Origin of the sequence: Xenorhabdus sp. TS4, from assembly GCF_014467265.1 — a bacterium.
Taxonomy (GTDB): domain Bacteria; phylum Pseudomonadota; class Gammaproteobacteria; order Enterobacterales; family Enterobacteriaceae; genus Xenorhabdus; species Xenorhabdus ehlersii.
In genome coordinates this window covers 114,114-167,870 of the sequence record NZ_NKHQ01000014.1, presented here as the reverse complement: position 1 = coordinate 167,870, position 53,757 = coordinate 114,114, and the positions used below count along the sequence as shown (strand labels likewise).

The following is a 53,757-nucleotide window of genomic DNA, read 5'->3' as shown; positions in this document are numbered from 1 at the left end:
CTATTTGGAATCAGCAACAACGGAAATTGACTGAGTCGGAATAAATATAGGGGCAAACTATGCCCCTGATTGTTATTCTGGCGCTTTAGGCCAGTCAATATTTGGTGCAGTCGAACAGTCTACGCGGTTTAATAACACGGTGTATTTTTTCCACGCGATCAGTGCCGCCCGTTCGTTATCTGTTTCCATTCTCAGGTCTACAGCATATTGCAAAGGAGCAATGGCATTTGCAGCCTGTGACATTAGATAGCGTTTCTGGGATTCCGCCCGCTGCTGCAATTCCGCTGGTGTCGGAGGGGGTGGCGGGGGGATATCAACCCAGCATGGCATTCCATAGCTATCAGCTCCGCGCAACTTCCCTGATTTGGATTGGCTAAACTCCAAAAATACTGCATCAGCTACAGGAATGACATCATCAGGCAATGTTCCCGCCGCTCTATAGTCCGCTATCCATGAAACGGGATAGAAACCCAGTGTTGAGGGACTAAATAAATAACTATTAAGACTCATATTAATATCCTATTGCGATATACGATAATGTCGGTGCACGCGGCGGTATATATTTTGTGTGGATCAATAACCCTGCACTGTATCGATCGGTTAATACTGTCTGCGCAATTGCAACCCATTGATTATCTGCTCCCCCATCAACGAGCGAACAGGTCACTGCAACACATTGGTTTGTAAACGGAATTGCGAACTGAATGGTTCCTGATACCTGTGACCATCCATCAGATGGGCTACTGGGATACTGTCCAAGTGCCTGTCCCCATTGAATAATCACGCCGCTGGGCAGTTTTTGATATCCTGATTTGGTTTGCCTGGACTCAAAAAACGACATATCAGGGATCTGATTGCGCCCGTTTCCTACGGTTCTATAGACCGTCTCCGCCAAACCGAGGTTTTATGAAATTACGCAATAGGTTGATTCGTGCAGTAAAAACGGGTATCTGGCTGTTGAATGTGCTGAAATTAAACAAATTATTAGTTCAATAAATGAGCAAAATGAGGATTTGGAGGGGGGGGTGGGGCGGTAGTGATGTGTCAACTGTGACAAAATTGTGTCACAAGGAAGTGAGAATGACACAAAAATTCACAAAGATTGACATACTGTATATCACAAGGCTGGCGTGTACAGTGGCATCATTAGTGTTTAGAATGCATCATTTTATGTCAAGCATCAGACTGTCTTTCTGATGTCTGGAGGTTAAGTGAAATTTGAGTTACAAAAGACGGATGGGAATGCCCGTCGTGGTCGTTTGATTTTTGATCGCGGCGTTGTGGAAACCCCGGCGTTTATGCCTGTGGGAACTTACGGCACGGTAAAAGGTATGACACCGGAAGAGGTGAAAGAAACGGGAGCGCAAATCCTGTTGGGAAATACTTTCCACCTTTGGTTGCGTCCGGGACAGGAAATCATGAAGTTGCATGGTGACCTACATGATTTTATGCAGTGGCAAGGCCCTATTCTGACCGACTCTGGCGGTTTTCAGGTTTTCAGCCTTGGCGCCATGCGTAAAATCAAGGAAGAAGGGGTTCACTTCCGTAACCCAATTAATGGAACACCTGTGTTTCTCAGCCCGGAAAAATCCATGGAAATCCAATATGACTTGGGTTCCGATATTGTCATGATTTTTGATGAATGTACGCCATATCCTGCTGATTGGGATTATGCGAAGCGTTCCATGGAAATGTCATTGCGCTGGGCTGCCCGCAGTCGTCAACGTTTTGATGAATTAGACAATAAAAATGCCTTGTTTGGCATTATTCAGGGCAGTGTTTACGAAGATTTGCGTGACATCTCCATAAAAGGGCTGGTGGAAATCGGCTTTGATGGCTACTCTGTAGGGGGACTGGCTGTCGGTGAACCGAAAGAAGATATGCACCGTATTCTGGAACATGTTTGCCCTCAGATCCCACTGGATAAGCCTCGCTATTTGATGGGTGTTGGCAAGCCGGAAGATCTGGTTGAAGGTGTTCGTCGTGGTATCGATATGTTTGACTGTGTGATGCCAACACGTAACGCCCGCAATGGTCATCTGTTTGTGACCGAAGGAGTTATCAAAATCCGCAACGCCAAACATAAAGAAGATACTTCTCCGTTGGATGAACATTGTGACTGCTATACTTGCCGCAATTATAGTCGGGCATACCTCCATCACCTTGATCGTTGTAACGAAATTCTTGGTGCAAGGCTGAATACGATACATAATTTAAGGTATTATCAGCGTTTGATGGCTGGAATTCGTCAGGCCATTGAAGAAGGCAAACTGGAACAGTTTGTTGAAACGTTTTATCAGCAGATCGGTAAACCCGTTCCGCCGTTAAATATATAATTTATCGTGACTAATCAGTCTCAATATGTGTAGCATATTGGGCTGGTTTTTGATCGAGCCACTGTCGATTTTCAATAGCTATGTTTTCAATAGCCATGTTTTCGGCAGTCACATTTTCGATAACAATGAGGGAAATTTGATGAGTTTTTTTATTTCTGAAGCTGCGGCAGCTACTGGTGCATCAGCGCAAGCTCAGGGAAGCCCATATTCTCTGATTATCATGCTGGTTGTTTTCGGTTTGATTTTCTATTTCATGATCCTGCGTCCACAACAAAAACGCACCAAAGAACATAAAAAACTGATGGATTCTATCTCCAAAGGGGATGAAGTACTGACTTCTGGTGGTTTGGTGGGTCGTGTCTCTAAAGTGTCTGATACTGGTTATGTTGTTATTGCCTTGAATGACACCACAGAAATAACTGTCAAACGTGACTTCGTTGCTGCCATTTTGCCGAAAGGTACAATGAAGGCTATTTAATTTTCCGATTTTCCCGAAGGGAACTGCCGTGTTGAACCGTTATCCTTTGTGGAAGTATCTGATGCTGATCGCTGTGATCCTCATCGGTTTGCTTTATGCACTTCCCAACCTTTATGGTGAGGATCCGGCTGTACAAATCACTGGCGTGCGAGGCATCGCCGCCAGTGAAAAAACGCTGGACCAAGTCCGTAATGTTTTAGAAAAAGATCAAATCAAGAGCAAGTCCATTGCATTGGAAAATGGCGCAATTCTTGCTCGTTTCAGTAGCACTGATGTGCAGCTCCGTGCGCGTGAAGCGTTGGTCTCTGCACTGGGTGAACAGTATGTTGTGGCATTGAACCTCGCGCCTGCAACGCCGGTCTGGTTAAGAGCAGTCGCTGCTGAACCGATGAAACTGGGTCTTGACCTGCGTGGTGGTGTCCATTTCTTGATGGAAGTGGATATGGAAACCGCGCTGAGCAAATTGCAGGAACAGAACATTGATGGCCTGCGTTCTGAACTGCGTGATCAAGGCATCCCCTATTCTACTATCCGCAAAACAGATAATTATGGCGTCGAAGTTCGTTTCCGTGATGACGATGCACGTTCTAAAGCGGAAAGTTATCTTGAACCTCGTCACCGTGATTTAGTGTTCTCTAATGAAGCCAACAGTACGCTGAAAGTGGTGATGAGTGATGAACGTCTGCGTGAAGCCCGTTCTTATGCGGTACAGCAGAACATCACTATCTTGCGTAACCGTGTCAACCAATTAGGAGTTGCGGAACCTCTGGTTCAACGCCAGGGGGCAGACCGCATCGTGGTTGAACTGCCTGGTATTCAGGATACTGCCCGCGCGAAAGAAATCCTTGGGGCAACTGCAACGCTGGAATTCCGTTTGGTCAATACCAATGTTGATCAAAATGTCGTGCAATATGGCCGCATTCCGGCTGATTCAGAAGTGAAAGATACCCGTGATGGCAACCCGGTTGTGCTGTACAAGCGCGTTATTCTGACAGGCGACCATATCACCGATTCTACCTCCAGTGCTGATGAGAACGGTTATCCACAGGTGAATATTTCTCTGGATAGCGCTGGTGGCACAGCAATGTCTAATTTCACCAAAGATAATCTGCACAAGCCAATGGCAACGCTGTTTGTGGAATATAAGGACAGCGGTAAGAAAGACGCCAATGGTCGTGCGATTTTGGTTAAGCAAGAAGAAGTTATCAACATTGCCACTATTCAGTCACGCCTGGGTAATAGTTTCCGCATTACGGGCATTAGCAATCCGGCAGAAGCTCGTCAGTTATCCCTGTTACTGCGGGCTGGGGCGTTGATTGCGCCAATCCAGATTGTGGAAGAGCGTACCATTGGGCCAACTCTGGGCTTGCAGAATATTGAGCAGGGACTTGAAGCGTGTTTGTGGGGCCTGATTGCTTCTGTCGTATTTATGGTGATTTACTACCGCAAGTTTGGTCTGATTGCGAGTTCTGCGTTGCTGGCTAACTTGGTACTGATCGTCGGTATTATGTCCCTGTTGCCAGGGGCGACGCTGACCATGCCAGGGATTGCGGGTATCGTCTTGACGCTTGCCGTCGCCGTGGATGCGAACGTACTGATCAACGAACGTATCAAAGAAGAATTGCGCAATGGCCGTACGGTACAGCAGGCAATTCATGAAGGCTATAAAGGGGCATTCTCCAGTATCATCGACGCAAACCTGACTACGCTGATTACTGCTGTTATTTTATATGCAGTGGGTACTGGCTCTATCAAGGGCTTCGCGATCACTACCAGTATTGGTGTGGCGACTTCAATGTTCACTGCTATAGTGGGAACACGTGCAATCGTGAACTTGCTGTACGGTGGCAAGCGTATCAATAAGTTGTCAATTTAAGGAGCACGTTGTGGCACAGGATTATACTGTTGAACAATTAAACTATGGGCGTAAAGTTATCGACTTTATGCGCTGGGACAACGTTGCCTTTGGGATTTCGTTTCTGTTGTTGATCGCTTCCATCATTATGATAGGAGCACGGGGGTTTAACTGGGGGCTTGATTTTACCGGTGGTACGGTAATTGAGGTGAAGCTGAGTAAACCTGCGGATCTGGACAAGATGCGTGAAAGCCTGAGCCAGCATGGTTTTGCTGATCCACTTTTGCAAAATTTTGGCAGCAGCCGTGATGTGATGGTTCGCATGCCACCTGTGGAAGGTAATGCAGGGCAAGAGCTTGGCAATAAGATTATCTCGGTAATTAACCAGGATATTGATAAAGATGCCAAGGTTAAACGTGTGGAATTCGTGGGTCCAAGTGTAGGAAACGAATTGGCACAGACCGGAGCGATGGCGTTATTGGTTGCACTGATCTGTATCCTGATTTATGTCGGTTTCCGCTTTGAGTGGCGTTTGGCATTGGGAGCAGTTATTGCACTTGCGCATGACGTGATTATTACACTGGGTATCCTGTCGTTGTTCCACATCGAAATTGACCTGACTATTGTTGCGTCGTTGATGTCCGTTATCGGCTACTCATTGAACGATAGCATCGTTGTGTCAGATCGTATCCGTGAGAACTTCCGTAAGATACGTCGGGGTACGTCGTATGAAATCACCAACATTTCCCTGACCCAGACCTTGAGCCGTACCATCATGACTTCCGCAACCACATTGTTGGTTGTATTGATGCTGTACATTTTTGGTGGTGAAATGCTGAAGGGCTTCTCACTGGTCATGTTAATCGGTGTTTCTATCGGTACAGTCTCTTCTATCTATGTTGCTTCTGCACTGGCGTTGAAATTGGGTATGAAGCGTGAACATTTGATCCAGCAGAAAGTTGAGAAAGAAGGGGCAGATCAGCCCTCCATTCTTCCTTAATTATTTTGCCTGATCGAGCACTGATATCGCTTAAACACCCTGTGAGTACTTACTGACAGGGTGTTTTTCGTCATCACTTCAAGGTACACTGTTATCCCTTCGGTTAACTGTCAGGAAACGATATGCATTGCCCATTTTGCGCAGCCGTTGATACTAAAGTTATTGATTCCCGTCTGGTAGGGGATGGCTCACAAGTGCGCCGTCGCCGTCAGTGCCTAGAATGTCATGAACGCTTCACTACGTTTGAAGTTGCAGAGCTGGTGATGCCGAGAGTCATTAAAAGTGATGATATTCGAGAGCCTTTCGACGAAGAAAAATTGCGTCGTGGAATGCAGAAAGCACTGGAAAAGCGCCCTGTCAGCTCTGATGATGTAGAAACAGCAATTAACCATATTAAGTCACAGGTACGGGCAACAGGAGAGCGTGAAATTCCATCCAAAATGATCGGGAATTTTGTCATGGATGCGCTGAAAAAACTTGATAAAGTGGCTTATATTCGTTTTGCATCTGTTTATCGCAGCTTTGAAGATGTTCGCGAATTCGGTGAAGAGATTGCCAGATTACAAGACTAAACGCTATGACACTTGATGAAATATATATGTCCAGAGCGCTGGAGCTAGCGTATCAGGGGCGTTTTACAACATCCCCAAATCCGAATGTAGGTTGCGTCATCGTTAAGGATGGGCAGATAATCGGGGAAGGTTTTCATGCACGGGCAGGGGAACCTCACGCAGAAGTTTATGCCTTGCGTATGGCCGGTGAAAAAGCGAAAGGCGCTACAGCTTACGTTACCCTTGAACCGTGCAGCCATCACGGTAAAACTCCCCCTTGTGCTGATGCTTTGATTACCGCCGGCTTAAGCCGGGTTGTGGTAGCGATGCAAGATCCCAATCCTCAAGTGGCCGGGCGTGGCTTGTATAAATTGCAGCAGGCCGGAATTGCAGTTGAACATGGTTTGATGATGGAACAGGCGGAATCCTTGAATAAGGGTTTTCTTAAACGTATGCGTACAGGGTTCCCTTACCTGCAATTGAAACTGGGTGCATCATTGGACGGTCGAACTGCATTGGCATCGGGGGAAAGCAAGTGGATTACCTCACCTGAAGCCCGCCAAGATGTGCAGAAACTACGGGCGCAGTGCAGTGCCATTTTGAGTTCCAGCGCAACGGTACTGGCGGATGATCCTTCTCTGACGGTTCGCTGGAATGAACTGGATGCTGAAACACAAGCTATTTATCCGCAAGAATTGCTTCGCCAACCAATCCGTATCATTACAGATAGCCAAAATCGTGTCACTCCCCAGCATCAAGTTGTCCAGCAACCAGGAGCGTGTTGGTTAATACGCACTAAGCAAGATCAGCAAGAATGGATAGATCAAAAATGGCCTGATAATGCCGAACAGATTTTATTGCCAGCGTATGGTGACGGTGTTGATTTAGTGTTGCTGATGATGCAACTTGGTAAGCGCCAGATAAATTCTGTTTGGGCGGAATGCGGTCCTGCTTTATCTGGGGCTTTGTTGTCGTTAGGCTTGGTAGATGAATTGATCCTTTATATCGCGCCTAAGGTATTGGGAAATAGTGCCCGTGGATTGTTCGATATTCCTGAGTTGCAAAAATTATCGGATGCTCCTGAATTTTCTCTGCTTGATGTTCAGCAGATTGGCCCTGATGTGCGTCTTCGCTTACGGCCGCTCTAAATATGTTGATTTTAGTTTGGACATAAACCAAGACGCAGGGAAAAATAATGTGATAAGATCCGCGCCCCTGCGGATATGAATAAAGTATAAGGAAGGCTATGAACGTAATCAAAGGTGTTGTTGCAGCTCCTGAAGCCCGCATTGCCATTGCAGTTGCCCGCTTTAACAACTTCATTAATGACAGCCTGCTGGAAGGGACCGTTGATGCGTTGGAACGCATCGGCCAGGTTTCTTCGGATAATATCACCGTAGTATGGGTGCCGGGTGCTTATGAACTGCCATTGACGGTTAAGGCGCTGGCAGAGTCCCGAAAATATGATGCGGTTATCGCTTTAGGTACTGTTATCCGTGGCGGAACAGCTCACTTTGAATATGTTGCCGGCGAATGTAGCTCAGGCTTGTCCAGCGTGGCAATGTCCAGCAACATTCCTGTTACATTGGGTGTTCTGACAACAGAAAATATTGAACAGGCGATTGAACGCGCTGGAACTAAAGCGGGCAATAAAGGTGCGGAAGCTGCCTTGACTGCATTGGAAATGATCAATGTAATTAAAGCCATTAAAGGCTAAATTTTTTAGTTTTAAATTAAGGGGAATTTTGTGAAACCTGCTGCTCGTCGTCGTGCTCGTGAGTGTGCTGTTCAGGCAATTTATTCATGGCAATTATCCAAAAACAGCATTGCTGATGTTGAATTGCAGTTTCTGTCAGAGCAGGACGTATCCGGTGTTGATGTCACCTATTTTCGTGAATTGCTGTCCGGGGTAGCAGTCAATGCTACAAAATTGGATGCTTTGATGGCGCCTTATCTTTCCCGTCAGCTCGAAGAGTTAGGTCAGGTAGAAAAAGCCATTTTGCGCATTGCGATGTTTGAACTAAGCTTTCGTGATGATGTTCCCTACAAAGTGGCTATTAATGAAGGCATCGAACTGGCAAAAATATTTGGTGCTGAAGATAGTCATAAATTCGTGAATGGGGTGTTGGATAAAGCTGGCCCGGCAGCACGTAAGAAAAAGTGATTGCTTGCCAGGAGTTCCCCATGATAACTCAATGATTTTGCACATGAGGCCGGAAATCCGGCCTCATGCTCATTGGTCACTTTTTTGGAATTCTATTATGGCATGTGGTGAATTTGACCTCATTGCACGTTACTTCAATCGCCCTCTCATCCGCCGACGTGATGTCAACCTAGGGATTGGTGATGATTGTGCACTGATGACCGTTGCTGATAAGCAAGAATTAGCGGTAACAACAGATACGTTGGTTGCTGGTGTCCATTTCCTTCCCGATATCTCACCGGAAGATTTGGCTTATAAGGCACTGGCTGTCAATATCAGTGATTTGGCTGCCGTTGGGGCAGATCCCGCTTGGGTATCGTTGGCGTTAACGTTACCTGACGTCAATGAGGATTGGTTAAAACGGTTTAGTGATAGCCTGTTTGAACAACTGAACTATTACGGTATGCAGTTGATTGGTGGGGATACGACAAAGGGCCCCATGAGTTTGACGCTAACCGTACATGGATTAGTGCCGGCTGGCAGGGCGTTGCGTCGTACTGGTGCAAGAAACGGTGATTGGATTTATGTCACCGGAACATTAGGTGACAGCGCCGCAGGATTTGCCTTGTTGCAAAAGAACCTGATTGTGGAAGATCCTGCGATCCACAATTGGCTGGTTAAGCGTCATCTTCGTCCACAACCACGTGTTTTACAAGGGCAGGCACTGCGTGATCTTGCTTCTTCTGCGATTGATTTGTCCGATGGATTGATTTCTGATCTCAACCATATTCTGCAAGCTAGCCAATGCGGTGCGCGTATTAATTTGGATGCGCTGCCTTATTCGGAAGCGATGCAGCAATATGTTCCCGCAGAACAGGCATTGAAATGGGCGCTGAGTGGTGGAGAAGATTATGAGTTGTGCTTCACTGTACCTGAGCTAAACCGTGGCGCGTTAAATATGGCATTGGCCCATTCGGGGGCAAGTTTCTGCTGTATTGGGCAAATCAGGCCAGAATCAGAAGGCATCCGCTATTTTAACAATAACAAAGAAATTGAGTTGGATCTGAACGGCTTTGACCACTTTAAAACGGATAAAAAACCTGTAGTACCTTGTCCGGCTGCACACCAGGAAGAAAACGATCAAACGGAGGGAACGCATGGATGATGCAAAACGCCACTTAAAAATGAGTAATCCGTGGCATTTATTGGCTACGGGATTCGGTAGTGGCTTATCGCCGATTATACCGGGCACAATGGGCTCTGTGGCGGCGATCCCTTTTTGGTTACTGTTGGTGCAGTTACCGACATGGGGAATTTGGTTGGCTATTGTATTGGGAACAGTCATTGGCTGTGTGATTTGCCAGAAAGCTGCTGATGCCATGAATGTGGACGATCCTGGTTGTGTCGTCTGGGATGAATTCATTGGAATGTGGATCACACTAATGGCAATCCCTGTGCTCAACTGGCAATGGGTTTTGGTTGGGTTTGTGGTATTCCGCATTTTTGATATGTGGAAACCGTGGCCGATTCGCTGGTTTGACCGCTATGTGAAAGGTGGTGTCGGCATTATGCTCGATGACATTATCGCAGCGATTTTTGCGGTTGTAGTCATCTGGCTACTGAATTTCTACCAACTGTTACCCTTCTAAGTTAAATAGCCACTGGTATTCAGTGGCTATTTTTCCAGTTTATTTTTCAGTTTGTTGCCCCACCTGAGATAGTAATGTCCTTTTCATTCCTCAATGCTGACTCAATGGCGATTTTCAAGGCTGTTGTCATCATCTCTACAGACATACTTGGTGCACCAGAATGCCTTGTGGCCTGCTCAGGTAAATAAGGGACATGGATAAAGCCGCCACGTATAGCAGGAGTACGTTGGTTCAGATAATGCAGCAAACCGTACATAACATGGTTGCAAACGAAGGTTCCTGCAGTTTGGGATACGGTTGCAGGAATTCCTGCATTATTTAACTCATTGGTGATTGCCTTGATAGGTAGGGTAGAAAAATAAGCCGTAGGACCACCGATAATGACAGGAGTGTCAATGGGTTGTTGGCCGGTATTATCTGGAATACGGGCATCGTTAACATTGATTGCGACACGTTCTACGCTGATATTTGATCTGTTTCCAGCTTCCCCAACGGAAATCACTACTTCTGGTTTAATGAGTTCAATTGCCGCATAGAGTTGTTCCAGAGAAGTATCGAAAATGCAAGGCAGTTGGCAAACTTCAATATTTGCACCTGCTATTTGACATCCCTGCAATGGCCTAACGGCTTCCCATGATGAATTGATGGTTTCACTAGCGAAAGGCTCAAAAGCAGTGACGAGAATGGTTTTTATGGAAGTAGTTTGCATTACTGTTCCTTGTTGTTATTTTATAAGAAGAGTAGAAAATAGAGCAGAAATACATTGGTAAATAGTAAGACACATCCTGTGGGGATTTGTGCCTTGATAACGGCATTGCGGTCAGGCAATTCTAACAGGGCTGCAGGGACGAGATTAAAATTTGCCGCCATGGGTGTCATCAACGTACCGCAATAGCCGGAGAACATACCAATGGCAGCCATAACGGCAGGATTGCCACCGTGCTGTAAGATCAAAATGGGAATACCAATACCGGCAGTAACGATGGGAAAAGCCGCGAAAGCATTACCCATAACCATAGTCAGCAGAGCCATCCCAAAAACGTACGCTACCACGGCGATAAAGCGATTATCGACCGCGATATAATTTTCGGTTAGGTAGGTAATCACCGTACCTATGCCGGCGGCAGTAAACAGCAATCCGAGCGTAGCCAGAAGTTGTGGCAGAATGAATACGCAGCCAATGGCGTCGAGCAGGCGGCGAGTCTCCTGTATTGGCTGTATTATGGCATCACGACTTATGCGTAATGCCATAATTAATCCTATCAGGCAGCCGAGAGTAATTGAAAAGAGCGTTACGAGGGTTGAATGATTTCCCTCACCAAAGACTGCTTGTTGTAAGCCTGGAATGTGGTTAAACATCAACACACCAATAATTGTGACAACGGGGATCAGCAGGACGGGAAAAAATAGTTTATTGCCAAGACGATTAGCGTCTTCCAGCCGTTGTTCTGGGGTACTTTGATGATAATTTCCCAGTTGAACTCCACCAAATCCTGCCAATAGTGCCATAAAAACGACCAGCACCCCGATACTAATATAGGCAATTCTTTGGGCATAAGCTTCATCACTGATCCAGATAGTTACTATATAATGACTCCATTTCCCCATCAGGAAGATTAAACCATAAAGCGCCCAGAATAGACCGGTAGTTAAACGGCGAGGATTAGTTTTATCACACCATGACATGATAGCGACAGCCATCAAGAGTATGCCTGCCAGTACGTAGAGATACTGTAACTGAAACATTATTTCTCCTCCTTGCTATGTAGCCTGGTGTGATTCAACGCATTCAGTTCGTTGGCAATTCGATAGTCAAGGCGATATAACCGAGTGGAATGGATTAGAAAAGCACAAATGGCAGTAGGTAGCCCCCAAAGGGCAATATGTAGTGGTTCGGTGTGAATACCCGCTGATTCCAGCATGAAATTGTGCATAAAGATAATTGCCCCGAAGGCGACAAAAATATCCTCCCCAAAGAACAGACCGGTATTATCCGTTGCTGCGGACATAGCGCGAATACGGTGGCGAACTGAATCCGGCAATTCTCCATATTGATTTTCAGACGCCCCTTCTGCCATAGGAGCCAAGAGGGGACGAACCATTTGCGGATGCCCGCCTAAACTGGTTAAACCTAATGCGGCAGAGACTTCTCGTATAAACAGATAGACAATCAATAAACGCCCGGTTGTCGCCATTTTGATATGAGCAATGGATTTCTGGGCTCGTTCTTTTAGCCCATGCCTTTCCAATAGGCCAATGATAACTAAAGGAAACAGGATGGTTAGTGTTAAATTTAGGGTATTAACAAACCCAGAACCTAACTTCTCCAAAATATCAGCTATCGGCATGTGAGCAGCCAATCCCGTGACAAGGCCAGCAATGGTGACGACCAGAACCGGATTAAATCGGATAACAAAACCGATGATGATGACAGCGATCCCGATTAGGGGCCAAAAGTTGATAGTTTGCTGCATATTTTATTTCCCTATGATAGATGTATTGTTTCTTTATTGTGGGTTTAGATCGTGTTTATTGTTAATGCATTGTGTTTATATTGTTGAGCAATAAATAGACTTCGACTAACAAATAAGCAAATAAAATTCGCAATGGATTGTAAAAATGGAATGAAGATCACTTCTTGGATGGAAAAGCGTTTATTGGATGAGAGGAGGGGTTGCTAATCGGCTTGGAAACCAAAGGGGATAAAACCGATATCCGTGATACCGTACGGGCATTAAATATCGGTATTAATGTGGAGACTACAACATTTGAAATTCAAACAAAAAGCCGGCTTTCAGGACGCAAAAATCTTTCTGGCACATAGAGATCGAAATTATTAAAGCGACAATATTCTTCCAATTGTTGAGCAGAGCTAACACCCGCTTTTTTATATATTTGAGCTGTATAATTTTCGACAGTACGATAAGAAATATTTAATATTCTACCAATTTGCTTACTGGTATATTTGTGCAAAGAGAGAAAAATGACGTCCCATTCTCGTTGGGTAAATAAATGAGTTGGTGGTTGAAACATAATAGAAGCAGGGAGCTTTCCATGGTATAGACGAGTTAATGAATAATCTTGGGCTTTCCATAGGTGGTATATAATTCCTATACATTCTCCATTTTCATGATAAAACGGTGATTTTTCACAAAAGTAAGAGGATAATGTTTTTGTTTCTCCCCAAATATGTGTTTCAAGTGAAATATATGATTTTTCATCTTGCATGACCTTTTGATCATGATGAATATATGCCTTGGCAAACTCAGCCCCATCCCAAGGAAGTTCGTCATCGTAAAGCCCTTCAAAATCAAATGAATCAGAAAATCCTTTAATCGAACTTAACGCTTTGTTACCGTAAATAAAGCATGAGTTTTTATCTTTTATTCCCCAGGGATCATCACTTATTGCTAGTGTGTTAATTATTTGAGGTGAAATGATGGGTTTATTATTCATATTATTATTCCTTTGTTAAATTTGGAGCATGAAAAATTAGTCTATTTCTCTGCTGCTTATTTCTCTACTACTAACTGTGACAAACGTTTCAGGGATATAGCGATCAAAATTTTTGTTCTTTGCAGAAGTCTTGCAGATCTATATGGTTTAAAACATTAAACTTTTGGTAAATTGATTTTATATGATTAACAGTATCTTCTGTGTTTATCATTAATTCCTTACTGATATTTTTTCATCCAGTGAGCGTAAGGTCAGAAAAAGAATTTCCCACTCAATGGCGGCCAATTGGTGATCTTTTGCTCCCCAAGGAGCAACATTTTTTCCCTACATGTGAATTAATTTCAGTATGATATTATTTTATTTTTTCATATTTTATATATTAACTATTAACCCATTATTTTTATTGTTTTTTATTATAGTTTAAATAAGCTAGTCATATAATATGGCACGATAATTATACAGTCAAAGATTGGTTGTTTATTAATTTTAATATGGTAATTACTAATATGAAAAATAGGGTTTTATCAATTTAAAACTGAATGCATGTTACGTTACAATTGATGAAAATGGATGATGTTATAAAACCATTACTCATCGTTAACATGATATTAACATTTGAATATTGGTTAATTGACGCTAAGTGTTTAATGCTATTTTTTCCTAAGGAAAAAGATGTTCATTAAAGTATTTCATACGCTTACAATATTCCAAAAAATAATTAAAATATCTAAGAATGTTATCGGTTATAAAAATCTATACGAATATCTATTGTTCTATTTTTAGTTTTTTGTACCAGCGCCATCTCCAGGGAATAACCTGTAATAATATAAAAATCAATCTTAAATAGGATATAAACATTAGTGCTTTGAATAACTAAAATAAGGGAAAATAAGGAGTATGTATTTTAGTCAATAGTTAGGATTAATTACCTGAAACTTTCCTGGTGGAAAGTTTCAGGTATGATCATAGGGTTAAAACAGGAGCAGTTTCTAGACTATTTTTTTATTTTTATGCATTAGCTTTATGTTGTTAACTGAGCCAAACCACTAATAGCTTTTTCAAGATATTGACGGGGACAACCTAAATTTATTCGGATAAACCCTTTTCCTTTATCACCAAAACTGTATCCCATTGAAACGGCTATTTTGGCTTTTTGTATTAATAGCTGTTGCAAGGTATTATCATCCAAACCTAAATTGCGACAATCCAGCCAGGCCAGATATGTACCTTCCGCTTTGGTCATTCGACACCAGGGGACAGAAGACGCTAAAGCCTGTTCGAACCAGTCACGATTTTCAGCCAGATAATCTTGTAGCTTATCAAGCCATGTATCTCCATACTGGTAAGCTGCAGTAGCCGCAGTCATAGATAATGAATTAAATACATCTAACCCGTGAGCGTTTAACCTATCATTAAAAGCTTGTCGGAAAGTGCGATCTGGAATAATAAAGTTTGATATACGCAGCGATGCAAGCCCGAACGTTTTACTGGCTGAGGTGGCCGCAATCACGTGACTATGCCATTCATTTCCAAGATGCAATATTGAGGTGAATTTTCCCCAAGGTAAAATTAAATCAGCCCAAATTTCATCAGAAATTACCGTCGTACCGTATCTTTTGCAGAGTATCAATAGCTGGAGCAGCTCGTCACGATCCCAACAGCGGCCAGTGGGATTGTGTGGGTTACATAATAATAGCAAAGGTGGTCTGTGTTGCTCCAATATGTGTTCTAGATGGTCATAGTCAATTTTATAGCCTTCGATGTCTTCAAGTAGTGGGTTTTCAATAACCGCCCTGCCGTTCATCGTAATAACTTTGGCAAATGAAGAATAATAAGGCCCTTGTACAATGACGCCTTCCCCTGGTTTACTCAGCATTTGTATCAGTAAAGCTAATCCAGGTATGACACCTTCTATCGATGTGAACCAGTCCCTGTGTAAAGTCAGCTTATGACGTCTTGAAAACCAGTCTATTGCTGCCTGGTAGTAGAGATCGTCGCGCTCACTATAACCAAAAATACCGTGATCAATGCGGGAAGATAGGGCTTGCAGAACTTCTTTGGGACATTGAAAATCGAAATCAGAAACCCACATTGGTAGCAGATCAGTTTCATTTAAATGCAGATAACGATTTAAAAAATCCCACTTAACAGAACCTGAATTATGGCGATCGATTATCTGGTTGAAATCAGGTGATTCCACGTTAAATTTCCTTTTTCTTTAGGGGGTTTTCCGCTGGGATTCTTGCAATACCGAAACCAGTAAAGCCATAAATGAGAGCCAAAAAGACGGCAGCATAGCACTGGATTGCCCAAGGTAGCAGATCAAGGGTACTGACACCCAATGTTGTAGCCATATAAATGCCCGCAGAAGTCCAAGGGATCAGGGGTTCGACGACTGTACAGCCATCTTCTATAGTTCGTGACAGATTTTTGTTATCCAGTCCCATCCGGCAATAAGCCCCCTTAAACAGTTCTGCCGGAATGAGAAGAGCCAGTTTTCCATCACAGGTTGCGCCAGTTAGCAGAATGGTTGTGGATAGGGTTGCAGCGATGAGTTGGCCAGTTGTGCGAACAGCTTGCAGAAGCCGATTAATAATAATGGCTAAAGCGCCAGTGAGTGTTAACGCGCCGGCAAACGCGAATGCACAGAATACAAGCAGTATAGTACTCATCATTGAGAACATACCACCGCGATTGAGCAGGCGGGGAACATCGCTAACGATCCCGGTGATGCTGTGTCCCTGGTCAGAGAACATGGAGAGATTGAAACCATCAATTAATGCATTAAGGCCTTGTTTAAGGGTGAATCCCTGAAGACCTATGCCGATTGCAATAGCCAATATACAGGCAGCCAGCATGGTTGGTATCACTGGGCGTTTTGTTATGGCTCCCCACAACACCAGTATCGGAGGCAAAATCAGCAATAAATTGAAGTGATACAGGCTTTCAAGAGAGTACAGGATTTCTGTGATTTTTTCGGGAGTTGCCACGTTATCCGTTAAGCTCGTATGACCTGCAATAAAATAAACAATGGCGGCTAAAATGAAGCTTGGAACAGTGGTGTACATTAAGTGTTGAATATGACTGTAAAGATCAGTATCGGCAACGATTGCAGCAAAATTAGTTGAGTCAGATAACGGTGAAATTTTATCACCGAAATACGCCCCTGAAACAACCGCACCCGCTGCCGCAGCTAAAGACACATCAAGGCCAGCGGCTACTCCCATTAGGGCAACACCTACTGTTCCGGCTGATCCCCATGATGTGCCAGTGCAAACTGAAATTAAGCTTGTGATAAAGAAGGCGGCAATGAGTATGTATTGCGGGCTAATCAGTTTTAATCCCCAGTAAACCATATAAGGTATGGTTCCACTGAACATCCAGGTGCCAATTAAACCTCCAACGCAAATTAGTATCATGATCACTGGCATTGCTTTGGCCAGTTTTGCCACAATGGCATCAATAATGTCATTCCAGCGGTAGCCTTGCCAATATGCTAAAGTTGCAGCTATTGCTGCTGAAACAAGCAATAAAGCTTCGATACGTAGGCCTAGTTGACCATAACCAATAATTAGCAACAGGAGCATTGCTGCGATTGGCAGTATGGCGAGTCCCAGATTCAACTTCTTCTTATCATCCATATAAAAATCCCAGTTTTATGTACCTTATTGAAATAAAAAGTTATTTTATTGAAAATACGGAATCTCTTATGACGAGTTCCGCTGAGAACATATTCATTTGTGGAAGTAGCTCTTTTTTAGCGCTGAGTTGTAATGCGAGATTGGCCGCTCGTTGAGCCATTTGTTCGACTGGGTTGTGTACAGTCGTTAAGGGAGGACAGAGATATCGGGCCGTGATGACATCATCAAATCCAACAATTGATAGCTGTTCAGGTAAGTTGATTTTTTGCCGATGCAGGTATCTCATCATACCAGCAGCCATAACATCATTGAATGTAACTGCCGCAGTAAAGTTGATACCGCTGCTTAAGAGTTTTTCTGCCGCTTGTTCTCCACCTTCTTCGTTAAATGGAACGCTAATAATCCAATTGCCAGGGACGGTGATACCTGCATTAGTCATTGCAGCATAGTATCCTTCTAAGCGGAGCCTTCTATCATCGATAGGTAAATCTGCCGTTACACAAGCAATTCTACGATGACCATTTTGGAGAAGATAATCAGTTGCAGTTTGGGAAGCGCTGACATTATCTAACCAGATGCACCGGTTAGCGATGGCCGGAAGATATCGATTGATAATCACTAACCCTGGCGTATGAGCGGCATAACGTAATATATCTGCATCGCTCATTCTGCTGATATGGGCAACTATTGCTTCACATCCTTGGTTGATTAAAAAATTCAAGGCAGATTTTTCGAGTTCAGCTTGGTGTCCGCCACTACAAACCATAAGTTTGGCTTCTTTTTTTCGGGCAATTTTTTCAACTCCGCGAGCTAAAAGGGAGAAAAAAGGATCAGCTAAATTACCAGTCAGTAAGCCCAGCATATTCCCGCATCTTTTCGCCAATACAAGTGCGGCATAATTGCGGTGGTAGTCGAATTCACGCATCGCTTTTTCTACCCGTTCACGGGTGCCTGGTTCGACGTAAGCTGTATTATTAATGACACGGCTAACAGTAGCGACAGACACGCCGGCTCGAAGTGCTACGTCTTTCATAGTGGCCATGCTATTTCCCCCGCAATTATGTAAGATAAATATGAAATGGAATCATATTCCAATTTATTTAAACTCTCATGAAGGCCTAAATTAGCCTCGTGGGTAAGTGACAGAGGATTTAGCATGTAGATACCATCCCTAATATAGCAAAACATGGTCTATAGATTTTAAATAGTTAGGTGGGATATAGAGGTCATAATTATTTTTTTCACAAAGAAATTTCAATTCAATCGCTGAACTAATTGAGAATTTTTCATAGATAACATTAAAATACCTTTCCAAGGTACGATATGAGATTTTCAGCTCGTTAGCAATATCTCTATTACTAACACCACGACAGAACAAAAAAATTATCAACCATTCTTTCTCTGTCAATATATTATTAGGCGGACTAAGGTCAATAGAGATAGAAATGTCATTTTTAATGTAATAATGGACTGAAAAATGATTTATTTCTTTGGCGTGACCAATTATTCCGATGCATTGATTATTTTCATCCATTAATGGGTATTTTTCACAGAAATAGGGTTTTAGTTGTTGATCATTGTGTTGAAAATAAGCTCCGATAGATGATATTCGTTGCATAGATTGTAAAACCTTACGATCATGTTCTTCAAACAGGTGAACAAGATGGTTAAATGGTGTCAGTAACTCTTTCTCAGTATATCCTGTAACATCAAACTGTTCAGGCAAGTTATTTAACGTCATAAACGCTTTATTTGCATATATAAAACCGAGTTTCTTGTCTTTTACAAACCAAGATTCATGACTTTTATCCCACATATTTGTTAACTGAGGAGTGATTTGACTCATATATAACCTTCAATAATGTCATACCCGTTATTTTTCAAGTTACTGCTTTGTGAGCTACACTCACCCCTCAATCATTACCCTAATCACAATTTTCCTAACCGCGTAGTCGTGATCTATGTGCTTTTAGATTTTTTCCCTGTCGCCGCGAGGTAACTCGAACATTCTTCACCGGTTTTGAACTTGATTGTTATGGACAAAGTAACGCATTTATTTCAGATGGAATGTGAGAAGAGCTTGTTATTCATGTAACCGGTTTCATGAAGTGTGAAAATGTGACTTTAGTTGCTTTTTTTATCTTGTTGATCACTGGAAAAAATCAGCACCGTAGGATCACGTTCCCAGTCGGTGCTGGTTATCCGATTTGCAATAATTACACTTTGCTTGTAGTGAAACGCCGTACCCACAACAAGACCAGACTAATACTGTCAGTGGCAAGCCGTGGAATAAGTTGTGGCTACGTAGCTGGTAGCTCGCCAATCGTGCGCCACTGAATGACTATTTTCCTGGCTTGACATTATTATTCGCTCATTTGTTATTCAGGAATATGCCGGAAAGTTACCAACAACAAATCCCGAAATGCCGCATTTGTAGGAGATATTTGTCGAACATTGCTTGCCCGATGATAAAGTTGTTTATCGTCTATTGCGAGTGTTTCAAGAAAATGTCCCATTGCGGTGTGTAATAAGGGCGGAGATTTATTTAAGAAGAGTACCAAAATGACTGAAGTACAGTTCAATTTTTTATTGAATAAAATGATATGTTTGATTTGAGTTATAGGAAATAAAAACAGAAAGTAAAATGGATGAATGTTTAATAAAAACACTCATCCATTATTAGAGATTATTTAGCCAGATATTTCTCGATACTATTTTGAATACCCGCCGCATCCAGCCCTAAATCAGCATGAAGTTCTTGTTGCGTTCCTTGTGGAATAAAGTCATCCGGTAAACCCAGATTCAATACGGGAACTGACAACTTTTCCTGCATCAGCAGTTCGTTAACACCACTGCCTGCACCGCCCATAATGGCATTCTCTTCCAAAGTCACCAGCAGCTCGTGGCTGGCTGCGATTTCCAGCACCAGCTCTTTGTCCAGCGGTTTGACAAAACGCATATCTACAACGGTTGCGTTCAGGGTTTCAGCCGCTTGCAGCGCATAGGATAATAGTGTGCCAAAGTTCAGGATCGCAATGCGCTCTCCCTGACGGCGGATTACACCCTTGCCGATTGGCAATGTTTCCAGTGGCTGGAGTTCAGCACCTGTACCTGTACCACGAGGATAACGAACAGCAGCAGGGCCTGCTTGATAATGATATCCGGTATGTAGCATCTGACGGCATTCGTTTTCATCGCTGGGTGCCATAATCACCATATTCGGGATACAACGCAGGAAGGAAAGATCGAATGCCCCTTGATGGGTCTGACCATCTGCACCGACAATGCCGCCACGGTCGATGGCAAATAAAACAGGCAGGTTTTGGATGGCGACATCGTGGATCACTTGATCATAAGCGCGTTGCAGGAAGGTGGAATAAATGGCAACGATAGGTTTATAGCCGCCAATAGCCAGACCTGCGGCAAAAGTGACGGAATGCTGCTCGGCAATCGCGACATCAAAATATTGTTCAGGATATTCGCGGGAGAAGCGCACCATACCGGAACCTTCGCGCATGGCTGGGGTGATCGCCATCAGTTTTTTATCATGGGCGGCTTCTTCACACAGCCAGTCACCGAAGATTTTGGAAAATGTCGGACGAGTATCTGCGCTTTTGGGCAAAGAACCCGCAGAGGGATCGAATTTGGGGACGGCATGCCAACTGATAGGATCTTTTTCCGCTGGTGCATAACCACGACCTTTTTTAGTCATGATATGCAGGAATTGTGGCCCTTTCAGTTCACGCATATTTTTCAAAGTTTGGGTTAGCGCCAGTACGTCATGGCCATCAACAGGCCCGATATAGTTGAACCCAAGCTCTTCGAACAGCGTTCCAGGAACAACCATGCCTTTCAGATGCTCTTCCGTTTTTTTCAATAACTCTTTGATAGGAGGCAGGTTGGAAAAAACTTTTTTACCACCTTCACGCAGGGTTGTATACAGCTTGCCTGACAGGATCTGTGCCAGATGGTTATTCAATGCTCCCACGTTTTCAGAGATAGACATTTCATTATCATTGAGAATAACCAGCATGTCGGGATCGATATCGCCGGCATGGTTCATAGCTTCAAAAGCCATACCCGCAGTAATGGCTCCATCCCCAATGACGCATACCGTTTTGCGGCCTTTGCCTTCATGTTCGGCAGCAATAGCCATACCTAAGCCAGCGCTGATTGATGTGGATGAGTGGCCGACGCACAAGGTGTCGTACTCACTTTCTTCCCGCCAGGGGAAGGGGTGAAGGCCATTTTTTTGCCGAATGGTATTAATGCGATCACGACGTCCAGTTAAAATTTTGTGCGGGTAGGCCTGATGACCAACGTCCCAGACTAAATTGTCAAAAGGGGTTTTATAAACATAGTGGAGTGCGACGGTTAATTCGATAGCGCCAAGGCCGGAAGCAAAGTGACCACTGGAGCGGCTGACACTGTTCAGCAAAAATTGACGCAGTTCATCGCATAACTTTGGCAAGGTTTCTTTGGGTAGCAGGCGAAGCTCTTCTGGAGTTTCTGCCAATGCCAATGTTGGATATTTCGCTATATCAATGCTCATGCTATGCCTGTGTAAAATGCTATATCCGTTAGAAGTTGAATATTAAGAACCCTGTTATTATCAGTGTGTAATTTCTGGGTTCACCCCATAAGGCGCTTTACCGGTTTTTTAGCTGTTTCTCTCAATGATAAAACCAGCCAATTTCTTCAAGGTTGCGGTGTCATATGACCGTTTTTCCAGTTCTGTAAGGGCAATGAGCGCTTCTTCATACAGATCCCTGGCTTTTTGTTGGGCTTGTTCTAAACCTAATAATGCAGGATAAGTATTTTTGCCGAGCTGCTGATCGTTGCCCTGACGCTTACCAATCACTTCAGTATTGCCAATGATATCCAGAATATCGTCATGTACCTGAAATGCCAGACCGATGGCTTGGGCATATCGCTCCAGCAAAGGCAGTACTTCACGGCCCCGTTGTCCTGCACTATAAGCAGCCAATCGAACGGATGAGCGTATTAGTGCACCTGTTTTATGTCGGTGGATCTGTTCCAGTGAAGCGAGATCGATCTGTTTACCTTCTGCTTCCAAATCCAGTGATTGCCCGCCACACATGCCGGCAAAGCCACTGGCGCTTGCCAGTTCAGCGATCATGGCAAGACGATCGGATAAGGCCACATTGGGCATATCCTGTTTTGCCAAAATCTCAAAGGCCAGTGATTGTAATGCATCACCGGCTAAAATAGCCTGGCTTTCACCAAATTTGATATGACAGGTGGGCTGCCCACGACGTAAATCGTCATTATCCATTGCGGGTAAATCATCATGGATCAATGAATAGGCATGGATGCACTCTATCGCGATGGCTGCGGCATCAAGACTCTTTTTGGGGAGGCCAAACATTTCTCCCACGCTGTAAACTAAAAATGGACGCAGCCGTTTTCCACCCAGTACTGCACCATATTGCATTGCTGTACCTAATGGGCTGTTTAAAAAGGGCAATGAAGCAAATATTGCCATCAGTTTGTCATTAGTATGTTGCTGACAAGCGAGCAATTTTTCTTCAAAAGGAGCCTTATATTGTTCAGACATAAATTTACTCAGCATCGGACGAAAATTCATCAAGAGGCGATTGTGCATCATGGTTCAGTAAAATTTGCACTCGTTGCTCCGCTTGTTGAAGCGTTTTCTGTCCTTGTCTTGCAAGTTGAATACCACGTTCAAATTCATTCAACGCATCTTCTAATGGGAGTTCCCCGGATTCCAGCCGAATCACAATTTCCTCCAGCTCTTTAAGAGAGGTCTCGAATGCTGGGATTTGTTCGGTTGCTGATGTTTGATTTGCTTTAGACATAATGACTTAACATATGGTTATTTAACGAATTACAGCAAAGCAAGTTCGTTACAGAATTGCAGAGTACCCTACTACACCAAGAAAAATAAATCATGTGTTACCACTATTTTTTTATAATCGGTTTTTGCGGTCGATTTTTTACAGGTGATAAGCCAGATGGTGTTATACTCTGCGCCCTATCCAACTGAACACTTAAGAACAATCATTGATGTTGTTGATGATAGTTCAACATTGAATGACTACTATATCTTACTATGAAGTTTATCATTAAATTATTCCCAGAAATTACGATTAAAAGCCAGACCGTTCGGTTACGCTTTATTAAAATTCTTGCCAGCAATATCCGCAATGTGTTGAAGACCTTCGGAGAAGGCATTGCTGTTGTTCGCCATTGGGATAATATCGAAGTTCGGGTTAAGGATGATAACCTTGGTGCGGAAATTTGTGACGCACTGACACGCATTCCAGGTATCCACCATATCCTGCAAGTAGAAGAGCGGGATTTTCGTGATCTGCATCATATCTTTGAGCAGGCCTATGAAACTTACGGCCATTTACTGCATGGTAAAACATTTTGTGTTCGCGCAAAGCGCCGTGGTAAACACAATTTTACATCCAATGAAGTTGAACGCTATGTTGGTGGCGGCTTGAATCAACATATTGAATCAGCCAAGGTGAAACTGACTAAGCCTGATGTCACCGTGAATCTGGAAATTGATCAGGATAAGTTGATTCTGGTTAAAGCCCGTCATGAAGGGATTGGCGGGTTTCCTATCGGTACACAGGAAGATGTTCTGTCATTGATTTCCGGCGGATTTGATTCCGGCGTTTCCAGCTATATGCTGATGCGTCGAGGCTGCCGTGTGCACTACTGTTTCTTTAATCTTGGTGGCGCAGCCCACGAAATTGGCGTAAAGCAGGTTGCCCATTATTTGTGGAACCGGTTTGGCAGCTCGCATAAAGTCCGTTTCGTTGCTGTTAATTTTGAACCTGTCGTGGCTGAAATTCTGGAAAAAGTTGATGACGGGCAGATGGGGGTTGTGCTGAAAAGAATGATGGTCAGAGCGGCTTCCAGGGTTGCAGAACGTTATGGTGTACAGGCGATTGTAACCGGTGAGGCTCTGGGGCAGGTATCCAGCCAGACCTTGACTAACCTAAGGTTGATTGACAATGTTTCAGATACGTTGATCCTCCGTCCCCTGATTTCCCATGATAAAGAGCACATTATTAAGCTGGCCCGTGAGATTGGCACTGAAGATTTTGCCCGCACTATGCCGGAATTTTGTGGGGTGATATCAAAAAGCCCGACAGTGAAAGCCGTTAAAGCCAAAATTGAAGCAGAGGAAAACAATTTTGACTTTGAGATCTTAGAACGCGTGGTTAGTGAAGCCCAGAATCTGGATATTCGCCAAATTGCGGAGCAATCCAGTGAGCAAGTGGTGGAAGTGGAAATGGTATCTGCACTTTCCCCTAATGATGTGTTATTGGATATCCGTTCCCCCGATGAACAGGATAATCGTCCGTTAAATATAGAGGGTATTGAAACTCAGTCATTGCCTTTCTATAAACTGGGCACTCAGTTTGGTGATCTGCCGAAAGAAAAAACTTATCTGCTTTATTGTGAGCGTGGTGTGATGAGTCGTTTACAGGCACTTTATCTGCGAGAACAAGGTTTCGACAATGTGAAGGTATATCGGCCTTAATTTGTTCTTAAGGAACCAGGCTGCTTACGGAACTGATCCGATAGGCAGCCTATGTTGTATCTCACCTGTATAAGGTGAGATGATTATTGAATGTTTTGGTAATTATTAATACCGGGTGGTAAAACGAGTTGGGCGGCAATTTCTGCGGCTTTTTCTTTTCCTTTCAACAATTCAATCAGTTTCAAGGCAAAGTCAAAAGCTGTGGCAGGTCCTTGGCTGGTCAGTAAGTTAACCCTTTCGTCAAAATAAACTCGTTTATCAATCCATTTTTCTGGTGCAATCTTATCTTGCATACTGGGATAGCCAGTCATATTTCCGACAGGAAAAAGTTGATGATATTCCAATACAATGGCCGGAGAAGCACAGATTGCCGCAATGATTTTCCCCTGACTTTGTGCGGTTCGAATTTTTTCTACTACCAGTAAGCTGTCACGAAAACATTCTGCGCCTTTTATTCCTCCCGGCAGAATAATGGCATCAAAATCTTCGTCAACGACATTAACCAAGGGGACATCAGCAACGATTTTGACGCCGCGTGAGCAGGTTAATGTGAGGGAACCATCGGTTTCCGCACTGGCTACGGTAACATTAACCCCTGCCCTAACGAGTAAATCAATCGTTGTGACAGCCTCGGTTTCTTCACTACCGTGGGCGAGACAAATAAGGGCTGAGGCGCTCATATTCTTCCTCTTTGCGTTTAATGTAATGATAAACAGCGGTATTTTCTGCAATTGACAAACCGTGAACACGAGCCCGACGCATTAAAAAACCGGTAATGTAGTCTATTTCTGTATGTCGCTGTGCCCTTATATCTTGCAGCATGGATGAGTAATTTTCAGAGGTTTGCTCAATCACGTTCATAACGTAATCAATCAATGTTTGTTTGGTTGTATGGATACTGTCATGTTCCATAACTTGGTAAATTTCGCCACATAATGCCTGAATTTGTGTCTGATGATGCCGTAAGTCACCATTTTTGCAGTCATAGATGACGGTAAGGGGATTAATGACACAGTTGACGGCAAGTTTCATCCAACTGATAGCATGTATTTCATTGTGCCATGCTACATCGGGCAGGGCACTGTGTAAAATATCGGCCAGATTGCTGAGTTTGGCGGCATTGGCGGTTATGGCGCCGATGTGAGTCATCCCTTGTGACTTATAATGCACAATACTATTTTTTCGATAGGCTCCATGCGTAGTTACGCCAAGTAAAATGGGGTTGGGTAAAGACCTGAATTCTTCTTGGGTTCCCATTCCATTATGTAATAACAGGATTGGGCAATGGGGAGGAAGTTTGTCAGCAAGGTGATTGATTGCGTCGGAAACTTGCCACGATTTTAAACAAACGAGGAGTAACTTACTTTCAGCAAGGTGTTTTTCGCTGTTGGCAGGAAATTGTTGATTAAAAACCTGGCCATTAAAGTTTTCGATCTGGACGGAAATAACAGGCTGTGGAACCCTTAGCCATCCCTGAACACTATGATTTTGTTGGGATAGGGCGGCAAGCCACAGTTTACCGATAGCGCCACAACCAAGAACGGTTATTTTCATATTTCTTCCTGATCTGAAAATAGGGTAGTTGCAAAAAGATCGCTGAACTTCCCGAGTATAGAGCTTTTGCCAATAATGGAAAGCGGTTATCATGCCGATTTATTGATTAGCTGGAGGTGACGGGTAATGCCATCATTTGACATTGTTTCTGAAGTTGATATGCAAGAAGTGCGCAATGCAGTAGAGAACGCACAGCGGGAGTTAAGTAACCGTTGGGATTTTCGTAACGTCCCCGCGAGTTTTGAATTAAACGAAAAGAATGAATCGATCAAAATTGCCAGTGAATCTGATTTTCAGGTGAACCAACTCGTCGATATTCTGCGTGAAAAGTTTGCTAAACGTGGAATTGATGGCTCTGTAATCAACATTCCTGAAAATATGGTTCATAGCGGCAAAACGTACAGTGTAGAAGCGACCTTACTGCAAGGTATCGATACGCCGTTAGCGAAAAAGATTGTGAAGCTGATTAAAGACAGTAAGCTGAAAGTACAGGCTCAAATTCAGGGTGAGCAAGTGCGGGTAACTGGTAAGGCACGCGACGATTTGCAAAGTGTTATTGCATTGGTTCGTGGTGCAGAATTGGGGCAGCCTTTCCAGTTTACTAATTTCCGCGATTAATTTCCGTTATTATTCTAATAGTGAATAATTAATCATAGTACGGTGTCTGGTAACACCGTACTTGTTATAAATACTCAAGCTATTTATGGGATAATACAAGTTGTTCTAACTGTTTGCGATTGGTTAGTTTAGTATCGACTTTGATATACGCACTGTGTTCTTCTAGTGCGATGACAACATCTTTTATACCAGCTTGCGCCAATATCTTTTTCTCCAAAACTTCAGCGTTGCTTAGTTGTTCTGGCAAAATAAGCCTGATGCTGCTGACATAGGGTGGTTGCTGTAAGGTCAGGCTGATAATAAACCAGAGTGCGGTCAGCGCGATGCCTCCCATAAAGACGAGTGATGCACCTTGCCATTCGTAAAGTATTCCCCCAAGGAAACCTCCCAAAGCAACGCCAAGGAATTGACTGGTAGAGTAAACGCCCATAGCAGTGCCTTTGTAACCCGCAGGTGCTTCTTTGCTGATGAGTGAAGGCAAGATGGCCTCCATGATATTAAATGCAAGGAAGAAAATTTGAATGCCTGCAAAGATCCCCCAGAGATGCGATCCCTGAGACCATAAAACGGTTTCAGCGATGAATAGCATACCTATACACAGCAAAAATACCTGTTTCATGCGACGTTTTGTTTCTGCGTAAATAATGAAAGGCAGAACGGCGACAAAAGAGATAAGTGTAGTAATTAAATACACTTTCCAGTGTTGTTGTGGAGGAAAGCCCACTTTTTCCATAATCAGGGGAAGGGCAACAAAGCTCGACATCAATAAGGTATGCAGGCAGAGAATACCAAAATTGAGTTTGATTAGTTGGGGATCGAAAAGCACACGTTTGAAGCTGCCGCGTGCGATACCTGACTCACGATTTAATAAATGCTTGTGTGTATTTGGTACAGCAAACAGTGTGATAAGTATTCCGCAGCCAGCAAGGATTGCAATTGCTCCAAATAGGCCATTTAAACCGATTTGGTGGGTGATAATAGGGCCGACGACAATTGCAAAAGCGAATGTAATGCCAAAGCTAATGCCGATAAATGCCATTGCTTTTGTTCGATTCTGCTCACGGGTCAAGTCTGAAAGTAATGCCATGATAGCAGCGGATATTGCCCCTGTGCCTTGCAAGGCTCGCCCGATAATAATTCCCCAAATAGAGTCGCTTAAGGCGGCAATAACACTGCCTAACGCAAAAATAAGAAGCCCGCCGATGATTAAAGGTTTTCTGCCAATTTTGTCTGAAAGAAGCCCAAATGGGATCTGGAATATTGCTTGTGTTAAGCCGTAGATGCCAATGGCAATTCCAATAAGCGCTTCAGTCGCATCACGTAACGCTAAACCATAGGTCGTCAGAACAGGCAGAACCATGAACATGCCTAACATGCGCAGGGAGAAAACAGAACCTAAGCCCCATGTTGCCCGAAGTTCAAGCGGAGTCATTTTATTATCGTTCATGGATACCTCAAAAAATCTGGTATGACATTTCAATTAGGTGAGAACAAACGAAAAAGAAGCGTTTGTAACCGAATAAGTTGTCATCGAATAGAGATAAAAGAAAGGAAAAAGATGGCAGGGTTTACCCTGCCATCTAAATATTACCAGACGTAAGTCAGTAGGTTTTCTGGAGATGCCGTTGAATCTACAGACATCATGACGCTTAATGACATGATAGCGACGATAGAAAACAGAAATAACTTACGGGCCCAAATACGGTCATCAGAGGTTTTATAACCTGATAATGCCATACCCAACCACCAGATGCTCACTGCGGCAGCTACGATAAGGTATTTATAACCCGCATAACCACTGATGGTCAGCATCAAAGTGGCAACCATAAAGGCCAGAATATACAGAGTGATGTGGTTTTTCGCGACGGAAATACCTTTAATCACGGGTAATACTGGGATGTTGGCCGCTTGATAATCTTTGAACCGAAAAATAGCAATGGCATAAGAGTGGGGCATTTGCCACAGGCTGAAGATCAGCAATAAGATCAACGCGCCTGTATCAAAATGCCCTGTTACTGCACAGTAACCAATCACGGGAGGTGCGGCACCTGACAAGCTACCAACCAGCGTGCCATAAACAGATTTTCTTTTCATGTAGAGGCTATAAACCCCAACATAAACGATAAACCCGATGAGAGCTAACTGCATTGCTAAGACATTGGCCGCTACATAAAGCAGCACTATGCCAACAATACCTAACACTGAGGCGTAAATCAGGCTGATTTTCGGATCGATAAGCCCTTTCACAAGGACTCTTTCTTTCGTTCTTTCCATGATACGGTCAATATCGCGGTCGATATAGTTGTTGAATACACAACCTGATGCTACCACCAGCGATACCCCGGCCATCGTTGCAAAGAACAAGGGGTAATCTATTACGCCCTTGGAAGCGAGTAGAAAACCACCAATCGCAGAAATTAGGTTTCCGAAAATAATTCCTGGTTTGGTCACTTGCAGGTATTGCTTAATCATTCAAATCAACCCTTAATCAACCATCATATTGATGTTCAGGTTGTACATAATCCACAGGGAGCCAACAACAACGATAGCGATGACCACTAATGTGAATATTAAGGCAACGAGGTTCCAACGCTCTTCAGACGATGTATTCATGTGCAGGAAGCAGATGAAATGAACAAAAATCTGAATAACAGCCATAGCGACTACTGTCACTAGAATTGTGCTGTGTGAAGCAGTGCCATCCATCACCATCCAGAATGGGATCACGGTCAGTATGACTGACAGAACAAAACCAATCAGATAGGTTTTGAAGCTACCGTGGCTTGCGCCGGAATGAGAAGTATTTGGATGACTCATTACATAGCCCCCATCAGATAAACGACAGTAAATACACAGATCCATACAACGTCAAGGAAGTGCCAGAACAGGCTCAGGCAGTTCAGACGCATACGGTTCACATCAGTCAGGCCACGGCGTGAAACCTGAATCATCAGGATGACGATCCAAATCAGACCGCAGGTTACGTGTAGACCGTGAGTGGCAACCAGTGCGAAGAAGGCAGACAGAAACGCACTACGGTCAGGGCCAAAGCCTTCTAGGATCAGTTTATGGAATTCATAAACTTCCATTGAAACGAAGCCAAGGCCAAACAGGAAGGTAATGAATAGCCACAAATTAACCTGACCAGCTTTACCTTTGTTCATGCTCAGCATGGCGAAACCATAGGTGATACTACTAAATAGCAGCAAAAAGGTTTCTACCAGTACAAATGGCAGTTCAAAAATATCCTTACCAGACGGGCCACCCGCAGTGCCGTTAACTAACACTGCGTAGGTAGCGAACAGACTTGCAAACAGAATCAAGTCACTCATCAGGTAGACCCAGAAGCCAAATATCTTGTTGGCTCCTGTATCGTGGTGCCCATGAGCATCATGGGCGGCTGTGTTGTTAAGGGTTTGAGTCGACATTATTTCACACCTGCCTTTCTCAGATCTTCATAACGCTGATTTTCAACTTTCTCGACTTCAGCTACAGGAACGTAATAATCAACGTCTTCGTCAAAGCTTTTCACGATGCAACTGATGATGATGCCAGCGAAGCTTGCAATAGCCATCCACCAGATATGCCAGATCAAAGCAAAGCCTAAGGTCAGACAGAAAGCACTGATGATCACACCTGCACTGGTATTTCTAGGCATATGAATTTCTTCATATTTCGCCGGGCGCTTATATTCAGTGCCTTTTTCTTTCATATCCCACCACGCATCACGAGTCTGGATGTGTGGAACTTCCGCAAAGTTATAGAACGGAGGTGGAGATGAAGTTGACCATTCCAGAGTACGGCCACCCCATGGATCACCGGTCAGATCACGGTTCTGCTCACGGTCACGGATACTGACGTAGAACTGGATAACCTGACACAGAATACCAAGAGCGATAAGAACAACACCGCCTGCTGCAACAACCAGCATAGGGTGGAATTCTGGGTTGATATCCTGGCTCAGACGACGAGTCATGCCCATGAAGCCCAGCGCATACAGCGGCATAAAGGCAACGAAGAAACCCGTGATCCAGAACCAGAATGCACGGACGCCCCATTTCTCATTCAGCGTGAAACCAAATGCTTTCGGGAACCAGTAAGTAGTACCAGCGAAACAGCCGAATACCACACCACCGATGATAACGTTATGGAAGTGAGCGATCAGGAACAGACTGTTATGCAGAACGAAGTTTGCACCTGGTACTGCCAGCAGAACACCCGTCATACCACCAATGGAGAAGGTAACCAAGAAGCCAACAGTCCACAGCATTGGGGTTTTGAATTCAATACGACCACGGTACATAGTGAACAGCCAGTTGAAGATCTTAACCCCAGTTGGGATGGAGATAATCATCGTGGCGATACCAAAGAAGGCATTAACGTTCGCGCCGGAACCCATGGTAAAGAAGTGGTGCAACCATACGATGAACGACAGAATAGTAATAACGATTGTCGCCCACACCAGTGAGGTATAACCAAACAGGCGTTTTTTCGAGAAGGTTGCAGTGACTTCGGAGAAAATACCGAAGACAGGTAGGACCAGAATGTAAACTTCAGGATGGCCCCAAGCCCAGATCAGGTTGATGTACATCATCATGTTGCCGCCCATATCGTTGGTAAAGAAATGGGTGCCCAGATAACGATCCAGGGTTAGCAACGCGACGGTTACTGTCAGGATTGGGAACGCAGCAATAATAAGGATGTTGGTGCACAGTGAAGCCCAAGTGAAGACTGGCATTTTCATCATGGACATACCTGGAGCACGCATACGCAGGATGGTCACGAAGAAGTTAACACCGGTCAGCAATGTACCGACACCAGAGAGCTGAAGACTCCATATCCAGTAGTCAACACCGACTCCTGGGTTGTACTCCAGACCGGATAGAGGCGGGTATGCCAACCAACCGGTTTGTGCAAACTCACCCACTCCCAGAGAGATGTTGATCAGTGCGACACCGACAACAAATAACCAGAAGCTCAAAGAGTTTAAGAATGGGAATGCAACGTCGCGTGCGCCGATTTGCAGAGGAACAACAATGTTCATCAGGCCGACAACGAAAGGCATCGCCATAAAGAAGATCATGATAACGCCGTGAGCGGTGAAGATCTGATCATAATGGTGCGGGGGTAGGAAACCGGCTTCACCAGCGGAAGCTAAGGCTTGCTGTCCACGCATCATGATGGCGTCAGCGAAACCACGGAGCATCATCACCATGGCAACGACGATGTACATGACACCAATTTTCTTATGGTCAACGCTGGTTAACCATTCACTCCAAAGCCATTTCCATTTACGGAAATAAGTCAAGGAACCAACAACTGCCAGTCCCCCAAGCAAGATCCCAAGTAATGTCACCACAATAATGGGTTCATGTAATGGGACCGCATCCAGTGTTAATTTTCCCCACATGCCTTTATTCCTCAACACCTGAATGAGCCGGCTGACTCATATTCATATTATGACCCGCAGCTTCACCATGTTCTGTTTTGCCGTGACCTGCCATACCATGCATACCACCATGGCCCATGTCACCCATGAATTTGGCGATAGTCTCTTGGAACAGTTTTGGTTTCACGCTTGAGAAGTATTCAACGGGATTGTTTTGGCTAGGTTTAGCCAAGTCATTGAATGCTTGTACGGTATCCAGGGTTTTCGGTGATGCTTTCACTTTCTGCACCCACTCTTCAAAACCTGCACGATCATCAGTCGCTGTTGCAGTGAATTTCATGCCTGAGAAGCCATGACCACTGTAACTTGCTGAGAATCCATCGTATTTACCCGCTGAGTTAGCAATCAGGTGCAATTTTGTCTGCATGCCCGCCATTGCATAAATCTGACCACCTAACTGTGGGATGAAGAAAGAGTTCATCACAGAGTCTGAGGTGATTTTGAAGTTAATTGGAACATCTTTAGGGAATACGATTTCGTTTACAGTTGCGATACCCTGTTCCGGATAGATGAATAGCCATTTCCAGTCAAGGGAAATAACTTCAATTGTCACCGGTTTTACATCACTGTCCAATGGCTTATATGGATCGAGTTCATGCGTCGTTTTCCATGTAATCGTCGCCAAGGTGATGATAATCAGGATAGGCACAGTCCAAACGACAAGCTCAATTTTATTTGAGTGTGCCCAGTTTGGACGATAAGTTGCAGATTTATTGGCTTCCCGGTAACGTAAGGCAAAAATGATTGCCATTACAATAGCCGGTATAACAACGATCAGCATCAAACCAAACGCTGTTAGTATCAGCGTTTTTTGTTCGACGCCGATCGCCCCTTTGGGATTCATCAATACCATATCACAACCACTTAGCATTAAGGTGGCTGCGAGTAATGACGATAACCCAATAGTTTTTTTGTATTTCATAAGTCTCATTGAGCGACCCCAGATAACAAAAGCTTTATTGTCGTTTCATCAGTGCGGGCATTCTACGGTAAGGTTACCGGAGTGTAAACAATTGTAATAGAAGCAGGTTGGCTTGTGGGCTTTTTATGTTAGAGGGATCACATGTGATTCTAAATTTAACAAAACGTTAATTTCGGTTAGTTATCTTAACCAAAAAATCAAAATAGACAATTAATTTCAAATAACTCGCTATTATACAAGGAAAAACTTTGGTAAAAATCAAAGAAAAAATCCAAAATTATGCTTTGTTATCGATAGGATAACTATTATTTATTGGTTTCAATGAGCAGCATCAGGCTGCTCACCGATTAAATTAATTATTAGAAATTATATTTTACACTGTAAACAATACCATCCTGCAAGAAATCTTCTCCCAGTTTGTTATCCGCATAACGGTACTGAACTCCGGTGGTAAAAGAAGGATGTGGAGTCCACCATAATGCGATAGCGCCATTAATGCCTTCACGTCCGCCGTTGCCGTAGCGTTCATTGCGGTTCAATTCAATTTCATTCCAGTTTGTAACACTGAATTTTTGCTCCCAAAGGTTGAAATCGTATCCTGCAACCCAGCCTACGACATAACCGTTATTGCCTGAATAAAAAGTTTGGTCAACATAATGCAGTGCGACAAAAGGCTTGAACCACAGGCCTGCAATATTAGCATTATAGCCTAATCCATAGAGTGTATTGACTTCATGGAAGTTTCCACCATTTGCTTTGCCTGGTAATGAATAGGTTCCATAAACATGGCCATAAAGGTTAAAACCTGTTTCACCCAGATAGAAACGGCCTGTTGTCTTGAAAGTATAACGTTGGTTATCACCCGGTTGGGCTGTTTTACTGTTAAAAGGATTCTCTAAATCAGCGAAACCATAGAGTTCGCCCCAGCTAAATCCTGCTCCACCTTCCAGTTCTAAATAAGCAAAATCATCCTTATGTGAGGTTTGTCCGGTTTTATGAGTGGTATGCTTGCTCCAGTCAAGGTAGTTCATGCTGACATTGCCGAACCCCCACTGGTATTCCGCACTGGCTGAAGCAGAAACTAAAGCTGCGGCAACTGCGGTGAGTGTCAAAATACGTCTTTTCATAAATTCCCTTTATATGGTTTTAAGGTGGTTAACGATATTTCGAATAGTTCGAAATAATATGCGTTCAAATAATAATATTTGTTAGTTCAAATATAAATAATTCCACTTTGAAAAAATGTTTTTCAGGCCACATAATTGTAGGTTTTTACTCTTCTTGTGAAGTTTGTCACTATATAAACCAAATAAGCCAGCAATATAAACTGGTGACAGAAGGTTGAGCTTTGTCAACCTTCTGCTGTAGACAGGAGTGAAAAAATGTTGAATGGGAACATTAAACTAAGCGAGCCGACTTTTCTTTAAAGCCAAATAATCTAATATTCCACCTAAAAGAAAGCCCAAGGTTCCAATGATTACACTCCAGGATAACAGTGGGGATATCCATTCACTGATTTCATGCAGATATAGCATGTATTCTGGCGACATAGTGTATACCAGAGAAACTAAATGAATGATGATAAACAGTACGCTGCTGATAATTAACCAAACTATAAATATCAAGGCGGCCAATATCATGATAGTAAAGGCAAATTTATAAGCGTTCTTGAATAGTGTTCGAGGCAGAAAGTCATCATTTTTCTCGGTATAAGCCAGTGTTTTACGGCAGATAAACAACAATACAAGCCCCGGCAATCCGATAATAACAGAAAATAGATAAAACATTGGCCAACCATAAGCTTCTGCAAACCATCCTGCTACTGGGCCAACATAAACTCGGCCAACTGCTGATAATGCAGAAAGCAACGCGAACTGTGTTGCTGAAAATGATTTATTACATAAGGTCATTAGAAGAGCAACAAAAGCCGCTGTTCCCATGCCGCCACAGATATTTTCCAGAAAAATCGCCGAACCCATTAGGTAGATGTCTTTAGGGGTAATGGCAAGTATCCAATAACCGAAGTTTGAAACAGTTTGAAGGATGCCAAAGATCATCAGGGCACGGAACAAGCTCAAGCGATGCATCAAATAACCGCCGTACAATGCACCGACAATGGTTGCAGCGAGTCCGAGGGTTTTGTTGATCATACCGACTTCGGCCGGATTGAAACCGACACCACGAATAAGGAAAGGTGTGCTGAGTGAGAGTGCAAAAGCATCTGCCAGTTTGTACAATACAATCAGTAGCAGGATAAGCCAGGCATTGTTGCGGTTGAAAAAATCAAACAATGGCTCGAATACCGCCTGATGTAATGTTTTTGGTGGTGCGGTATTGATTTCTGGTTCTTTGGCTATAAGCGTGGCATAAACGCCGATCAGCATCAGGCCAGCCATAACCCAATACATATTTTGCCAGCCAATATAGGTGGCGAGTAACAAAGCCAATCCACCAGAAACCAGCATAGCTAACCGATAACCCAGTACAGAAATGGCGGCACCTGAGCCTCGTTCTTCCTGTGATAACAAGTCGGTTTTATAGGCATCAAAAATAATATCTTGGGAAGCTGAGAAGAATGCAACAACAACAGCCAATGCAGCAAGCCACCATAAATGCTGGGAAGGTTGTAGGAACCCCATTGCTGCAATACTGGCGATCAATAAAAGTTGAGTAGCGAGCATCCACCCCCGGCGGCGTCCTAAAAAGGAGGGAGTATATCGATCCATTGTGGGTGCCCAGAGAAACTTAAAAACATAGGCTTGACCAACCAAAGTGAAAAAACCGATAGTTCGGATATCGACGTTTTCGACAGTCATCCATGCTTGTAACGTTCCAGCCGTGAGCGCAAGAGGCAGACCTGAGGCAAAGCCTAGTAATAGAAGAGTTCGATAGTTGCGTAATGCAGATAGGTTTAAATAACGGTGGTTAGTCATGGGCCTCCCAAAACTTTCTGCATATTATCTAATTTTGTCAGAATTAGGCAGAAAGTTTGTTCATTATCCTGTTAGTGGACGTTTTGTTTGATAAAGGTGCTGATTGACGCATCCTGAGCCATGTCTGCGATCACATCAGATAAGACAGTATTGACTGCATCAGCAATTTTTGTGTTTGTTGCTGCCAATGGTCCCTGAGCATTGTAGCTGGTACGATAATTTTTGATTTGTTTACTACCGTCTTGAGCATAAGCAATGATAGAGATTTCAGCTTTGGCTGAAATATCATGACGAAGACTGCCTTCTTTCACATTGGCGTAGAGTTGATTTACAACGACCTGCAAATTGGCATTGGCGGGAGAGCCAATCATATAGCCGCGAGCCACCATTTGTTTTTCCAGTGCTTCTTGTAGTAAAAAGCGTAAATCACGGGAAGGAACCAAGGTAACTAATCGCGCATTACGATTAATTTGGGCCAGGGCTTGAGATTGACGCTGGTCGACCCCACTAATACTGACTGTGATCGCTTTCATGGTTGGATCTGTTGGTGGTAGGGTAATTTTAGGCTGAATGGCTAATGTGTTACCTGAGTCTGCACAGCCAGATAAAAAGAAAAGCGTAATCAATGGAATAAATATTTTCTTTAGCATGTAGGTTTTCTCAATTCAAGATTCGGATACTCAATATTAATACTGATAATTTAAACCGTAGTTTAAACCGCCGTAATCATAGCATCGCCATGGGTAGCGGCATATCCCTGATGATTGAAACATGATTTGAAATATCGAGGGAAATACCTGACGTAAATTCTGTGAAGGATATTTGGTTACCCCGATGTTATAAATCACGGGAAATAATCTAAAATCAATGACGTGGTTGATAAATAACCTTTGGTGATTTAGGAGAATGGGATGGTTCGTCAAGAAATAGAAACAAAGTTACAGGCGGCATTTAAGCCTTCTCATCTGGAAGTGACCGATGAAAGTTATCGTCACAATGTGCCAGCGGGTTCTGAAAGCCATTTTAAAATTGTTATCATAAGCAATGAATTTGTTGAACAAAGAATGCTTAGTCGTCACCGCTCAGTATATAGCGTCTTGGCTAAAGAATTAGAGGAAGGTGTACATGCTTTGGCACTGCATACTTATACGGAGAAGGAGTGGACAGAACTAGCAGACACTGTTCTGGCCTCTCCGGCATGTCGCGGTGGAAGTACAACGACATCAATCTTGTGATTTTTCGAGTTAATCTCATAGCTTGTTTGTCTCTATTTTATTAATCTGGATTTAATTTTAGCCAGCAGCCTTCGGGCTGTATTTTTGTTTATATGCATATTGCATAAACAGTATCATCATAAACAATATTGTGACGTAGTCATTGAGCAACGTTTATCACATAAGTCAACGAATCATGCATGCTTTTGTTTGCAATTCTCGACTCATACTGTCTGCGCCGCTATAATGTTGCGTCTAAATTTTTAGAATGGTTTCGGGACGCTTCTGATCACAGGGATTCTCGGTTTTTAAATGCGACCGCCCCGGTTCTTAAAGAATACTGCAATCAGCTTGTTTTAAGCCTTGCAGCCATTCTGAAGTTGACCGAGCACTATGATTTTTTTGAGGTAACAAGATGCAAGTTTCTGTTGAAACCACTCAAGGCCTTGGGCGTCGTGTGTCAATCACCGTTCCTGCTGCCGATATCGAAAAAGCAGTTGACAGTGAACTGGTTAATGTAGCAAAGAAAGTCCGTATCGACGGCTTTCGTAAGGGCAAAGTGCCAATGAAGATCGTTAAGCAGCGTTATGGCGCTTCTGTTCTTCAGGATGTTCTGGGTGATCTGATGCAGCGCAATTTCATCAATGCGATCATTGAGCAGAAAGTCAATCCAGCAGGCGCACCAAGCTACAAACCTGAACAGTTTAAAGAAGGTGAAGACTTCACTTACGCAGTTGAATTTGAAGTTTATCCAGAAATTGAACTGAAAGGTCTGGAAGAAATCGAAGTTGAAAAACCTGTTGTTGAAGTAAAAGATGCAGACGTTGACAACATGCTGGACACACTGCGTAAACAGCAGGCAGATTGGAAAGAAACCGCTGAAGCAGCGGCTGCGGAAGATCGTGTAACTGTTGATTTCACTGGCTCCATTGATGGTGAAGAATTCGAAGGCGGTAAATCAACTGATTTCGTTCTGGCAATGGGCCAGGGCCGTATGATCCCAGGTTTTGAAGATGGTATCGTTGGTCACAAAGCAGGCGAAGAATTTACTATCGATGTGACTTTCCCAGAAGATTACCATGCAGAAAACCTGAAAGGTAAAGCGGCGAAGTTCGTGATCAACTTGAAAAAAGTTGAACAGCGTGAACTGCCAGAGCTGACTGAAGAGTTCATCAAGCGTTTTGGTATTGCTGATAGTACTGTTGACGGTTTGCGTGCCGAAGTTCGCAAGAATATGGAACGTGAACTGAAAAATGCTGTTCGCAACAACATCAAAACTCAGATTCTGAACGGTCTGGTTAAGGCTAACGAAATTGAAGTTCCTGCGGCTGTTGTTGATGGTGAAATTGATGTACTGCGTCGTCAGGCTGCTCAGCGTTTTGGCGGTAGCGAAACACAAGCGCTGGAACTGCCACGTGAACTGTTTGAAGAGCAGGCTAAACGCCGCGTTGTTGTTGGCTTGCTGTTAGGCGAAGTTATCAGCAGCAATGAGCTGAAAGTCGAAGAAGATCGCGTTACTGCGTTGATCGAAGAGATGGCTGCAGCTTATGAAGATCCAAAAGAAGTTGTTGAGTACTACAGCAAAAATAAAGAAATGATGAACAACATTCGCAACATTGCTCTGGAAGAGCAGGCTGTTGAACTTGTTCTGAGCAAAGCGAAAGTTTCTGAAAAAGAAACTGGCTTCAATGAACTTATGAATCAAAATCAATTGGCATAAGTTTCATTTATTGATTGCCTGAGATGATGAAACCTCACTTTCAATGAAGTGAACCGAAGTAAACCCGCAGGCTGTGCTTGCGGGTTTTTTTATTGTTCTTGAAAAAAACAGATTTAACCTCATATCCTTTCTTACTATTATGTAAGAGCTTACTACTTTTTAGAGGGGAAAAGCCCCTTGTTAGTTAACTTTGGATCATGGTCATCATCGCTTATCTCAAGTAGAATCAGTTATGAATGGCACCAGCGTGAGTTCTATTAGGAGACGGAAATGTCATACAGTGGCAAGCAAGATCAATATGCACCTAACATGTCTTTGGTGCCGATGGTGGTTGAACAAACAGCACGTGGCGAGCGAGCATTTGATATCTTCTCCCGCTTATTAAAGGATCGTATTATTTTTCTGACTGGGCCTGTTGAAGATCATATGGCGAACTTGATCGTTGCCCAAATGCTATTCTTGGAAGCAGAAAACCCAGAAAAAGATATTCATTTATATATCAACTCACCTGGTGGAGTTATTACGGCAGGCATGTCTATTTATGACACGATGCAGTTTATCAAACCAGATGTGAGTACTATTTGTATGGGGCAGGCCTGTTCAATGGGAGCATTCCTGCTGACTGCTGGAGCAGAAGGGAAGCGTTTCTGTCTGCCAAATTCCAGAGTTATGATTCACCAGCCATTAGGCGGTTTCCAGGGACAGGCGACTGATATTGAGATCCATGCGCAGGAAATCCTCAAGGTTAAAGCGCGTATGAACGAATTGATGGCGCAACATACTGGACAGCCACTTGAGAAGATCGTTAAGGATACAGAACGCGATCGTTTCTTGTCAGCTGAAGAATCCGTAGAATACGGGTTGGTTGATAGTATATTCACCCAGCGCAGCTAATTATTAATAATTACTTTATTACTCCGATGCTGGCCTTTTCTCTAAGTTTGATGTTGACGCCAATCTAAGCGGAGTAATAGCGTTTTTTCTGTTATGCCGGACAAACTGGGATAACAGTTCATAAAGTGAGGTTGACTGATGACAGATAAGCGCAAAGACGGTTCAGGAAAGCTGCTGTATTGCTCTTTCTGCGGGAAAAGCCAACATGAAGTACGGAAATTAATAGCCGGCCCGTCAGTGTATATCTGCGATGAATGTGTCGATTTGTGTAACGATATCATTCGCGAAGAAATTAAAGAACTGGTACCACATCGTGAGCGAAGCGCGTTGCCTACTCCTCATGAAATTCGACAACATCTGGATGATTATGTTATCGGCCAGGAAACAGCGAAAAAAGTGTTAGCAGTTGCGGTTTATAACCATTACAAGAGATTGCGTAATGGTGATTCCACTAACGGTGTGGAACTCGGCAAAAGTAATATTCTGTTGATTGGCCCGACAGGTAGCGGTAAGACGTTGTTGGCAGAGACATTAGCTCGCTATTTAGACGTTCCGTTTACTATGGCTGACGCCACGACATTAACCGAAGCGGGTTATGTTGGGGAAGATGTAGAAAATATTATCCAAAAACTTCTGCAAAAATGTGACTACGATGTGCAGAAAGCACAACGTGGTATCGTGTATATTGATGAAATTGATAAAATTTCCCGTAAGTCTGATAATCCATCAATTACTCGCGATGTGTCAGGAGAAGGGGTTCAGCAGGCCCTGTTGAAACTGATTGAAGGCACTGTGGCAGCGGTTCCTCCTCAAGGTGGTCGTAAGCATCCACAGCAGGAATTCTTGCAAGTTGATACTTCCAAAATTCTGTTTATCTGCGGTGGTGCATTTGCCGGTTTGGATAAAGTTGTCAGCCAGCGTTTGAATATCAGTTCAGGTATTGGTTTTAGTGCTACAGTTAGGGGTGAATCAGAGAAAGCCACAGAAGGTGAATTGCTGTCTGAGGTTGAACCGGAAGATTTGATTAAATTTGGGCTAATTCCCGAATTCATTGGCCGTCTGCCAGTCGTGGCAACGCTGACCGAACTTAATGAAGAAGCACTGATCCAGATCCTACAGGAACCGAAAAATGCGCTGACCAAACAGTATCAAGCCCTGTTTAACCTTGAGGGTGTTGAACTGGAGTTCAGAAAAGAAGCATTGACTGCCATAGCGAAAAAAGCAATGGCACGTAAAACGGGTGCTCGTGGTCTTCGTTCAATTGTTGAGGACGTTTTACTGGATACAATGTACGATCTGCCATCGATGGAACACGTAGAGAAAGTTGTCGTTGATGAAACGGTTGTTGAAGATAATTCCGCACCATTATTGATATATAGCAAGCCGGATGCCCAAGTTTCTGGTGAGTGAAGAAATGGAGTAGGAAGCACCGATTATCAATATGCATTGAAAAAACAAATGAGGGATACTCCCTCATTTTGTTTTTTGCCGGTATAGGCTATTGAATGTCAGATTCCTGTCCCCATATATTTTATATTCTTTGAAGTGAAACTCGTGAAAACCGTGTTTCACGAGATTCCTAAAACTGGCGAAAGCTAAACGAAGAGAGAGCTCTATGAATCCTGAGCGTTCTGAACGCATAGAAATCCCTGTATTGCCTTTGCGCGATGTAGTGGTTTACCCACATATGGTGATCCCTCTGTTTGTTGGGCGTGAGAAGTCGATTCATTGCCTGGAAGCAGCAATGGAGCATGACAAACAAGTCATGTTGGTCGCGCAAAAAGAAGCATCTACTGATGAGCCGGGAGTCAATGATCTTTTCTCCGTAGGTACAGTGGCTTCTGTTTTACAGATGTTAAAGTTGCCAGATGGCACAGTAAAAGTTCTGGTTGAAGGCTTGCAGCGTGCTCGCATTACCACGTTGACGGATAATGGCGAGTATTTCTATGCACAAGTTGAATACTCTGAATCTCCTGACGTTGATGAACGTGAGCAAGAAGTTCTGGTAAGAACGGTTATTAACCAGTTTGAAGGTTACGTCAAACTGAATAAAAAGATCCCGCCAGAAGTATTGACATCGTTGCACAGTATTGAAGATGCGGCAAAATTAGCAGATACCATCGCTGCACATATGCCTTTGAAAATCAATGACAAACAGACGGTTTTAGAAATGTCTAATGTTGTTGAACGCATTGAATATCTGATAGCAATGATGGAATCAGAAATCGATCTGTTACAGGTAGAAAAACGTATCCGTAATCGCGTTAAAAAACAGATGGAAAAAAGCCAGCGCGAGTACTACCTGAATGAGCAAATGAAAGCGATTCAGAAAGAATTGGGTGAGATGGATGATGCACCTGATGAATATGAGACGCTGAAACGTAAGATCGAAGACGCGAAAATGCCGAAAGAGGCTCACGAGAAAGCCGAAGCTGAATTGCAGAAATTAAAAATGATGTCTCCGATGTCGGCTGAAGCAACGGTTGTTCGTAGTTACATTGACTGGATGGTGCAAGTTCCTTGGGTTTCACGTAGCAAGGTAAAAAAAGATTTAGTAAAAGCTCAGGAAGTGCTGGATACAGATCATTATGGTTTGGAGCGTGTCAAAGAGCGTATTCTTGAATATCTTGCGGTACAGAGCCGCGTTAGCAAGCTTAAGGGGCCAATACTTTGTTTGGTAGGGCCTCCTGGTGTGGGCAAAACCTCATTGGGCCGTTCTATCGCGCGTGCAACTGGGCGTAAATATGTGCGTATGGCATTAGGTGGTGTACGCGATGAAGCGGAGATCCGTGGACATCGTCGTACTTATATTGGCTCAATGCCGGGCAAATTAATCCAGAAAATGTCCAAAGTAGGGGTTAAAAATCCACTGTTCTTGCTGGATGAAATCGACAAAATGTCATCCGACATGCGTGGCGACCCAGCTTCAGCATTGTTAGAAGTGCTTGATCCTGAACAAAATGTAGCATTTAACGATCATTACCTTGAAGTTGATTACGATCTCTCCGATGTCATGTTCGTGGCAACATCTAACTCTATGAATATTCCGGCTCCATTGCTGGATCGTATGGAGGTTATTCGTCTATCGGGCTATACCGAAGATGAAAAATTGAATATTGCCAAACGTCATCTGCTGCCAAAACAGATCGAGCGTAACGCTCTGAAGAAAGACGAATTGACTATCGATGATGGTGCAATTATTGGCATTATCCGTTACTACACGCGTGAGGCCGGCGTTCGTAGTTTGGAACGTGAAATCTCTAAATTGTGTCGTAAAGCGGTTAAAGCATTACTGATGGATAAGAAACTTAAGCACATCGAAATTAATGCGGATAACTTGAAAGATTATCTGGGTGTGCAAAAAGTGGATTATGGTCGTGCTGATACAGAAAATCGGGTTGGTCAGGTAACTGGCTTGGCATGGACAGAAGTGGGTGGTGATTTGCTGACGATTGAAACAGCCAGTGTACCAGGTAAAGGTAAATTGACTTATACCGGTTCATTGGGTGAAGTGATGCAGGAATCCATCCAGGCGGCATTGACAGTCGTTCGTGCCCGTGCTGATAAGTTGGGTATCAGCTCTGATTTCCATGAAAAACGTGATATTCATGTTCATGTTCCGGAAGGAGCAACGCCAAAAGATGGCCCAAGTGCGGGGATTGCAATGTGCACCGCGTTGGTCTCTTGCCTGACGGGTAATCCAGTTCGTGCTGACGTAGCCATGACAGGGGAAATTACTCTGCGTGGTTTAGTACTGCCAATCGGTGGCCTGAAAGAGAAACTGCTGGCAGCGCATCGTGGGGGAATTAAAACGGTTTTGATCCCAGATGACAATAAACGAGATCTGGAAGAGATCCCACAGAATGTGATCCAAGATCTGGAGATCCATCCCGTTAAGCGTATAGAAGATGTTTTATCTATCGCTTTGCAGGAACCCGCATTTGGCGCAGAAGTGGTATCACTAAAATAGTACAAAAATAGTGAGCTAACTCAAGAACTATGTATAAAATTCAGGTTGGTGAGCACATCCAGGCTTGCCAGCCTTTTTTTGTGTCATTAAGTTAGATTAGTCTAATTATCTGATTAAAAATTTTGCTGTTCCATGATTTCTTGCTAATACTGGAAAAGGATTGATATGACGGCATAACTGTCGTGTTATCTGTTGTAAATCGGTTTCCGTTACGATAGTAATACTAAAATGGGGATGATAAGAGTGAATAAGTCACAACTGATCGACAAAATTGCTGCTGATGCCAACCTTTCTAAGGCAGCAGCCGGACGTGTAGTAGATGCATTCATTTCTTCCGTATCTGGTGCATTGAAAAACGGTGATGATGTCGTTTTAGTGGGGTTCGGTACGTTTACTGTACGTGAGCGTGCTGCGCGTACAGGACGCAACCCTCAAACAGGCAAGGAAATCAAGATCGCAGCAGCAAAAGTACCTGCTTTCCGAGCTGGGAAGGGGTTAAAAGACGCGGTTAATGGCTAATGAGCAGGAAACAGACCCTAGTTTTTGTTATTGCCATAAACTTCAACTGACTGGGGCGTGTTGATAGGCTAGAATATAAGCGCATCAATTGATTGGTGCGCTTTTTTTCTCTTAGCGTTTGAATTGTCGTAATATGACAGTTTCTTTTTCACTAAAGCGGAGTTTTACGTCTTTATGATGGACAACCTACGCACGGCGGCGAACGGTCCTGTGCTCAAAATTGTGTTGGCTCTAATTATCCTGACTTTTTTGGTGACGGGTGTAACCGGTTACTTATCAAGCGAAAGTGGTAGTTATGCTGCCAAAGTGAATGGCCAAACCATTAGTCGTGCTCAGCTAGAGCAGGCATTTTTACAAGAAAAAAATGCTCAGCAGGAAAAGCTGGGAGATGAATTCTCAACGTTGTTAAGCGATGAACAGATGCTACAACAGCTTCGGCGCCAATCATTGGAGAGACTTATCAATGCTACTCTGATTGAACAATATGCCCGTAAGCTGGGTTTATCGGCAAGCGATAATCAGGTTGCGCAGGAGATGCGTAATCTACCGTTTCTCCAGACTGACGGCCAATTTGATAACAACAAATATCAGGAGTACTTAAGCTGGCTTGCCCATTCAAACATCAGCCCTGATAGTTTTGCGGAACAGGTTCGTCAGGAACTGATTAATCGTCAATTGAAGCAAGTTGTTATAGGTGCGGAAATTGCCTTACTGCCAGAAATAAAACGGGAAGCGGCATTACTTTTGCAAGAAAGGACAGTACGTTTTGCGACTCTTGAATTGAAGTCAATTGAAGAGAAGCAAACAGTTACCGATGAAGAGCTGAAAAAATACTATGACGCAAATAGTAAGCATTTCACTGTGCCGGAAAAAGTGAAAGTCAGTTACATCAAAATGGATGCTGCCAATGAACTGAAAAATGTCACCGTATCTGATGTTGATGTTGAAAAATACTATAAAAACAACCTGGCAAAATACACTAAACCTGAACAGAAGAAGTATAGCTTTATTCAACTGGATTCAGACTCTGCTGCTAAATCGGTTTTGGATGAGTTAAAAAAAGGAGCTGATTTTAGTCAATTGGCGTCAGAAAAATCGACTGACAAATTTTCTGCTCAAAAGGGTGGTGATTTGGGGTGGATGGAAGAAAGTTCTCTGCCTAATGAGCTAAAATCAGCGAATTTGACACAGAAAGGGCAATTTTCCGATGTGGTCAAATTAGCCAATGGATATGCCATTTTCCGTTTAGATGATATTAAGCCTCAGGAAGTCAAACCGTTGGCAGATGTGCGTTCGGAAATAGAAAAAATTGTTAAGCAGGAAAAAGCAGTTGATGCTTTCTATGCATTACAGCGGAAAGTAAGTGATGCCGCAGCTAATGATAATGAGTCTTTGGCAGCAGCAGAAAAAGCGGCGGGTTATCAAGCTGTGACCACGGACTGGTTTGATCGCGATCAGGTTCCCACTGATATTAATTTCAACCAAGTTGTTCAGGCTATTTTCTCTGGCAATTTGATTGATGATAAAGGCGCAACAGGAATTAACTCTGATGTCATTTCGGTTGAAGGCGATAGAGCTTTTATTCTGCGTGTTGACAATGTTAAGCCTGAGAAAATCCAGTCGTTTGAACAGGCTAAACCTGAAGTTACTGAATTGGTGAAACGCCAGAAAGCAGAAAAACAACTTCAGATTGAAAGTGAAAAACTACTGACTGCCCTGAAAGAAGGCAAAGGTGAGCAAGCATTGAAAACCGCGGGAATTCAGTTCGAGCAACCTACCGTGATAAAACATCTGCCACAAACCAATCAGGCTACCGATGTGGCATTCACTTTACCTCATCCTAAAGAGGGTAAGCCTGTATATGGATTAGCTCAAGATGAATTGGGTAACGCGGTGCTTATCCAATTGGATCAAGTCGTTCCTGGATCTGTTACAGATGATTTGCTCAAACAATATATGGTGGGTTATCAGTATCAGACCGGTAATATCATGCTGGAGTCATTAATAATGAATTTACGTGATGATGCGGATATTAAATTTGGTCAACTTGAATAAAATTGCGAAGTTACTCGCATCTGTTTTTGCAAAATAGTAATTGAAAAAGGCCACTTTCGTGGCCTTTCGCATATCTAAACCTTGCCTGTTGCCCAGAAATATTATTGTGGCAATCTTTCTTTCACCAACAAAACATACACCCATAAAACATGGAGAGATTTACATGAAATATTTAAGGATATTATTTAATTCATTCATGATGGCATTGTGTATCAGCATGCCATTAACTTATGCAGCTACCGTTAATGAATCTACTGATAAAATGGTGAAACAACCTGTTAAAACCACCGTTGAAGACAGTAAGGTGAAAGAAGGGGGAGAGCAAGTTTCAGGTCAGCAATTACAGGGAAAAGATGTTGTTAATATTAATACTGCAAATGCTGAAGAGTTAGCGAAAGAACTCAATGGGATTGGAGCTAAAAAAGCACAGGCGATTATTGAGTATCGTGAAAAATATGGTCCTTTTACAGCAATAGAACAATTACAGGAAGTACAAGGTATTGGTCCGATTTTTATAGAGAAAAATCGAGATAAATTGACTTACTAAGTGTTATGCCCTCTTGTGCATTGCCAGTCATTTAATCAAGAGGGCTGTGATATCGATCAAGAATAATTGATTAAACACTATTGGAATTAAATTGTTTTGCTATTGTTACATCTTGTCTGGTCGGATGAGTGTAAGGAAAAAAAGCAATGAGCACGATTATCAAAGTCAGGGGTTACCATATTGATCTTTTCCAGCATGTGAACAATGCTCGTTATTTGGAATTTATGGAAGCAGCTCGCTGGGATTTACTTACTGAAGATGACACGCTGGAATGGTTAAATAGTAAGAATATTGGTTTTGTTGTGGTGAATATCAATATTAATTATCGCCATCCAGCCGTGATTACAGATGAGCTGGAGGTGAAATCTTCGATGCGAGAGTTACGTAACAAAAGCGGTACATTTTTTCAGGAAATTATACGCAGAGGTGATAATCAAATTATTGCAGATGCTTTAACCACATTTGCTTGTATTGATTTTAAAACTCAAAAAGCATTAGTTTTAGAAGGTGAATTACGAGAAAGGATGGAAGCATATAAAAACAATGCCGAATAACGATAAAATAAAAATGTGGAATGAGAGGTTTCACGAACCTCTCACAGATCACGTTAATGAGATCGTTTTGATTAACTAAGATGGGTTTTGGATTTCATATCTAACATCGTGGCTTGGACATTGTTTAAATAATGCTTTAATCCCTGAGCCCTGAGATGGCAGGCAGCGCATTCACCGCATCCATCACCCTGAATACCGTTATAACACGTAAGGGTTTTATTGCGAACAAAGTCCAATTTTTGATAATAATCTGCCAATGCCCAAGTTTCTGCTTTGTTTAACCACATTAGAGGGGTTTCGAAACGAATATCACGAGCGATACCAAGGCTGACTGCTTTATTGAGTGCTTTGACAAATTCATCACGGCAATCTGGGTAGCCCGAAAAATCTGTTTCACAAACGCCAGTAATAACGACTTCAGCTTCAACCTGATAAGCATAAATTGCCGCCAGAGTTAAAAATAATATATTACGGCCAGGCACAAAAGTACTTGGGAGACCACTTTTTTCACTTTCACTGAAATCGGGTACGGGAATGCTGTCTCTTGTCAGGCTACTGATTGCGAGCTCGTTCAATAAAGTAACATCAAGTACTTTGTGGGCAGCAGTACCCAATTCTTTGCTTATACGACACGCTACATCAATTTCAGCATGATGACGCTGTCCATAATCAAAGGTGACACAGTGAACTTCGTCATATTGATGGAGTGCCTGAATTAAACAAGTGCTGGAATCCTGTCCACCACTGAATACAACAACGGCTCGTTTCATGATACCTACCTCTGTAAATTGAAGGAGATATGTTACTTATAACCATCTAACTTGGGTAGTTGTGTTAGATACTGTGTGATATCACCGATATTATTTCGAACCCACTCTGGGTTGTAATAAGTATCAAGGTAGCGCTCTCCACTATCACAGAGTAATGTCACAATTGCCCCTTGTTGGTTGTTATCGTGCATTTGCTTGGCGAGTTGTAAAGCTCCCCAGACGTTAGTTCCTGTTGATGCGCCGGTTTTTCTGCCAATTATTTTTTCAAGCCAATAAATGGTAGCAATCGTGGCAGTATCGGGAACCTGGATCATGTCATCGATAACCGTAGGAATAAAAGAAGGCTCTGCGCGTGGGCGGCCAATTCCTTCTATTTTACTGCCAGTACTTCCGCAAATATCGTGGCGGTTCTGATGGTAGCAATCGTAGAAGACGGAGTTCTCTGGATCGACAACAATGAGTTTAGTGTTGTATCCCTGATAGCGGATATAACGACCAAGTGTCGCAGATGTGCCACCTGTTCCTGCACTCATAACGATGTAAGTTGGTTCAGAAAAAGGCTCTAGTTGCATCTGGCGGAAAATACTTTCTGCAATATTATTGTTTCCTCGCCAGTCAGTTGCTCGCTCGGCATAGGTAAACTGATCCATGTAATGGCCATTAAGCTCTTTTGCCAGACGCTCTGATTCTTGATAAATCAAGGCGGAATGCTCTACAAAATGGCATTTACCGCCATAGAACTCAATCTCTTGAATTTTGCGCTTAGCAGTACAGGAAGGCATAACTGCAATAAATGGTAAACCAAGTAAGCGGGCAAAATAAGCTTCCGAAACAGCAGTACTTCCGGATGAGGCTTCAATAATAGGTGTTCCTTCCTGGATCCAACCATTAGTGAGCGCATAAAGGAACAGGGAACGCGCAAGTCGATGTTTGAGGCTACCAGTAGGATGAGTGCTCTCATCTTTGAGATAGAGGTGAATACTCGGAAATATTGGGAGGTTAAGACGAATGAGATGTGTATCAGCGCTGCGTTGATAATCAGCTTGGATAGCTTTTATGGCATTTGTAGCCCATAAAGACGACATAAATTGACCCTAAATAATAATACCGTAGTGGTATATAGATTACCCTTACATTCGGAGAAATAGATTATTATTTTTCTGAGAATATCCGTTATATTTGGGAAATATTTCTATAGGATTTAGATATGTTAGATAAAATAGACCGTAAGCTACTGGAACTGCTCCAACAGGATTGTAGTCTATCCTTGAACGCACTGGCTGAAGCCGTTAATTTGACTTCGACACCTTGCTGGAAGCGCCTTAAACGACTTGAAGATGAAGGTTATGTTGTTGGCAGGGTTGCCTTGTTAAATGGGGAAAAACTCGGTCTGAGTTTGACAGTGATAGTGATGATTAAAACCCAGCAACATAGCAGTGAATGGTATGAACAGTTTGTCACCTTTATAAAAGAGATGCCAGAAGTCTTAACATTTTATCGCATGGCTGGTGAATATGATTACCTGATGCATATAGAAGTTGTTGATATGAAGAGTTATGATCATTTCTACAAACGTATGGTAAATGGGGTTTCTGGTTTGATTGATGTTACCTCTAACTTTGCTATGGAAAAGATCAAATATACAACGGCGCTGCCAATACCAGATTCAGTAACATCATAAAGATCCCTTTGGTCGGTAGGTGCTAACTCTTTCATTTTTTACCTTGGGAATAGGTGTGTGAGATTATTTTCACAATTAAGCTGGTATTTTATTCGTGAATGGCGGTGTTATCTGGGAGCTGTCATTTTCCTCGTTTTGATTGCGGTGCTGCAACTCATTCCTCCCCACTTAGTTGGGATTATCGTTGATGGCATTAGCACAAAAACAATGACCTTCCGCCAGCTATTAATGTTGCTGGGGTTAATGCTGTTCATTGCTTTGGCAATCTATGGTCTGCGATATGTTTGGCGTGTATGGTTGTTCGGTGCTTCTTATCGGCTAGCTGTTAAGCTGCGTGGTGACTTCTACAAGCGTTTGAGTAGTCAGAATCCTGAATTTTATTTACGTTATAGAACAGGCGATCTCATGGCGCGCGCAACAAATGATGTTGACAGAGTTGTTTTTGCCGCAGGTGAGGGAGTCCTTACTTTGGTTGATGCTTTAGTTATGGGGTGTTCTGTCCTAATTGTAATGAGCGTCGAGATCAGTTGGCAATTAACATTGTTGTCATTATCACCGATGCCCATTATGGCCTTGGCGATTAAGCATTATGGGAATCAGCTTCATCATCGTTTTAAATCTGCGCAAGGCGCATTTTCTGTACTGAATAACCATGCGCAGGAAAGTTTGACTAGTATCCGTATGATAAAAGCGTTTGGATTGGAAGAACTTCAATCTAATCAGTTTGAAGAAGTTGCTATTGATGCTGGGCGTAAGAATATGCATGTTGCGCGTGTAGATGCGCGTTTTGACCCCACCATTTTCATTGCTATTACTGTTGCAAACCTTTTGGCTGTCGGTGGAGGGAGTTGGATGGTGGTGAATGGTTCCATGACCCTTGGTGAATTGACCAGTTTTGTCATGTATCTGGGATTGATGATCTGGCCTATGTTGGCATTGGCATGGATGTTCAACATTGTTGAGAGAGGAAGTGCTGCTTATACACGCATCCGCAGTTTGTTGCAGGAACCACTGGTAACCGAAGATGGCGTGTTGTCTTTGTCTTCAGAACGGGGGAGCTTGCAGGCAAATATCAACAAATTTACCTATCCTCAAAGTGATAAACCTGTTTTGGAAAATATCCATTTCCAACTAGAGCCTGGTCAGTTATTGGGGCTTTGTGGATCAACGGGGGCAGGGAAGAGTACTTTATTGGCTTTGTTACAACGGCAGTTTGATGTAACTGATGGAGCTATTCTTTTCCAGTCAAAAAATATCTCTGCGCTTCGAATGGAAGAGTGGCGTTCACGCTTGGCTATTGTCAACCAAACTCCTTTCCTGTTTTCGGATACGGTTGCAGGTAATATTGCGTTGGGACGACCCGATGCAACCCAAGAGCAAATAGAAGAAGTCGCTCGCTTAGCAAGTGTACATGATGATATTTTGCGATTGCCTCAAGGTTATCAAACGGAAGTGGGAGAACGCGGTGTGATGCTTTCCGGGGGGCAAAAACAGCGTATATCCATTGCCAGAGCTTTGCTGTTAGAGACGGAGATTTTAATCCTTGATGATGCTCTATCAGCCGTTGATGGTCACACGGAACACCAGATTATGAAAAATCTTAGCCAATGGCGGCAACAGCGCACTGTTATTATCAGTGCGCATCGGCTGTCGGCATTAACGGAAGCAGATAATATTTTGGTTATGCAACATGGCTCGGTTATACAACACGGCCAGCATAAACAGCTTATCACCCAATTAGGTTGGTATTCCGATATGTACCATTACCAACAACTAGAAGCTGCATTGGGTGGAGAAAATGACTAAAACTCATATAGGTAAGCTATGGCCGTCATTAAAGCGCTTGCTTTCTTACGGCAAAAATTACCGCAAACCGATGCTCATTGCTGTATTGATGTTGTGGATTGCTGCATTGGCAGAGGTAAGCGGACCTCTGCTTGTGAGCTATTTTATCGACAATATGGTTGCAACGGGAAATTTACCGCTCGATATTGTCGGTGGGCTGGCCGCAATATTCTTGATTTTGCAGCTTATTGCTGCCGCTTTACACTATTATCAAACATTATTTTTTAATCAGGCATCTGTGGGAGTGGTGCAGAAGCTTCGTACTGATGTGATGGATTCAGCATTACGTCAGCCATTAAGTGCTTTTGATAATCAACCAGTTGGACAACTGATATCCCGTGTAACAAATGATACTGAGGTCATTAAGGATCTGTTTGTTAATGTGATTCCAATGGTATTTCGCTGTGTTGCACTAATTGGTGCCATGCTGATAGCCATGTTTGTTTTAAATTGGCGTATGGCATGTGTTGCAATCGTAATATTTCCGGCAGTCTTGCTTGTAATGTTGATCTATCAGCGTCTTAGTACCCCAATAGTTAGGCGGGTTCGTGGTTATCTGGCTGACATTAATGATGGTTTCAATGAAGCCATTAATGGAATGAGTGTGATTCAGCAGTTTCGTCAGCAAGCCCGTTTTGGCGAGAAAATGTTGGCTACCAACCGAGCTCATTATCAGGCTCGTATGCAGGCTTTACGGTTAGATGGCATCTTATTAAGGCCATTATTGAGTTTCTTTTCTGCCGCAATATTGTGTGGTTTGCTCTTATTGTTTGGTATCAAAGGTACTGAGGTTATTGGCGTTGGTGTACTGTATGCCTTCATTAACTATCTTGGGCGATTAAATGAGCCACTGATTGAGTTGACTTCACAGCAATCGGTATTGCAGCAAGCGGTGGTTTCAGGAGAACGCGTTTTCGAATTGATGGATAGTCCACAACAGCAATATGGCAATGATTTGCGGGCGTTAGAAAGTGGCAGAATTGATATTGAAAACTTAAACTTTGCTTATCGTGGTGACAAACTTGTCTTAAGTGATATTAACCTGCATGTTCCTCCACATGGGTTTGTGGCTTTGGTTGGGCATACAGGGAGTGGAAAAAGCACTTTGGCTAATTTGATTATGGGGTACTATCCGTGGCAAGACGGTGAGATCTATCTTGACCGGCGTTCCATATCTTCGCTTTCTCACACAGTACTGCGTAATGGGGTGGCAATGGTGCAGCAAGATCCTGTTGTTTTGGCAGCGTCATTCCTCAACAATATCACGCTAGGGCGGGATATCAGTGAAGAGAAAATATGGGAAATACTAGAATTAGTTCAATTAGCTGACTTTGTTCGTAATTTACCAGATGGTTTGAATTTCGTTTTGGGAGAACAAGGGAATACACTTTCAGCAGGCCAAAAACAGCTTTTAGCAATGGCTAGAGTTTTAGTGCAAACACCACAGATCCTTATTTTGGATGAGGCAACCGCGAATATTGACTCTGGGACAGAGCAGTCAGTACAGAGAGCTCTGAGAATGATCCGCAAACAGACAACATTGGTGGTGATTGCTCATCGTCTTTCAACCATTATTGAGGCTGATTCCATATTGGTGCTGCATCGTGGTGCAATTATTGAGCAAGGTCAGCATCAACAGCTACTGGAAAAGCGTGGACGCTATTATCAAATGTACCAACTCCAGCAAGTTGGCGAGACGTTGAATGAATCAGTGCACGTTTAGTGTGCATATTTAGGCAGCGTATAGGGAGCAGATGTATTCTCTGTTCCCTTTTTTATCCCTTCTTTAGAGATGTTTTTCGATAACAAACTGATTACACATCATTTTTAACTTTTGGCATATCCCTTGCAAATATTCCC

Annotated in this window: 51 protein-coding genes; 24 read left to right on the top strand and 27 right to left on the bottom strand. The window is 43.2% G+C overall.

Going from position 1 to position 53,757, the window contains the following annotated elements:
• Positions 1-72: 72 nt before the first annotated feature.
• Both Xets_RS09420 and Xets_RS09415 read right to left on the bottom strand, forming a co-directional pair.
• A complete protein-coding gene (locus tag Xets_RS09420) occupies positions 73-510 on the bottom strand; it encodes a tail fiber assembly protein (protein WP_187651494.1) in 438 nt (145 codons plus the stop codon).
• Position 511: 1 nt separating this feature from the next.
• Positions 512-841, bottom strand: coding sequence for a hypothetical protein (locus Xets_RS09415; RefSeq protein ID WP_187651493.1), 330 nt, complete (start codon positions 839-841; stop codon positions 512-514).
• A 370-nt stretch (positions 842-1,211) separates the two neighbouring features.
• Here Xets_RS09415 and tgt point away from each other — a divergent pair, with 370 nt between their 5' ends.
• The 10 genes from tgt (at position 1,212) to pgpA (ending at position 10,012) form a co-directional block, all read left to right on the top strand.
• Positions 1,212-2,336, top strand: a complete 1,125-nt coding sequence (tgt, locus tag Xets_RS09410) for a tRNA guanosine(34) transglycosylase Tgt (protein ID WP_187651492.1) — start codon at positions 1,212-1,214, stop codon at positions 2,334-2,336.
• 139 nt (positions 2,337-2,475) lie between these two features.
• Positions 2,476-2,814, top strand: a complete 339-nt coding sequence (gene yajC / locus Xets_RS09405; protein ID WP_074021392.1) for a preprotein translocase subunit YajC — start codon at positions 2,476-2,478, stop codon at positions 2,812-2,814.
• A 28-nt stretch (positions 2,815-2,842) separates the two neighbouring features.
• A complete protein-coding gene (gene secD, locus Xets_RS09400) occupies positions 2,843-4,690 on the top strand; it encodes a protein translocase subunit SecD (RefSeq protein ID WP_099132460.1) in 1,848 nt (615 codons plus the stop codon).
• A gap of 10 nt (positions 4,691-4,700) precedes the next feature.
• Positions 4,701-5,669: a protein translocase subunit SecF gene (gene secF / locus Xets_RS09395; protein WP_074021389.1), complete on the top strand. Its 969-nt coding sequence runs from the start codon at positions 4,701-4,703 to the stop codon at positions 5,667-5,669.
• A 122-nt stretch (positions 5,670-5,791) separates the two neighbouring features.
• The gene (nrdR, locus tag Xets_RS09390) at positions 5,792-6,241 is read left to right on the top strand and encodes a transcriptional regulator NrdR (protein ID WP_074021387.1); all 450 of its coding nucleotides are present in this window, start codon (positions 5,792-5,794) and stop codon (positions 6,239-6,241) included.
• Between the two features lie 5 nt (positions 6,242-6,246).
• Entirely contained in the window at positions 6,247-7,368 is a 1,122-nt protein-coding gene (ribD, locus tag Xets_RS09385; RefSeq protein ID WP_187651491.1) for a bifunctional diaminohydroxyphosphoribosylaminopyrimidine deaminase/5-amino-6-(5-phosphoribosylamino)uracil reductase RibD, read from the top strand.
• Positions 7,369-7,466: 98 nt separating this feature from the next.
• Positions 7,467-7,937: a 6,7-dimethyl-8-ribityllumazine synthase gene (gene ribE / locus Xets_RS09380; protein ID WP_187651490.1), complete on the top strand. Its 471-nt coding sequence runs from the start codon at positions 7,467-7,469 to the stop codon at positions 7,935-7,937.
• A 30-nt stretch (positions 7,938-7,967) separates the two neighbouring features.
• The gene (nusB, locus tag Xets_RS09375) at positions 7,968-8,384 is read left to right on the top strand and encodes a transcription antitermination factor NusB (RefSeq protein WP_099132462.1); all 417 of its coding nucleotides are present in this window, start codon (positions 7,968-7,970) and stop codon (positions 8,382-8,384) included.
• 97 nt (positions 8,385-8,481) lie between these two features.
• Positions 8,482-9,528: a thiamine-phosphate kinase gene (thiL, locus tag Xets_RS09370; protein ID WP_099132463.1), complete on the top strand. Its 1,047-nt coding sequence runs from the start codon at positions 8,482-8,484 to the stop codon at positions 9,526-9,528.
• A complete protein-coding gene (gene pgpA, locus Xets_RS09365; protein WP_099132464.1) occupies positions 9,521-10,012 on the top strand; it encodes a phosphatidylglycerophosphatase A in 492 nt (163 codons plus the stop codon). Before thiL ends, pgpA begins: the two co-directional genes overlap by 8 nt.
• Before the next feature lie 46 nt (positions 10,013-10,058).
• Here pgpA and pcp read toward each other — a convergent pair whose 3' ends face one another.
• From pcp to xseB, 12 genes are all read right to left on the bottom strand, one after another.
• Positions 10,059-10,706, bottom strand: coding sequence for a pyroglutamyl-peptidase I (gene pcp / locus Xets_RS09360; RefSeq protein ID WP_187651498.1), 648 nt, complete (start codon positions 10,704-10,706; stop codon positions 10,059-10,061).
• 35 nt (positions 10,707-10,741) lie between these two features.
• Complete coding sequence (locus Xets_RS09355; RefSeq protein WP_187651489.1) at positions 10,742-11,758, bottom strand: DUF979 domain-containing protein; 1,017 nt, start codon at positions 11,756-11,758, stop codon at positions 10,742-10,744.
• On the bottom strand, positions 11,758-12,486 hold the full coding sequence (locus tag Xets_RS09350; RefSeq protein WP_099132466.1) for a DUF969 domain-containing protein: 729 nt from the start codon (positions 12,484-12,486) through the stop codon (positions 11,758-11,760). The genes Xets_RS09355 and Xets_RS09350 overlap by 1 nt, the downstream gene beginning before the upstream one ends.
• Positions 12,487-12,787: 301 nt before the next feature.
• Positions 12,788-13,468: a PAS and helix-turn-helix domain-containing protein gene (locus Xets_RS09345; RefSeq protein ID WP_099132467.1), complete on the bottom strand. Its 681-nt coding sequence runs from the start codon at positions 13,466-13,468 to the stop codon at positions 12,788-12,790.
• Positions 13,469-14,489: 1,021 nt separating this feature from the next.
• A complete protein-coding gene (locus tag Xets_RS09340; RefSeq protein WP_099132468.1) occupies positions 14,490-15,668 on the bottom strand; it encodes a MalY/PatB family protein in 1,179 nt (392 codons plus the stop codon).
• 1 nt (position 15,669) lies between these two features.
• Positions 15,670-17,109, bottom strand: a complete 1,440-nt coding sequence (gene nhaC / locus Xets_RS09335; protein WP_187651488.1) for a Na+/H+ antiporter NhaC — start codon at positions 17,107-17,109, stop codon at positions 15,670-15,672.
• 40 nt (positions 17,110-17,149) lie between these two features.
• Complete coding sequence (locus Xets_RS09330; RefSeq protein WP_187651487.1) at positions 17,150-18,151, bottom strand: LacI family DNA-binding transcriptional regulator; 1,002 nt, start codon at positions 18,149-18,151, stop codon at positions 17,150-17,152.
• Positions 18,152-18,280: 129 nt separating this feature from the next.
• Positions 18,281-18,955, bottom strand: coding sequence for a helix-turn-helix transcriptional regulator (locus tag Xets_RS09325; protein WP_099132471.1), 675 nt, complete (start codon positions 18,953-18,955; stop codon positions 18,281-18,283).
• A 532-nt stretch (positions 18,956-19,487) separates the two neighbouring features.
• Positions 19,488-19,778, bottom strand: a complete 291-nt coding sequence (locus Xets_RS09320; protein WP_244208660.1) for a 2OG-Fe dioxygenase family protein — start codon at positions 19,776-19,778, stop codon at positions 19,488-19,490.
• A 17-nt stretch (positions 19,779-19,795) separates the two neighbouring features.
• The gene (gene dxs, locus Xets_RS09315) at positions 19,796-21,661 is read right to left on the bottom strand and encodes a 1-deoxy-D-xylulose-5-phosphate synthase (protein WP_099132472.1); all 1,866 of its coding nucleotides are present in this window, start codon (positions 21,659-21,661) and stop codon (positions 19,796-19,798) included.
• 108 nt (positions 21,662-21,769) lie between these two features.
• Positions 21,770-22,687 (bottom strand): (2E,6E)-farnesyl diphosphate synthase, encoded by a 918-nt coding sequence (ispA, locus tag Xets_RS09310; protein ID WP_099132562.1) that lies wholly within the window; start codon positions 22,685-22,687, stop codon positions 21,770-21,772.
• 4 nt (positions 22,688-22,691) lie between these two features.
• Positions 22,692-22,949, bottom strand: a complete 258-nt coding sequence (gene xseB, locus Xets_RS09305; protein ID WP_099132473.1) for an exodeoxyribonuclease VII small subunit — start codon at positions 22,947-22,949, stop codon at positions 22,692-22,694.
• A gap of 254 nt (positions 22,950-23,203) precedes the next feature.
• On the opposite strand from xseB, the gene thiI reads away from it, so the two are divergent.
• Positions 23,204-24,652, top strand: a complete 1,449-nt coding sequence (gene thiI, locus Xets_RS09300; RefSeq protein ID WP_099132474.1) for a tRNA uracil 4-sulfurtransferase ThiI — start codon at positions 23,204-23,206, stop codon at positions 24,650-24,652.
• A gap of 83 nt (positions 24,653-24,735) precedes the next feature.
• On the opposite strand, the gene yajL is transcribed toward thiI, so the two are convergent.
• Positions 24,736-25,332, bottom strand: coding sequence for a protein deglycase YajL (gene yajL / locus Xets_RS09295; RefSeq protein WP_099132475.1), 597 nt, complete (start codon positions 25,330-25,332; stop codon positions 24,736-24,738).
• Positions 25,295-26,206 carry a 2-dehydropantoate 2-reductase gene (panE, locus tag Xets_RS09290; protein ID WP_099132476.1) on the bottom strand — a complete coding sequence of 304 codons (912 nt, stop codon included), beginning with the start codon at positions 26,204-26,206 and terminating at the stop codon, positions 25,295-25,297. Before panE ends, yajL begins: the two co-directional genes overlap by 38 nt.
• 126 nt (positions 26,207-26,332) lie before the next feature.
• On the opposite strand from panE, the gene Xets_RS09285 reads away from it, so the two are divergent.
• Positions 26,333-26,824: a YajQ family cyclic di-GMP-binding protein gene (locus tag Xets_RS09285; protein WP_074022857.1), complete on the top strand. Its 492-nt coding sequence runs from the start codon at positions 26,333-26,335 to the stop codon at positions 26,822-26,824.
• 79 nt (positions 26,825-26,903) lie between these two features.
• Here Xets_RS09285 and Xets_RS09280 read toward each other — a convergent pair whose 3' ends face one another.
• The 9 genes from Xets_RS09280 to Xets_RS09240 form a co-directional block, all read right to left on the bottom strand.
• Positions 26,904-28,271, bottom strand: coding sequence for an MFS transporter (locus tag Xets_RS09280; RefSeq protein WP_099132477.1), 1,368 nt, complete (start codon positions 28,269-28,271; stop codon positions 26,904-26,906).
• A gap of 140 nt (positions 28,272-28,411) precedes the next feature.
• Entirely contained in the window at positions 28,412-29,296 is an 885-nt protein-coding gene (gene cyoE / locus Xets_RS09275; RefSeq protein WP_099132478.1) for a heme o synthase, read from the bottom strand.
• 12 nt (positions 29,297-29,308) lie between these two features.
• Positions 29,309-29,641, bottom strand: a complete 333-nt coding sequence (locus Xets_RS09270) for a cytochrome o ubiquinol oxidase subunit IV (RefSeq protein WP_074019286.1) — start codon at positions 29,639-29,641, stop codon at positions 29,309-29,311.
• Positions 29,641-30,252, bottom strand: a complete 612-nt coding sequence (locus tag Xets_RS09265; protein ID WP_099132479.1) for a cytochrome o ubiquinol oxidase subunit III — start codon at positions 30,250-30,252, stop codon at positions 29,641-29,643. Before Xets_RS09265 ends, Xets_RS09270 begins: the two co-directional genes overlap by 1 nt.
• Positions 30,252-32,234 (bottom strand): cytochrome o ubiquinol oxidase subunit I, encoded by a 1,983-nt coding sequence (gene cyoB, locus Xets_RS09260; RefSeq protein ID WP_099132480.1) that lies wholly within the window; start codon positions 32,232-32,234, stop codon positions 30,252-30,254. The genes Xets_RS09265 and cyoB overlap by 1 nt, the downstream gene beginning before the upstream one ends.
• Before the next feature lie 4 nt (positions 32,235-32,238).
• Positions 32,239-33,204, bottom strand: a complete 966-nt coding sequence (gene cyoA / locus Xets_RS09255) for a cytochrome o ubiquinol oxidase subunit II (RefSeq protein ID WP_099132481.1) — start codon at positions 33,202-33,204, stop codon at positions 32,239-32,241.
• A 350-nt stretch (positions 33,205-33,554) separates the two neighbouring features.
• Entirely contained in the window at positions 33,555-34,322 is a 768-nt protein-coding gene (locus Xets_RS09250; protein WP_099132482.1) for an outer membrane protein OmpK, read from the bottom strand.
• A 276-nt stretch (positions 34,323-34,598) separates the two neighbouring features.
• Positions 34,599-36,128 carry a muropeptide MFS transporter AmpG gene (ampG, locus tag Xets_RS09245; protein WP_099132483.1) on the bottom strand — a complete coding sequence of 510 codons (1,530 nt, stop codon included), beginning with the start codon at positions 36,126-36,128 and terminating at the stop codon, positions 34,599-34,601.
• Between the two features lie 71 nt (positions 36,129-36,199).
• A complete protein-coding gene (locus tag Xets_RS09240) occupies positions 36,200-36,778 on the bottom strand; it encodes a lipoprotein (protein WP_099132484.1) in 579 nt (192 codons plus the stop codon).
• Positions 36,779-37,039: 261 nt separating this feature from the next.
• On the opposite strand from Xets_RS09240, the gene bolA reads away from it, so the two are divergent.
• From bolA to Xets_RS09195, 9 genes are all read left to right on the top strand, one after another.
• On the top strand, positions 37,040-37,363 hold the full coding sequence (gene bolA, locus Xets_RS09235) for a transcriptional regulator BolA (protein WP_099132485.1): 324 nt from the start codon (positions 37,040-37,042) through the stop codon (positions 37,361-37,363).
• Positions 37,364-37,757: 394 nt separating this feature from the next.
• The gene (gene tig / locus Xets_RS09230) at positions 37,758-39,062 is read left to right on the top strand and encodes a trigger factor (protein WP_099132486.1); all 1,305 of its coding nucleotides are present in this window, start codon (positions 37,758-37,760) and stop codon (positions 39,060-39,062) included.
• Positions 39,063-39,332: 270 nt separating this feature from the next.
• A complete protein-coding gene (gene clpP, locus Xets_RS09225) occupies positions 39,333-39,956 on the top strand; it encodes an ATP-dependent Clp endopeptidase proteolytic subunit ClpP (RefSeq protein WP_099132487.1) in 624 nt (207 codons plus the stop codon).
• Positions 39,957-40,094: 138 nt separating this feature from the next.
• Positions 40,095-41,366: an ATP-dependent protease ATP-binding subunit ClpX gene (gene clpX, locus Xets_RS09220; RefSeq protein ID WP_099132488.1), complete on the top strand. Its 1,272-nt coding sequence runs from the start codon at positions 40,095-40,097 to the stop codon at positions 41,364-41,366.
• Between the two features lie 205 nt (positions 41,367-41,571).
• A complete protein-coding gene (lon, locus tag Xets_RS09215; RefSeq protein WP_099132489.1) occupies positions 41,572-43,926 on the top strand; it encodes an endopeptidase La in 2,355 nt (784 codons plus the stop codon).
• Between the two features lie 234 nt (positions 43,927-44,160).
• Positions 44,161-44,445, top strand: coding sequence for a nucleoid-associated protein HU-beta (hupB, locus tag Xets_RS09210; protein ID WP_222941544.1), 285 nt, complete (start codon positions 44,161-44,163; stop codon positions 44,443-44,445).
• Between the two features lie 174 nt (positions 44,446-44,619).
• Positions 44,620-46,500 carry a peptidylprolyl isomerase gene (gene ppiD, locus Xets_RS09205; RefSeq protein ID WP_099132491.1) on the top strand — a complete coding sequence of 627 codons (1,881 nt, stop codon included), beginning with the start codon at positions 44,620-44,622 and terminating at the stop codon, positions 46,498-46,500.
• A gap of 163 nt (positions 46,501-46,663) precedes the next feature.
• The gene (locus Xets_RS09200) at positions 46,664-47,047 is read left to right on the top strand and encodes a ComEA family DNA-binding protein (protein ID WP_099132492.1); all 384 of its coding nucleotides are present in this window, start codon (positions 46,664-46,666) and stop codon (positions 47,045-47,047) included.
• A gap of 146 nt (positions 47,048-47,193) precedes the next feature.
• Positions 47,194-47,601, top strand: a complete 408-nt coding sequence (locus Xets_RS09195) for a thioesterase family protein (protein ID WP_099132493.1) — start codon at positions 47,194-47,196, stop codon at positions 47,599-47,601.
• A gap of 71 nt (positions 47,602-47,672) precedes the next feature.
• Here the strand turns inward: Xets_RS09195 and queC are convergent, their stop codons facing one another.
• Together queC and Xets_RS09185 are read right to left on the bottom strand one after the other, a co-directional pair.
• Positions 47,673-48,371, bottom strand: a complete 699-nt coding sequence (queC, locus tag Xets_RS09190) for a 7-cyano-7-deazaguanine synthase QueC (protein ID WP_099132494.1) — start codon at positions 48,369-48,371, stop codon at positions 47,673-47,675.
• A gap of 32 nt (positions 48,372-48,403) precedes the next feature.
• Complete coding sequence (locus Xets_RS09185) at positions 48,404-49,456, bottom strand: PLP-dependent cysteine synthase family protein (protein ID WP_187651486.1); 1,053 nt, start codon at positions 49,454-49,456, stop codon at positions 48,404-48,406.
• A gap of 122 nt (positions 49,457-49,578) precedes the next feature.
• On the opposite strand from Xets_RS09185, the gene Xets_RS09180 reads away from it, so the two are divergent.
• Genes Xets_RS09180 through Xets_RS09170 form a run of 3 tightly spaced genes read left to right on the top strand, consistent with a single transcriptional unit; the run spans position 49,579 to position 53,620 of the window.
• Positions 49,579-50,052: an Lrp/AsnC family transcriptional regulator gene (locus tag Xets_RS09180; protein WP_099132496.1), complete on the top strand. Its 474-nt coding sequence runs from the start codon at positions 49,579-49,581 to the stop codon at positions 50,050-50,052.
• Between the two features lie 57 nt (positions 50,053-50,109).
• Complete coding sequence (locus Xets_RS09175; RefSeq protein WP_187651485.1) at positions 50,110-51,858, top strand: SmdA family multidrug ABC transporter permease/ATP-binding protein; 1,749 nt, start codon at positions 50,110-50,112, stop codon at positions 51,856-51,858.
• Complete coding sequence (locus Xets_RS09170; RefSeq protein ID WP_187651484.1) at positions 51,851-53,620, top strand: SmdB family multidrug efflux ABC transporter permease/ATP-binding protein; 1,770 nt, start codon at positions 51,851-51,853, stop codon at positions 53,618-53,620. The genes Xets_RS09175 and Xets_RS09170 overlap by 8 nt, the downstream gene beginning before the upstream one ends.
• Positions 53,621-53,757: the final 137 nt, after the last annotated feature.

Bases quoted from the DNA above. Each gene is read 5' to 3' on its own strand.
- cyoB (WP_099132480.1), bottom strand. From the start codon at position 32,234: ATGTGGGGAAAATTAACACTGGATGCGGTCCCATTACATGAACCCATT.
- dxs (WP_099132472.1), bottom strand. From the start codon at position 21,661: ATGAGCATTGATATAGCGAAATATCCAACATTGGCATTGGCAGAAACT.
- clpP (WP_099132487.1), top strand. From the start codon at position 39,333: ATGTCATACAGTGGCAAGCAAGATCAATATGCACCTAACATGTCTTTG.
- Xets_RS09270 (WP_074019286.1), bottom strand. From the start codon at position 29,641: ATGAGTCATCCAAATACTTCTCATTCCGGCGCAAGCCACGGTAGCTTC.
- Xets_RS09345 (WP_099132467.1), bottom strand. From the start codon at position 13,468: ATGAATAATAAACCCATCATTTCACCTCAAATAATTAACACACTAGCA.
- Xets_RS09250 (WP_099132482.1), bottom strand. From the start codon at position 34,322: ATGAAAAGACGTATTTTGACACTCACCGCAGTTGCCGCAGCTTTAGTT.
- cyoA (WP_099132481.1), bottom strand. From the start codon at position 33,204: ATGAGACTTATGAAATACAAAAAAACTATTGGGTTATCGTCATTACTC.
- thiL (WP_099132463.1), top strand. From the start codon at position 8,482: ATGGCATGTGGTGAATTTGACCTCATTGCACGTTACTTCAATCGCCCT.
- ppiD (WP_099132491.1), top strand. From the start codon at position 44,620: ATGATGGACAACCTACGCACGGCGGCGAACGGTCCTGTGCTCAAAATT.
- cyoE (WP_099132478.1), bottom strand. From the start codon at position 29,296: ATGATTAAGCAATACCTGCAAGTGACCAAACCAGGAATTATTTTCGGA.
- ispA (WP_099132562.1), bottom strand. From the start codon at position 22,687: ATGTCTGAACAATATAAGGCTCCTTTTGAAGAAAAATTGCTCGCTTGT.
- Xets_RS09265 (WP_099132479.1), bottom strand. From the start codon at position 30,252: ATGTCGACTCAAACCCTTAACAACACAGCCGCCCATGATGCTCATGGG.
- Xets_RS09195 (WP_099132493.1), top strand. From the start codon at position 47,194: ATGAGCACGATTATCAAAGTCAGGGGTTACCATATTGATCTTTTCCAG.
- Xets_RS09285 (WP_074022857.1), top strand. From the start codon at position 26,333: ATGCCATCATTTGACATTGTTTCTGAAGTTGATATGCAAGAAGTGCGC.
- yajL (WP_099132475.1), bottom strand. From the start codon at position 25,332: ATGAGCGCCTCAGCCCTTATTTGTCTCGCCCACGGTAGTGAAGAAACC.
- Xets_RS09185 (WP_187651486.1), bottom strand. From the start codon at position 49,456: ATGTCGTCTTTATGGGCTACAAATGCCATAAAAGCTATCCAAGCTGAT.
- tig (WP_099132486.1), top strand. From the start codon at position 37,758: ATGCAAGTTTCTGTTGAAACCACTCAAGGCCTTGGGCGTCGTGTGTCA.
- Xets_RS09420 (WP_187651494.1), bottom strand. From the start codon at position 510: ATGAGTCTTAATAGTTATTTATTTAGTCCCTCAACACTGGGTTTCTAT.
- thiI (WP_099132474.1), top strand. From the start codon at position 23,204: ATGAAGTTTATCATTAAATTATTCCCAGAAATTACGATTAAAAGCCAG.
- nrdR (WP_074021387.1), top strand. From the start codon at position 5,792: ATGCATTGCCCATTTTGCGCAGCCGTTGATACTAAAGTTATTGATTCC.
- hupB (WP_222941544.1), top strand. From the start codon at position 44,161: ATGATAAGAGTGAATAAGTCACAACTGATCGACAAAATTGCTGCTGAT.
- Xets_RS09180 (WP_099132496.1), top strand. From the start codon at position 49,579: ATGTTAGATAAAATAGACCGTAAGCTACTGGAACTGCTCCAACAGGAT.
- xseB (WP_099132473.1), bottom strand. From the start codon at position 22,949: ATGTCTAAAGCAAATCAAACATCAGCAACCGAACAAATCCCAGCATTC.
- Xets_RS09415 (WP_187651493.1), bottom strand. From the start codon at position 841: ATGTCGTTTTTTGAGTCCAGGCAAACCAAATCAGGATATCAAAAACTG.
- Xets_RS09355 (WP_187651489.1), bottom strand. From the start codon at position 11,758: ATGTTTCAGTTACAGTATCTCTACGTACTGGCAGGCATACTCTTGATG.
- Xets_RS09330 (WP_187651487.1), bottom strand. From the start codon at position 18,151: ATGGCCACTATGAAAGACGTAGCACTTCGAGCCGGCGTGTCTGTCGCT.
- panE (WP_099132476.1), bottom strand. From the start codon at position 26,206: ATGAAAATAACCGTTCTTGGTTGTGGCGCTATCGGTAAACTGTGGCTT.
- yajC (WP_074021392.1), top strand. From the start codon at position 2,476: ATGAGTTTTTTTATTTCTGAAGCTGCGGCAGCTACTGGTGCATCAGCG.
- queC (WP_099132494.1), bottom strand. From the start codon at position 48,371: ATGAAACGAGCCGTTGTTGTATTCAGTGGTGGACAGGATTCCAGCACT.
- bolA (WP_099132485.1), top strand. From the start codon at position 37,040: ATGGTTCGTCAAGAAATAGAAACAAAGTTACAGGCGGCATTTAAGCCT.
- ampG (WP_099132483.1), bottom strand. From the start codon at position 36,128: ATGACTAACCACCGTTATTTAAACCTATCTGCATTACGCAACTATCGA.
- Xets_RS09325 (WP_099132471.1), bottom strand. From the start codon at position 18,955: ATGAGTCAAATCACTCCTCAGTTAACAAATATGTGGGATAAAAGTCAT.
- Xets_RS09350 (WP_099132466.1), bottom strand. From the start codon at position 12,486: ATGCAGCAAACTATCAACTTTTGGCCCCTAATCGGGATCGCTGTCATC.
- lon (WP_099132489.1), top strand. From the start codon at position 41,572: ATGAATCCTGAGCGTTCTGAACGCATAGAAATCCCTGTATTGCCTTTG.
- nhaC (WP_187651488.1), bottom strand. From the start codon at position 17,109: ATGGATGATAAGAAGAAGTTGAATCTGGGACTCGCCATACTGCCAATC.
- pgpA (WP_099132464.1), top strand. From the start codon at position 9,521: ATGGATGATGCAAAACGCCACTTAAAAATGAGTAATCCGTGGCATTTA.
- ribD (WP_187651491.1), top strand. From the start codon at position 6,247: ATGACACTTGATGAAATATATATGTCCAGAGCGCTGGAGCTAGCGTAT.
- Xets_RS09240 (WP_099132484.1), bottom strand. From the start codon at position 36,778: ATGCTAAAGAAAATATTTATTCCATTGATTACGCTTTTCTTTTTATCT.
- ribE (WP_187651490.1), top strand. From the start codon at position 7,467: ATGAACGTAATCAAAGGTGTTGTTGCAGCTCCTGAAGCCCGCATTGCC.
- Xets_RS09200 (WP_099132492.1), top strand. From the start codon at position 46,664: ATGAAATATTTAAGGATATTATTTAATTCATTCATGATGGCATTGTGT.
- Xets_RS09280 (WP_099132477.1), bottom strand. From the start codon at position 28,271: ATGAACGATAATAAAATGACTCCGCTTGAACTTCGGGCAACATGGGGC.
- clpX (WP_099132488.1), top strand. From the start codon at position 40,095: ATGACAGATAAGCGCAAAGACGGTTCAGGAAAGCTGCTGTATTGCTCT.
- Xets_RS09170 (WP_187651484.1), top strand. From the start codon at position 51,851: ATGACTAAAACTCATATAGGTAAGCTATGGCCGTCATTAAAGCGCTTG.